The following is a 57,068-nucleotide window of genomic DNA, read 5'->3' as shown; positions in this document are numbered from 1 at the left end:
GGCGATGGTCTGCAGCGACAGCGTGCCGTCGGGCTCGAGCCAATCGCGGCACCGCGTGAAGAACTCCCGGTACACACCGATCTTCTCGTCCGGCGAATCGTCAGGAGTGGCGAAGTGTTCGAAGGCGCCGATCGAGATGATGCCGTCGAATCGGGTGTCCGGCTCGTAGTGCAGCCAGTTCTCGGTCCGCACTTCGACGCCGGGGTAGGCGCGCGATCGCACGAACTCGGCCTGCTCGGGGCTCAGCGTCAGCCCGACGGACCTGGCGACCCCGGCGTGTGCCAGCCGCTCGAGGATCGCGCCCCAGCCACAACCGATGTCGAGGACGGTCGCGGCCTGCTCGACGTCGATCGCGTCCAGGTGGAAGCGCAGCTTGCGATCCTGGGCGAGTTCCAGTGTGTCGTCCGGGTTTTCGCGCAGTGCGCAGGAATAGGTCAACGACTCGTCGAGCCAGAGCCGGTAGAAATCGTTGCCCGCGTCGTAGTGGTGACGGATCGCTGCGGCGGCCGCGGTGGACCGCTCGGTATGGACCGACATCGCTACCCCACACTCCGCCGGCTCTGCTCGTGCAGGTAGGCGGCGACGGCGTCGAGGTTCGGGTTGTCGAACAGGTCCTCGGGTGCCAGATCGACACCGTAGCGGTCCTCGACCTCGATCAGCAGCGCGACGGCGAGCGCCGAGTCGATGCCGAGGCGGTCGAAATCGGTGGCCGGATCGATGGTGGCGGCCGGTACCTCGAGCAGACTCGCGAGGTATTCCTGGCACCAGGTGACAATGGCTTCTTTACTCGTATCCACGGTGAGAATTCCTTAGATTCGCTTGGCTGCCATGCGTTCGGCGGACGGCATTTTCAGGTCCCAGGCGAGACCACAGAATGCCAGTGTTCTGATGAGCCAGAAACCGGGGTCGAGTCGATACCAGTCCAACCCGAAGGAGGGCGACTCGGGAAACGCGTGGTGATTGTTGTGCCACGACTCCCCCAGCGTCGCCAGGGCGAATACGCCACCGTTGTGGCTGTTCTCGCGGGATTCGTAATTGCGGGTGCCGAACATGTGCAGGAACGAATTGATCGCCCAGACGATGTGTTCGAGGACGAAGATGCGCACCAGCCCACCCCACAGCAGGCCGGCGACGGCGCCGGTCCAGCTCCACGAGACCAGGCCGCCGATCACGGTCGGGATCAGCAGCCCGAGCGCCACCCAGTAGTAGTAGAGGCGGGCGATGCGGACCAGGCCCCGGTCTTTGATCAGGTCGGGTGCGTAGTGCACCACATTGGGGTATTCGTGGCGGCGCATCCACAGGAAATGCGAGTGGGCCAGGCCGCGCAGCGCACCGCGCAGGCCGTCACCGGCGAGGTTGGGTGAGTGCGGGTCGCCCTCACGATCGCTGTATTCGTGGTGGCGCCGGTGCAGGGCGACCCAGGAGATGACCGGGCCCTGGCCTGCCATCGAACCGAGGATCGCGAGAACCCATGACACCCACGGCGCCGCTTTGAACGTGCGGTGGGTGAACAGCCGGTGATAGCCGACTGTGACGCCGAGTCCGGTGAGCAGCCACATCACGAAGAGCAGGGCGAATTCCAGCACACCGAAGGGCCGGACCAGCAGGAAGGCGAAAGCTACGACCGTGCCGATGATCGGGAGAATATCGAACAACAGGAAGTGGCGCCGTTGCAGTCGGTGGATATAGGGACTACTGATCGTTTTTCTGCGCGGATCGGAGTTCATTGTTCAATTCACCTCAGCGGTATAGAAACCGGGCTGAACATTAGTACCGTAACCGTGTGTTCAGCGGTCGGCGACGGCGTGTGACAATTGCCGATCGCCGGATCGGAATTGTTTATGACGGATCAGCGACAGCGCGACACTGATCGCGCCGAAGCCGGTGGCGAACATCCAGATGTGATCGGTACCGAAGACCGCGATGACGGCTCCGCCGATCGCAGAGCCGAGGGCGGCCCCGAGATACATCGCCGACCCGTTGAGCGACAGCAACATCGGTGCCTGCTCGGGGGTCGCGTCGGCGATCATGCTGTGCTGCTGCGCGGGCAGGAAGGCCCAGCCGACCACACCCCACACCGTGACGAAGGCGACGGTGGTCGCCAGGGTGTGCGCGGCGATCGGCTGCCAGGCCAGGTTCGCGGTGAAGATCGTCAACGCGCCCAGAAGTACCGGCCGCGCACCGAATCGGTCGACCAGCATGCTCCCGCCCCACAGGCCGACCATCGCCCCGACGCCGTGCGCCATGATCAGCGCGCCGACATAGGCCGCTCCCACGGCCGGGACCTCGGCATAGATCGGGCCGACGTAGGTGAAGATCATCAATCCCGCGGTCATTCCGGAGATCGTCACCGCGAGCCCCAGCCACACCGGTGGGTGACGCAAGGGTGCGAGGCGCCGGCGCAGCGACACCACAGGTGTGGTGTCGCCCGCCGGAACCGTCCACGCCACACCGGCAGTCGTGATCAGCGCCACCACGGCGACGACGACGAACGCCATCCGCCACGACGACAGCCCGGCCACCCACACCCCGAGCGGCACACCCGCCACGGTGGCGATCGAGATGCCACCGAGGATGACCGCCAGCGCCCGTCCTCGACGGTCCGCTGTGGCCATCCCGGCAGCCGTCGCGGCCGCGAGGGGCACATAGATCCCCGCGACGCACCCGGCCCCGATGCGAGCCACCGCCATCACCCACGGCGACCAAGCCAGCGCGGCAAGCAGATTGACGACGGCGAACAGCGCGATCGCGGTGAGCAGCAGCCGCCGTGGCGAACGCACCCGCAGCGCGGTGACCACGACGGGCGCGGCGAGGGCGTAGGCCAGGGAGTAGCCGGTGACGAACAGTCCGGCACCGGCGACGGAGACCCGCAGGTCGGCCGCCATCGGTGTCAGTACCCCGGCGACGAGGTAGTTGTCGGTCCCGGCGCAGAACGCGCCGAGCGCCAGCACCAGGACCGGCAACCACCGAATCGATGAGGGTTCGGCATCGGCGACGATCACCGGATGCCCGTGCACCTCACCAGGGTTGGGCGTCGGCATCGCGCAACTCCACGGCGACATCGATGAGTTCGTAGATCCGCATGGTCGGCTTCCAGACGCTCGCGTCGGCGATCACCCGGATCCGGCCGGGGCGCCGTTCGACGCTCTTGATGTGCACCTCGAGGGTCATCTGCTCGTCGTCGGCCAGAATCTGCCCGCGATAGCGCCACGACAACGCCACCCCGACCGGGAGGACGAACTCCGCCGCGACCAGCTCGCCGGCGAGACCGGTGTCCACCGTCCACTCCTGCATCGCCTGGATCACCGCCTCGACACCGAGGGATCCCGGCATCACGGGGTCGAGATAGAAGTGGTAGCCGAAGAACCAATCGCCTGCGCCGACCGCACGGGTGGCACGCAGATAGCCGAGCCCGAAGGCGCCTGCGCCGTCGACGGTCTCGATGCGGTCGAGCATCGCCAGGTGCCCGGTCGCGCACGGGATGCCGGTGTCCGCGGCTCGTCTCGCGGCCACGTCGATCACGCGGACAGCGGGGCGCTGCACCTGACTGTCGAGCCACGTCGGCACGAACTCGCCGTTGTCGAGTCCGTTCTGGTTCGCCAGCGCCGGGGCGTTGAAGAAGCCGAACAGCGACTCCCCCGCGTAGAACGGTTCACCGTCCACCGCGAGCTCGTAGGAGAAGGTCTGCAACACGACACCGACCAGGACGGTGGTGTCGATCAGCCTGCTGGTCTGCTGGATCGTCTTGTCCCGCAGGTCGACCTCGCGCAGCACCGTCGCGGAGCCGTCGAGATTGCGCAGACTGAAGTCCTCCTGGGGCGAGGTGAGGGTGGCGCCGAGGAAGTAGCCCAGCAGCAGCGCGGACTGCAGGGAGGTCTCCATGTAGACGACGTTGGGCATGGAGGCATTGGCCGATTCCGTGTAGTACCAGGAGTCGGCGGGCGAGTCGTACTCGGTGTGCGAGCTGCCCTTTTCGAGCCTGCCACGGCGGCCGTCGACGGCCATCACCCGGTCGCAGAGCTGGAGTCCGTGGTTGGGCATGCGCGTGGCCCGGCGGCCCACGTAGGCCGAGAACTCCGGGCCGAGCGCGATGCCGAGGTCGCCGCGGGCGCTGTGGGTCATATGGAACTCGCCGAGCAGGGCACGCTGACCGAAGACGTTGCGGCGGCCGAGGAATCGGGGAATCTCGCCGCCGGCGTCGGGACCGATCGACAGTCCCTGTTCCTCCCTGATCTCCAGGGTGAGGCCGTGGACGCGGGCCACTACTACTCCCGCGCAGCGGATTTCGGCATCGACCCGGAGCCAGGGGCGCGGCAGCAGGTCGATCTGGACCACGTCGGCGACCAGCTCGGCGGGTCCCGCCATCGGTGCGGACACGGTCACTTCGAGTGGCTCGCCCGCCTGGAATCGGGCGCCTGCCAGGCACAGCTGCAGGCCCGCGCGCACCGCGAGGACCTCGGCGGCCTGCCAGGTGAGCTCGGTTGCCGCGGTGACCGGATCGGGGCCATCGATCCGGCACGTCGCCCGCAATCGGCCTCTGGCCCATGGACCTTCGCGGCCGGCGATCTCGAGCACCTCGGTGAGGTTTCCGTGGGTGCCCTCGGTCAGCCGAATGTCGGGGTTGACGCCTTCCTGGTCGTAGGCCGGACCGAAAACGGCAGCCACTTCGCCCCTGCCCAGTGCGGCGAGAGCGGTGCCGTCCAAGGCGGTGATCGGTGTGCGAGCCAGGAACTTGAAGGCATTCATGGTGTTCGCGGGCGGTGGCAGCTCGAAAACCACCGGGTGTCCCGGCGCGGCGGAGACCGTGAGGCCGGTCGCCGGCGCGTGGTCGATCATGACCGCGAAGGACTGTTCGGCCCAGGTAGCAGGGGCGGGTACGGGTTCCTGGACAGTCCGGGCGCTCTGCTCGTGGCGGCCGAGGGTGTCGAGCGCACGCCGCTGCAATGCGGTCTGTACGTCCATCGCCGACAGGTGTGCGGTCACGAGCTCGGACCGAACCTCGTGCAGCAGCGCGGAAATGGGGTCGGCGGGCACGTTGCCCGCCACCACCGGCGCGGTGACCGAGCGCGCCGGTGCGGTGGGTCGCTGTACCGGCACGGTGGACGGCTGCACCGCGGGTACCGAGGGAGCCGCCGGTGCGATGGACTGTTGGGGTGCCGGTGCGGTCGACGGTTGCGGGGCGGGGCTGGTGGCGGGCTCCAGTGCCAGCGACCAGGCGAGGACGTCGAAGGGCTCACCGTCGAAGTCGAGGGTGTCCAGTGGTGTGGTGGTCATCGGATCTCCGTTCCTGACATCGACGATGCTCACGCGCGCTGCTCGCGCAAGCGCACAGCCTCGGCGAACTTCTCGGTCATCTCCGGGGTGGCGATGACCGCGAGATCGGAATAGCGCTGCAGCACAGTGCCGTTCGGCTCACACGCGGTGACTGTCACGGTGACCTCCGTGCCGTTCGCGTTGACGCGCAGGTCGTCGACCAGCACCACGAACGGACCGGCGTCGGGCAGCGGGGCGAAGTACTCGATGCGCCCGATGGACAGCGGCAGGCAGGCCGAGTTCATGAACCACACACCGAGCAGCGCACCGGACTGAATCACGACATCGGCCATGACCGGGCTGTGCAGTGCCCCCTCGTAGTTGCCGGTGCCGATCCGGGTGTCGGGAAGCTCGGCTTCGACGACGAGGCGGCGTTCGGCGCGTTCCAGAATGCGGCGGACTCCCTGCAGCAGGGGCCCGTGGAACAGGTCCGCGGCACGGTAGACGTCGAGCCCGTTCTCCGGCCCCTCACCGATCGCGTAGCCCGGCCAGCCGGAAAGTACCGGGGCAGGCCAGGTTTCGGTGGCCAGGACGAACGTTCCGGTGAAGTGCGACGGCGACAGCGCCTTGCCGGGTTCGTCGCTGCGGATCCAGACCGTGACGCTCAGCCGGTCGTCGACGACCGTGCCTGCCTGCACCTCGAGCCGGTAGGAACGCTCGTCCTTCCCGTCGTACACGATTCCCCGAAGTACCTCGAAGCCGGTGCATTCCACGACCCGCAGGCCGGGGTTGGCACGCTCGAGCACATTGATCGCCCAGCCGAGTCCGGCGGCGGCCGGGAACACCGGGAACTTGCCGACTCGATGGTCGCCGATCACCGGGTCCGCGGCCAGTGGTGCGAGATCGCGGTAAGTGGTGAAAGGGCTTGTCGGGGTGAGGGTTACCGCTGTGGCCAGCGGAGCGGCCGGACCGACGAGCACCGACACGTCGTCGGCGCGACCGGGGCCGAACTGCTCGGCGAACATCCGGGCACCGGCGTCCATCCCGAGCAGGGCGACACCGCGGGCGAGGAAGACTTCGCGCAACTGCGGAGTCACCATGCCGCCGTCCCAGGCACCCCAGTTGACGGTAGTGACATGCCCGGCGAGACCTTGCCGTCGCCAGCTCACCGCGGCCCGGTTGAGGGCTTCGTTGGCGACCGCGTAGTCGGCCTGACCCGGATTGCCGTAGACCCCGGCCACCGACCCGAACAGGATGAGATGGCCGAGCGTGGCGTCGCGCAGGGCGCTGACCACGTTGTACAGCCCGTCCAGCTTGGTAGCGAGAACGAGGCGGATGTCGTCGGCTGTTTTGGCGGGGAGCAGGGAATCGGCCAGTGCGCCCGCACCGTGCACGATGCCGGTGACCCGGCCCGCGTCCTCGGCGAGTGCGCGCTCGGTGGCTTCGGCATCGGTGATGTCGACCGCGAGGTAGCGCACCCGTGCGCCGGTCTCGGCCACCGCTTCGACGGTCGCGCGGATCTCACGCTGCGCCAGGAGGTTTCGGGTGATCCGGTCGACCTGTTTCGGTGTCGGCTGCTCACCCGCGGCGCGCACGGCGGCGATGGCGGCGGCCTTGAGGGCGTCGTCGGCGACACCGGCCGCCCATTCCGGTTCGTCCTCGAGTTCGGTGCGTCCGAGCAAGAGGAACTCGCAGGCCCGGCGAGCGGCCAGTTCACGAACACACCGCGCGGTCACACCCCGTGCGCCACCGGTGACGACGAGAACGTCGTCGGTGGTGAGGGCGAGTTCGGTGGCCGAGGCGGAACTGTCGACCGCCTGCGGGCGCAGCGTCCAGCGGGTGCGGTCGGCGTCGACCCCGACTTCGCGAGCGTCGATCGCGGCGTCGTCGAGTTCGGCGAGGAAGGAGACGATCAGTGCCTCGTCGCTCAGCTGCGGCGAGAGATCCAATGCCCGGCAGAACAGTCCGGGCGCTTCCTGCGCGAGGGTCTTCACCAGACCGCTGACCCCGCCGACAACGGCGGCGGCAGCCGCTCGTTCACCTCGGTGGCCGAGCACGCCGTCGATTCGGGTGAGGGTGACGAACGCCGCTCGTGTACCGGCTTCGGCGGTCGCCACCAAGCGGTCGTGCACCAGCGTGGCGGTGTGGATGGTGTCGGCGAGCCGGTGACCGCCCACCAGCCACTGGCTGTCCGCGGGCAGCACGGTCAGGCACAGATCCAGCCGCGCAACATCTTTCAGCGCGGACTCGATCGCCCCCTGCACGGTGGCGCCGTCCCATGCGGCTACTCCGGCGTCGTCGCGGGCAGCGACGGTGGCCGTGTGCACGGTCCATCCCTGATGCTCGAGGCCACTCGCGAGAGTCGCCGCGGTGTTGTCACCGTGGTCGACGATCAGGGCTGTCCGCTCTGCGGCGTAGAGCTCGGTGACGCGGTCGATGTCGGGAAGTTCGACCGGCACGATCCGCAGCAGCACTGGATCGTCCTCGATCCCGGCGCGGTCGGTCCCCGGCTGAAGTCCACGTTCGCTGTCCTGCACGGCTGCTGAACCCGCGGCCACTGCGGGCGCCGGGGTGGCGGTCGGTGCGGGCGCAGCGGAGCCGGCGACGAAGTCGACGATGTCGCTCAGGGTCCGCAGCTCCGCGACCTGCTCGGGACCGACAGCGGGCACACCGTCGATACGCTCACCGACCGCACCCATGATCTGAACCCGCTTGATCGAGTCAACACCCAGATCCGCTTCCAGATCCAGCGACAGTGCCAGCATCTCCGGCGGATAACCGGTCTTCTCCGAAACCACCTGCACGAGCACCGACCACACCGCGTCGGCATCGACCACCGATCCGGTCGCCGGTTCTCCGCGCGGTGCGGAAACCGCCGAGGCGGCGACGAAATCGACGATGTCGCTCAGGGTCCGCAGTTCCGCGACCTGCTCGGGACCGACAGCGGGAACACCGTCGATGCGCTCACCGACCGCACCCATGATCTGAACCCGCTTGATCGAGTCCACACCGAGATCAGCTTCCAGATCCAGCGACAGTGCCAGCATCTCCGGCGGGTAGCCGGTCTTCTCCGAAACGACCTGCGACAGCACCGACCACACGGCGTCGGCATCGAGCGCCGGACCGGTCGTCGCAGACGCGCCACTCGGCCCCGAAACCACCGATGAGGCAACGAAGTCCACGATGTCGCTCAGGGTCCGCAGCTCCGCGACCTGCTCCGGGCCGACAGCGGGAACACCGTCGATGCGCTCACCGACCGCACCCATGATCTGAACCCGCTTGATCGAGTCCACACCGAGATCAGCTTCCAGATCCAGCGACAGCGCCAGCATCTCCGGCGGGTAGCCGGTCTTCTCCGAAACGACCTGCGACAACACCGACCACACCGCGTCGGCATCGAGGGCCGCGGGCTCGGTCACCGCGACGGCCACGGGCACTGCAGCGGTGTCGACCGCCCGGTGCGCCGAGTCTGCGGCGAAATCAGGAGCCGGATTCGGCTGTGGGGCAGCCGATTGCGGGTGCGCCTCCGGAACCGTAGGCACCATGGGCGCCTGCTGGTCGAGACGCGCTGCCGCGTAGGTGTGGCTGCCGTTTCCGTTGCCGGAGGGGAGTTCGGCGTGGAAGCCGTTCGTCCCGTTCCGACTCGGGGCTTCAACGCTCGGCGCCGGGGATCCGAGCTCGAGGCCGGACAGCGAGGCGAGGATCTCGTTGACCCGGACGTGGGTCCGGCCGATCGCCAGGCTCTGCTCCTTGATGGCGTGCACTGTCGCGTGGAGGCGATCATCGGCACCGCCCGTGCGCTGCGCGTCGCGCAATACCGAGACCAGTCCTTCGGCGACCTCGAGCTGGCCCTGCGCGTACCGGCTGTGGATGTCGAGGTGCTGCTGGGCGGCCGCGTCGAGTCCCGTCCCGTACTGACTTCCGACGGTCGACCCCGCCTGAACCTGCGCGGAGGCCGGAGCTTCCACGGTCACCAGTTCCCGAGTGGCGGTGGGCGTTTCCGTAGCCGCCTGCGCCTGAGCGGCGGCGTAGGTCTCGGCGACGACTCGCTCCTGCGCCGCCGCGTGCGCTTGTGCGACCACCTGCGCCTGTGCCGCGGCCTCGGTCTCGGCGGCTACCCGCGCCTGCGTGACAGCTTCCAACACGACGTGCTCCTCGATTCCCTTGCGGTAGAGCTCCTTACGAGATTCCGGCACGAAGTCGCGGCCGTTGAGCCGGACAACCATGCCGGGCGCCTCCGGCACGGCGAACGGTGCGGCGTCGTGGCGGTGGATGTCGACGATCGGCGCACCGAGCACCGCCAGCTGCAGCGCGGCCTTCTTGAGCGCCACATCGCTGTCGCCGGTCGGCCCCTGGTCGGTCGAGAGGGCGATGACCTCGGCGCCGAGGGTCCGGCGCACCAGCGAGGTGAGCGTGGCCTTCGGCCCGAACTCGACGAACACATTGCAGCCGTCAGCCTGCATGGCCCGCAGGCCCGCCACGAACTCGACGGTTTCGAGCAGCTGCTCGGTGAGCACCTTACGGTTGGTCGCGACGCGCGCACCGTATTCGGCGTCACGGGAATTCGCGTAGATCTTGGCCTTCGGAGCGCGAATACCGACACTCTTCACCGCGGCCTTGAACGGCTCGACCGCGTGGGCGACGTAGCGGGTGTGGAACGCTCCGGCCACCGGCAACTCGCGCACGGTCAGCCCGCGCGCCCGGCCCGCCGCGACGAATTCCGCGACGGCCGCGGTGCCGCCACCGACCACCACCTGGTCGGGTGCGTTGTGATTGCACACGCTCACATCGGGATGATCGGCGAGGATCGCGCTGACCTGTTCGCGGTCGGCCTGCACCGCGGCCATCGTGCCCGCGTCGGCGTCGGTGTCGATCGCCATCGCCGCGCCACGCGCCCTGGCGAGGGTGAAGTAGTCGGCGGTGTCGAGCGAATCCACCGCCCACAGCGCGGTCAGCTCACCGAAACTGTGGCCCATGAATCCGGCGCAGGTCAGGCCGCGCTCGGACAGGAACCGGTACTGCCCCACCGACAGCGCCGCGATCGCGGGCTGCGCGAATTCGGTGCGCCGCAGCATCGCCTCCTGGGCGTTGCGCACCTCGGGGTCGAAGACCGGCGCCGGGAACACCACCGCGGCCGGCGGCCGGGCCGCGTCGGCGAACACCGCGTTGGCCTCGTCGAAGGCGGTGGCCACGGTGGGGTTGTTCAGCACCGCGGACAGACCCATGTCCACGTACTGACTGCCCTGACCGGCGAACAGCGCGCCGATCTTCAGATCGGGCATGGCACGTCGGCGGTAGACGATGCCACGCGGGTGAGTCCACTCGTCGGCGTCACCGGCGAGTTCGGTCACCGCCAGCGCGCGCAGCGCCTGAGCTTCCTCGTCGTCGCGCGCCACGAATCCGACGCGGGCGTGCTCGGCCGGAATCCCGGCGTCGCCGTTCGGGGCGGCGCCCGAGCTCAGCAGGCTCGCCAGTTCGGTCGCCGAGGCGGCGTGCCACAGCTGGACCCGCGCGGTGCGGTGCATCGTCAGCGCGTGTCCGCGATCGCCACCTGCCTCCTCGAGGATCGCGTGGAAGTTGGTGCCGCCGAAGCCCATCGCCGACGCGGCCGCGCGACGCTGCGGCCGGTGCGGATCGCGGATCCACGGCCGGGTCCTGGTGTTGATGTAGAGCGGCGACGAGTCGTCGAGTGCCTTGTTGGGCGCGGTGACATTGATCGTCGGCGGCAGCACCTTGTGATGCAACGCCAGCGCGAGCTTGATCAGGCTGGCCGCACCGGCGGCGCCCTTGGTGTGGCCGATCTGGGACTTCACGCTGCCGATCGCGGCGTATCCGGTCTCGTCGGTCGCCTCGCGCAGCACCGCGTTCAAGGCGGCGAGCTCGGTCTGATCGCCGACGCGGGTGCCGGTGGCGTGCGCCTCGAACAGCCCGATCGTGGCGGGCGAGCAGTCCGCGTCCTCGTAGGCGCGGCGCAGCGCCGCCTGCTGTCCCTCGGCGCGCGGGGCGTAGATGCTCTTGAAGCGCCCGTCGCTCGAGGATCCGATGCCCTTGATCACCGCGTACACCCGGTCACCGTCGCGCTCGGCGTCGGCGAGGCGCTTGAGCGCGATCATGCCGATGCCCTCGCCGACCAGGGTGCCGTCGGCACTGTCGTCGAGCGGCTTGATGACGCCCGAGCGCGACAGCGCCCCGACCTTGCTGAAGCACAGGTAGCCGAAGATCGAGTTCTCGGTGTCACAGCCACCGGTGATCATCATGTCGGCGCGACCGGACACCAGTTCGCTGATCGCGACATGGACCGCCGACAGCGAGCTCGCGCACGCCGCGTCGACGGTGCAGTTCATGCCGCCGAGGTCGAGCCGGTTGGCGACGCGGCCCGCGATCACATTGCCCAGCAGACCGGGGAACGAGTTCTCCTCCCAGGACGGGAAGGCGTCCGCGTACTTCTGCGCGATCTGCTCGGCGTCGGCCTGCGTCAGCCCGCAGCTGCGGATGACCTCCTTGAGCACCGGCGTCGACAGGCGGGCGGCCAGTGGGTGCGACAACGTCGTCGGTCCGGCGACGCCGAGGACCACGCCGGTGCGCTCGGGCCGGTACCAGTCCGAGCCGACCGCGCCCGCGTCGGCGAGCACGTCACGCGCCACGAGCAGGCTCAGCAACTGCACGACCGTGGTGACCTCGAGCTGGTTGGGCGGCAGCCCGAACTCGGTGACGCTGAACGGCATCTCGGGCACGAAACCGCCACGGCGGCAATAGGTCTTGTCGGGCACCGTCGGGTCGGCGTCGTAGTAGTCGTCGAGGTTCCAGTGCGTGGCCGGAACGTCGGACATGCAGTCCGCGGCGTCGACGACGTTCTGCCAGAAGTCACGGAAGTTCGCGGCCATCGGGAACAGGCCGCTCAGTCCTACGATCGCAATCGGAGTATCGGCTAATCGCCGCGTCATGGCCGGGTCTTCGGAGGGCCGAAGGTGGTCGTTCATGTGCTATCCCTGTCTTCTACTCAGAGTTGCGAAACTCGCACAGTCCGGACCTCGTCGATGAGGTCGGCCATCGCCGTGCCGATGAGCTGATGGCCCGCCGGACTCGGATGCATGCCGTCCGGGGACCACATGACCGGGTCCGCGGTGATGGGTGCGTTCACCAAATCGAGTCGCACGAGATCGAACTCGTGGACGAGGTCGTCGAGATAGTCGTTGGCTTGCGCGAATCGCGACCGCAAGACCGTGCGCAAGGATTCGGGCAGGCCGGGCAGGCGGTCCGGAATATTCGGCCAGTTCGTGGTGAACACCAGCCGATCCGGGCGCGCCAGCCCGGCATAGATCTGACGCAGGTTGCGGCGGAACCGATCCCGGTCGTAGTCGGTGACCAGGTCGTTTCCGCCGACGATCACGCCGATCAGCGGAGCATCGGCGGCGAGAGCGACCGGCAGCTGCCGATCGATGACATCTTGGGTGGTGGCCCCGTAGGAACCGAGGTTCAGTGTCGCACCGGAGATTCCGAGCAGGTGCTCGACGCGGGTGACAAATCCCGCGAAGGAGCCGTCGGCATTGACCGAACCGCCGCGCCCCTCCGCGAAACTGTCACCGAGCACCATCAGCTCATGCGTTTGCACCGAGCAATTTCGCGATACGTTCCGGCGCGAAGAATTCCTCGCCGGTCATTCCGCCGCCGACCATCGCGTAGAAGTCCTTGGTATATTCTTCGTTGCTTTCCAGCGCGCGGAAGACAGCCAGCAATTGCGGGGTCAGTTCGAGCGTGGAAATCGTGCAGGTGAATTCGAAACTCGACTGCGATTTCTCGTCACGCTCGCGCTGGTAATCGGCGAGCGCCTCGGCCATGGGGCGCTGGTCGGTCAGACCTTCGTGCACCCGCTCCGCGAGCAGTGCCGCGTAGTCGAACGCGTCGGAGATCCCGAGCCCGGTGAACGGGTCCTTGTGGTAGCCCGCGTCCCCGACCAGTGCCCAGCCTTCGCCGTGCGACTGACGGCGGTAGTTGTCCGGATACCGCATCGGGTAGAAACGGTCCTCACGCTTGCCCTTGGTAACCAGTTCCTCGGCGAACTCGGGCAGGATCTCGCGGGCGACCTTCACGAAGTTGGCCTCGACGTCGGCGCGGAAGTCCGGGTACGTCTCGATCTTGCGCATGACCGCGACCAGGGTCTGGTCGTTGTGGGTCGGCCAGATGCCGATCTGCTGCTTGTCGCCGATGCGGCTGTGGAACGAAGGCTGCGACAGGCCGCTGTAGTAGGTGTAGTAGACGAAGCACTCGGCCGCGACCTTCGTATACGTCTCGGCGCCAACGGCATTGGCGACGAACGAGTTGGTGCCGTCCGCGCCGATCACGATGCGGGCCCGCTCTTCGGCGATCTCGCCACCGGCCACCGAACCGCGGATACCGACGACCGCGCCGTCCTCGATGATCAGCTCGCTGACGGTGTAGCCGGTGCGAACCTCGGCGCCGGCCGCCTCGGCGCCCTCGACCAGGATCGCGTCGAGTTCGGTGCGCCGCGGCGCGTAGGTGGCGTCGATCCCCTTGATGGGATCGGCGAAGCCCGCGATGACGATGTCACGGTAGGACACCGTCATGTGCTTGATCGGCGGCACGCCGGTGGCGATCAGCTTGTCGAGCAGACCCCACTCCCGCAGGCGCGCCACTCCGCGCTGCTGAATGTAGTGCGTCGAGATGGTGTCGCTGGGGAAGGTGGCACGGTCCACCACCAGGACCCGATGCCCCTGCCTCGCCAGCAACATGCCGACCGGTGAACCGGCGCACCGCGCGCCGACAACAATCGCGTCATACATCAGGGTGACTCCTCAGTAAATGAAACGCTTATGGCCCCGGTAGCGATTTTACGGAGTCGAACCGCACGATTCGCGTACCGATTTCCAATCGGATTACATGAATAGGTGTTCCCGAACAATGGCGTCGAGTATTAGCGATCCGGCAGCTCGGATGAATAATTGAATTCAACTTCCGTTCATCACGCAAAACGGTTGGATATGGGCTAATTGGGGCATGCCAACTGGAAATGAACCAGCCCCCGGAATCGCCGCAGCGCAGGCTCGGCTGACGAATATGACCGGTGCCGCGACGCCGGACTACGAACAGATCCGCAAGACCGTCGACACGCTCGTGCCGTTCGTGAATCTGGTGGGGGTGCGCATGACCGAGCTCGGCCCCGGCTCGGCGGTGGCCGAGATCCCCGAGGCGCCGCAGATGAGCAATCACCTCGGCACAGTGCATGCGGGCGCGTTGTTCCTCGCCGCCGAAGTAGCCTGTGCCGGCGCGTTTTCCGGCATCATCGCCCCGCGCATCCTGCATGTGCGAACGTTCGTGCTGCGCAGCACCAAGGCCACCTTCTTCCGGCCTGCCCGCGGCCGGATCCGCGCCAGTGGGACGGTGAGCTCCCCGATCCTGGCCGACGTGGTCGGGCGCAGGACCGAGGAGCAGTTCGATATCACCGGAAAGGCCCTGCTGCACGACGACAGTGGTGCCTTGCTCGCGAAGGTGGATCTCGAGTACTTCTGCTGGCTGGCCGCGGGTCAGCCGGGGTAGAGCTCGGCGATGACGGCGGCGAAGTCGGCTTCGATCGCCGCGCGGCGCAGCCGCAACGACGCCGTCAGCTGACCCTTCTCCATCGAGAAGTCCTCCGCGAGAACGGCGAACCGGCGAATCGACTCCGCACGGGAGACGAGCCGGTTCGCCGCCTCGACCCCGGCGGAGATCTCCGCGAGCAACCGGTCGTCTTCGGTCGGGACACCACCGGACAGATCGACTCCCCGCTCCGCGGCCCAGCGGGCCAGCACCACCGGATCGACGGTGATCAGGGCGGTCACATACGGTCGGCCTTCACCGACGAGCATGCAGTTGCTGACCAAGGCGTGCAGGCGAACCCGGTCCTCGAGCGGCGCGGGCGCCACGTTCTTGCCACCGCTGGTGACGATGATCTCCTTGCGCCGACCCGTGATGAACAGGAATCCGTCCTCGTCGAGCCGGCCGAGATCACCGGTGGCCAGCCAGTTCTCGGCCGGGTGCCCGCCATCGGGCCAGTACCCGGGGAAGACCTGCGGGCCACGGACCAGGATCTCGCCGTCGTCGGCGATCGCGATGGTCGTGCCCGGCACCGGCCTGCCGACCGCCCCTGCCCGATTCGCGTGCGGCGCACTCATGCTGACCGTCGACGAGGCCTCGGTCAGGCCGTACGCGCCGATGATCTCCACACCGATCCCGGTGAAGAAGTCCGCCGTCGACGGTTCCAGCGAGGCGCCGCCCGCGACCATGTGCTCGAGTCGTCCGCCGAGCATGCCGCGCCACTGCTTGCCGATCTCCGCGTCGATCACCGCGCTCGCCGGAGGCTGTTGACCGCGCCTGCGCGCATGACCGACAGCGATCGCCGCCGCCTCCGCGGCGTCGTACCGAGCACTGCCGAGCGCCTGACGCGCTGCCTTGCGGATCTTCTCCAAGACGTACGGGACGCCGATCAGGAATGTCGGCCGAAAGATCGGCAGCTCGGCGGGCAGTTGCGCGGGAGTGGCGACCAATCCCGTTCGGACCCCGGCCAATACACAGCCGAACTGCACGACCCGCCCGTACACGTGCGCGAGCGGGAGGAACAGCAGTGTCGACGCGGGATCGGTGGGGGTGCGGCGGAACACGGTGTCGAGGAGCTCGACCACGTTGGCCGCGGCGGCGAAGATATTGCGGTGCGTCAGCAGGCAGCCCTTGGGGACGCCGGTCGTGCCGCTGGTGTAGACGATCGTCGCGACCTCGTCGGCGCGCACCGCCAGCCGACGCTCGCCTGCCTCGGCGTCGGTAATCGGTTCGCCCTGCTCGATCAGCGTCGGCAACGACGAGCCGAGCAGCCAGGCCCGGCCGCGCAGGTCCTCCCCCGCGGCCGCACCGATCAGCTCGCACTGTTCGGTCGTCTCCACGAAACACGCGCTGGGGCGGGCATCGGCCACGATGTGCTGGATCTGCTCGGCCGAGGACGTGGGATACACCGGTACTGCCAGCGCGCCCACGCTCAGCACGGCGAAGTCCGCCGCCGACCATTCGAAACTTGTCCCGCCGAGGATCAGCACCCGATCGCCGACGCCGATCCCGTTGGCCAACAAACCTTTCGCGAGCCCCAGGACGAGCCGCGCGAACTCGTCGTAGTCGACGTCGAGCCAGCCCTCGGCCGTTTTGCGGCTGAACACAACGGCCGACGGGTCGGCCGCGGCCTTGCGGAACACCACGTTGGCCAAGTTGTCGTCATCGGCCATGGTGACCAGTGGCGCGACACTGTATTCCTGCGCGACCCGCGGCCCCTGCACGGCACTGTCTTCTTGCACGGCGCTGTTTCCCTGCACAGCGCTACTCATCGCGACTCGATGCCGGTCAGCGGGGCCGGAACGTAGGTCGAGCAGCTACCCGGCAGCCGTACGCCCGCCGCGCGCAACTGACTCACGCGGGTGGCGAAGGCCGCACCGCGCATGATCTGGAGCCCGACCTCGGCGACGTGGCGGTGCGCCGGTGCGGCCAGGTAGGTTCCGGCGACCCAGTCGTTGAACGCGCCCATCGCGGGCCCGCACCAGATCTGATAGTCGAGGGTGCGCTCGGGCGTCGCGGCCGTGCTCCAGCCGGACGACCGGCCCAGATACCACCGGAAGATCAGTGCCATCCGGCGTTTCGGGTTCCCCTCGGCGCGCGCGATCTGCTCGGGGTCGCGCTCACGGAAGTAGCCGAGGCAGTCGTTCCACACCTCGTCGAACGAGCGGGCCAGGATCCGCTGCTCGATCTCGGCGCGCTCGGCGGCGGGGATCGCCTCGATGCCGTCGTAGCGCCGGTAGGTGTCGTACAGGCGCCGTGCCCGGCTCGCGAACATCGTGCCGCGTTGCAGCACCTGCACATCCACGCCGAGTTCGAACATGTCCGAGGAGGGCGCCATGGTGGTGTCGGCGACGCCCGCCGAGGCCAGCAGCCGCTTCGCCGTATCGGATTGCGCCGCTTCGACAGTGGCCTGGTTGACCGATCCGGTGACCACATAGGAGGCACCCATCCCGAAGGCCGCCGCGGCGGCCGCCGGGGTACCGATACCACCGGCCGCGCCGACCCGGACCCGCTGGGCGTAACCGTATTCGCGCTGGATCCGCTCGCGCACCGCCAGCAGCGAGGGCAGCAGCACCACCAGCGGACGACGGTCGGTGTGGCCACCGGAATCCGCCTCACCGGTGATGTCGTCGGCCATCGGGATCGATCCCGCCAGCTCGGCCTGCTCGGCGGTGATCTCCCCCGCCTCGAGCAGTCCGCGCACCAGATGCTCCGGTGCCGGTCGCAGGAACAGTTCGGCGACCTCGGCGCGAGACACCTTGGCGATCACCCGGTTTCGGGCGACCACCTGACCGTTCGGGTCACGGTGCAAGCCGGCCAGCCGGTAGCGCACCACCTGCGGGGTCAGGTCGAGGAACGCCGACGCCTCGACACAGCGCACCTCGTGCCGCAGACACGCGTCGACGATCGCCCGCTCCAGCGCGGTTTCACTGGGGCTGTGGATCAGGTTGCAGGCGAAGGGTTTTCCCGGTGCTTCGCGGCCGATGGTGGCCAGGGCCTCATCGATCCGGGCAGGCAGCACGCCGGCGGCACCGAACGAGGCGAGCATGCCCGCCCGTGCCATCGCGACCACCATCGAGGCCGAGGCGATCCCGTTGGCCATCGCGCCGGCGTGGTAGGCGTAGCTCACCCCATGGGTCTGCCGGAACTCGTTGTTGCCCAGCGCTTCCGGCCGCAGCGCCGGCGCGGCGGCCAGCACTTGCGCCCCGCGGGCGGCACCGGCGTCAGTGGTCACCGCGACACCGCGATCGTCACGTACCACGAAGACCGGCTTGTCCAATTCCGACAGCGCACGGTAGATGGAATTGTCGTCCCTGGCGAGTGCCGAGGGTGCAAGGGAAATCGTCACTGTGCCAATCCTTCTGAGAGCCCGAGGGCAGAGGTCACTGTCGGGAGGTCACCGTCGAGAGGTGCCACCGACGGTCGTCGCCGCGAACGACGACCGCCGTCGCCGCGGTCGGCCTTCGTGCGGCGAGGCGGCCGGTCCGCTCGTCAGCGGGGCGGTCGGCCTTCGGCGATCCAGGCCGCGACGGTCGGCGCGAGGACTTCGCTGTCCTTCACCCACGACGCATGGCCGATATGGGTCATGCCCGAGGTCCGGTCGATGTGCCAGCGGTGCTGCTCGGCCGCGCGCATCCGGTTGCTCAGGAAACGCACCGTCGACTCGGGGCCGAGCGGGTCGCCGTCGAGCGAGATGAGCAGCACCGGCAGCGTGAATTCGCGCAGCAGACGGTCGTAATCGCGGGTGCTGCCGCTGGGCCGGTAGCTGCCGGTCCGCAGGTGCCGGGCCCAATCGAGCATGACGCCCGCGGTCATCGGCCCGATGCCGCCACCGCCGGTCCACCGGCCGCGCAGCCGGGTGACCGCACCCACCGACAGCCCGCGCGCCAGCACCTCGAGGCGCCTGCGCAGTTCGAACGACCACCAGTACACCGAGCCGGTGCCGATCGTGGTGATGCTCGCGACCCGATCCGGTTCGGCAGCCGCGAACAGCAGCGCGAGCTGTCCACCGAGGCTGTGCCCGAACAGGTGCAGCGGTGCCTGCGGGAACCGGTCGCCCAGCGCGTCCGCGACGGCGGGCAGGTCGACCTCGATCAGCTCGCGATAGCCGAACCCGGGGCCCTCCCCCAGTGCGGGCTTGCTCTCGCCCTGCGCGCGCAGATCGAGGACCGCGGCCGTGAGTCCGGCCGCGTGCAAGGCCGTGACCAGCGGCAGGTAGTACTTCGCCTTGATGGCCATCGCGGGCAGGATCAGCACGACCGGTGCGGCCGGATCCGCTTGCGGCAGCAGGCGTACCGCCAGCGCGGCGCCGTCGGGAGTGGCGACGGTGGTCGATTCCAGCCCGGCGATCTCGGTGCGTTGCTCGCTCATCACGCCTCCGCGGCCAGGGTGCAGACGTAGTCGAGCGCGACCTTGCCGACCAGCACACCCGCCGCGTCGTACATCAGCGCCCGCGCGTCCACGTCCAGCCGCTGGCCGCCCTTGGCCGCCAGCACCGTCGCGACGTCGCTCGGGTCGATGACCCCGATCGCCCGGATCCGGCCGATGGCGGGCTTGCGGAACGACAGCCGCGCGTCGCGCAGCACCAACGTGTCGATGGCGGACAACCGTGACGCCAGCGCGCCGACGAAGGCGCACGCGCCGGCGATATCGGCGGCCAGGAACTGCGCACCCGCGTGCACGGTACGCAGGTGGTTGAGGATGTAGGGCTCGTCGGGAATCTCCACGATCGCGCGGTGCGGACCGACTTCGGTGATTTCGGTACCCGCGTGGGTGCCGAAAGGGACCAACTTGCTCACAATTCGCTGCAAGTGCAAGAAGTCGGGGTTATCCGGATCGATCGCCTCGAATACCGAACCGAGGGTGGCTGAGGTTTTCAGTTCAGGTGCCATGAATTAATTGCACCATCCGCATCCGCCGATTCGGTTTTCCATTACCGATGTCAATCGACCGAATGGCAATCAACTCGCCAATGGTTCTCCGTAGACCTTGCCGCGGATAGTGGATTGCAGGAAATTCTTCGTCGAATCGAGGCTGTCCAGGAATACCTGCACCACTTCGTTGGGACTGTCGACGCGCCAGGCGACCTGTAATTCCACCACCGGTTCCGGATCGACGAGTGGAACCACCTTCAATCCCATCGGCCGCGGCTCGTCCATGCTGATGAACGACGCGAACCCCACATACCGGCGGGCCGCGACGGTGATTTCGGTGGCCACCGAGTCGTTCATGTACTCGGCGACCTTCGGGAACGCGCCCGCCCGCTCGCCCGCGGCCATGATGGCGTCGTACATCGCCGGGCTCACCTCGCGGTTGAACAGCACGCACGGCGTCTCGGCCAGTTCGCGGATCGAGATCGACGACCGGTCGGCCCACCGATGCCCCTGCCCGACCAGCGCGCCGATGCGCATCTGCAGCAGACACCGCGACAGCACCGTCCCGCCGTTGGACGCGCCACCGTAGAGCAGCCCCACATCGAGTTCGCCGCGCGTGAGCGCGGTGAGCTGCGGCCCGGAGCGGCCCGAGCTGAGTTTGGTGGTGATATTGGGATAGTTCGCGTGCAATTGTGCCAGTGACCTGGGCATGATGAGCTGCCCGGCCCGGCCGTTGAACCCGATGTTGATCTTGCCCATGCGCCCGGCCGCGATGTCGCGGACGGTGTTGGTCGCCGAGTTCACCTCCCCGAGAATCCGCCGCGCGTCGGACCGGAACGCTTCACCCGCGGGGGTCAACTGCACCACCCGCGACGTCCGCGACACCAGTTCGACGCCGAGATGGCGTTCCAGGCGCTTGAGTTGCTGACTCAGTGACGGCTGCGTGAGGTGGAGCCTCGCGGCCGCCCGCCCGAAGTGCAGTTCGTCAGCGATGGCAAGAAATGCCTCGATATGCCGTGTCTCCATAGTGGGCGCCTCGCGTGATCAGGTACGTGACTCGTCCGAGATATGCACCTTGTATAGCCGCACCGCACGTCATCGGGGAACGCGCCCGTGAAGCTCAGATGAGCAGCGACCGAATTCCTGCCACCCCAACGGCGTGTCTTTCTCGCCTCGCGGTGTCCGCCACCGCCCGCACCGTCGACACGGTCGATTCGGTAATCGAATCGCTGACTCCGGAAAAACCGATGATCCAACGCCTTGACAGGGCGATCCATTTCGTACCGCAATTGATCAATAATGCGTTCTACGTTGTCGCACACGACGTCGTAGTGGAAGACTTTTGTGTGGTGCAGGCGAAGAAATTCGACGCCGATTTCGAAGGAGCCCAGAAAATGACGACCACGGTTGCCAGCCAGCACGACGCCGAGTCGACACTGGCCGAATTGTTCGCTCCCGACACCCGACCCGATCCCTATCCCGTCCACCGCGCCCTGCGCACGAAGTCCCCGTTGGTCACCAAGGGCGGCGACCTCGTCATCATCGCGAACTACGCCGATTGCCAGCAGGTTCTGCGCGACCCGTCGGTTCGCAACGACCCCAAGCTGTCCCGGCTGGGCAAGGATCACCCGGAACGCCCGGAATCCCTGTTGTTCCTCGACCCGCCCGCGCACACCCGAATTCGCCGGCTCGTCTCGAAAGCCTTCACCCCCAGGGTGATTCGGGCGTCGCAGCCGCAGATCCACTCGATCGTGGACGAACTCATCGAGAACATCGCGAGTAAGAGCGAATTCGACGTGATTTCCGAATTCGCGCTGCCCCTGCCGGTGCGGATCATGTGCGCCCTGCTCGGCATCCCCGTCGAGGAGTTCGGCGACTTCGAACCCGCCGCCCGCCGGCTCGGCCGCGTCCTGGACTTCAACCTCGTCGTCCACAACGACGATCTCGACGACGCCGAGGGCGCGCGCAACGAGCTGATGAACTACCTGGTCAACCTGATCGCCCGCAGGCGCGGCAACCTCGGCGACGACCTGCTCTCGCGGCTGATCGAGGTCGAGGAGGAAGGCGAGGTGCTCAGCGAGGGCGAACTGCTCGCCACCTGCGTGCTGCTGATGGTCGCCGGGCACGAGACCACCGCCAACCTCATCGCCAACGGTGTGCTCGCGCTGCTGCAGAACCCGGACCAGCGCGAAATCCTCGCCGCCGAACCCGAACTGGGGATCAGCGCCGCCGACGAGGCGCTGCGCTACGACGCGCCGATCCAGTTCGTCATGCGCATCGCCACCCGCGACATGGAGGTGAGCGGCACCGCGATCAGCCCGGGCACCGCGATGCTGGTGCTGCTCGCCTCGGCCAACCGCGATCCCGAGCACTACCCCGACGCGGACCGTTTCGATGTCGCCCGCGGCGCGGCCGACCACCTCGCCTTCTCCGCCGGGGCGCACTTCTGCCTCGCCGCGGCGCTGGGCCGGGCCGAGGGCGCCGCGGCGCTGTCCGCCTTCGCCGCGCGCGTGATCGACCCGGTGCTCGTCCCGGGTTCGCTGCAGTACCGACCCAATGTGAACTTGCGTGGCATCCAGGCCATGACCGTCACGCACGGCGGAGTCCGACTCCGTTGACCTCCGATTCGACCACCCCCTCCACAGAAAGCCTGTTATGAACTCGCACCACCACGGCCGTAAGGCCGGATGGGGGATCGTGCTCGTCGCGGTCACCACGCTGCTCGCAGCCTGCGGCCAGAACAGCTCGGCCCCGGTCGCGGCCGATGACCCGGTGACCATCACCTTCCTGTCCTACACCTATGGACAGGCCAACCCGCTGGGCAAGGGCATCGAGAAGTTGATCAACGACTTCCAGACGGCCAACCCGAAGATCACGGTGAAACCGCAGTCGGTCCCGACAGCCGACGCGCTCACCAAACTGCAGAGCGAAGTGGTCGCGGGCAACCCGCCCGACGTCGCGCAGATCGGTTGGAGCAAGGTCGCGCAGGCCTCGCAGACCCTGCCGCTGCGCTCACTCGAAGAGGTCGCCGGGTCCGACGCGTGGAACAAGCACATGGCGGGCTTCGTGCCGTCGGTGCTGAAGGCGACCCCGGTCGCCGGCGCCAAGAAGCCGGTCGCGATGCCGTTCATGATGGCCACCCCGGTGGTCTTCTACAACGCCGACCTGTTCACCGCCGCCGGGCTCGACCCGGCCCAGCCGCCCAAGACGATGGCCCAGCTCAAGCAGGCCGCGCAGGCGATCAAGGACAAGACCGAGGCGCAGGGCGTGTACGTCTCGGCGGCCGACCCCGGCAAGTCCGACTACCTGACCCAGTCCCTGGTCAACAGTGCCGGTGGCGCGCTGGTATCGAGCAGCGGTGAGATCACCGTCGACTCGGCCCCGGTGATCACCGCGCTGTCCACGATCCAGGATCTGACCAAGTCCGGTGTCCAGCCCGCCGTCGACTTCGCCTCCGCGCAAAGCGCTTTCAACTCGGGCAAGCTCGGCATGCTGGTCACCACCGGTGGCGGTCTGCTGACCCTCGACGCGGCGGCCAAGGGCAAGTTCGCCCTGCAGGTGGCGCCGCTGCCCGCCTTCGACAACCTGCCCGCCCGCCCCACCTTCTCCGGCTCCGGCCTGACGGTCGTGGCCAAGGACGACGCGAGGGCGAAGGCGGCGTGGAAGTTCGTGCAGTTCATGACCAATGACGAGAGCTTCAAGCTCATCGCGTCGCAGATGGGCTACCTGCCGCTGCGGACCGCGGCCGAGTCCTCGGCCGACCCGCGTCTCGGCTCGGCCGTCAAGCAGATGGCCGACCTGGCTCCCTACACCGCTTTCCCCGGCAAGCAGTCCAACCAGGGCGTCGTCATCCTCCAGGACGAGGCTGTCGAACCGATCGTCCTGCGCGGTGCCGACCCGGCGGCGACCCTGCGCGCCGCCGCCACGAAGATCCGCGGACTCAACTGAGTTCGCGCACCACCCGCTGAACCACCACCCCCTCGAAGAGAGACAAAGTTGTCACACCAGGTATTCGCACACACGCCGCCGAACGGTTCGTCCAACGGCGGCGCGATCCCGAACAAGATCGGCCTGACGGTCAATCCGTGGTCGGGAAAGCAGCTCCTCCGCTCCGATTTCGAGGAGATGCGCGAATTCCTCGATGAGGCCGCGACCGCCGGATTCGGTTATGCCGAACTCGGCGGCTGCGGCCTCGGGGTGGTGATCGGCGGGCAGGTGCAGCGCTCCCGGCTGGCGGCGCTGCGCGACGCGCTGGCCGACTGTCGGCTGCGACTGACCCTGCACAGTTCATGGCATTCGTCCGGCCGTACAGGAAACCTGCTCGACACCGGGACCGCTTCGACGCAGCAACTCGGGCTGCTGGCGGATCTGGAGGTGGCCGCCGCGATCGGCGCCGAGGTGCTGGTCTATCACGCCGGAGTGCTGCCGAATCTGTACAGCGACGGTGAGGCCCTGACCGCGGGCATGGAAACGGAACGGAAGATGCTGCGCGATCTCGCCGACGAATCCGGCGCGCGCGGAGTCATGATCGCGGTCGAGAACCGGGCACCCGGCCCGGCGGTGCTCGCCCGCCGCTCCTATGGGATGCGCCTGGATCTGGTCGCCGAGCAGGTCACGCAGATCGATCACCCCGCGGTGTCGATGTGCCTCGATGTCGGCCACGCGTACTTGTCGGCCGGCTATCTGAATTTCGACTTCCTGGCCGCGATTCGCGAGGTCGCCCCGGTGGTCGGCCACATTCACCTGCACGACAATTTCGGCAGGATGGCTCGCCAGCCCGACGCCAGCCCGTACGAACTCGAGCTCCTCGGTGAAGGCGACCTGCACCTGCCGCCCGGCTGGGGCACGATCCCGCTGGCGGAGGTCATGGCAACGCCGTTTCCCCGCGACCCGGCGGTCATCATCGAGATGCGCCACGCGCGCCATCACGCCGAGGCCCTTGACACCACCCTGCGCTTGCTCGATGTGCGAGCCCGTTCATGACGCTCACCAAGGCGCGCGACGCGGAACCGAAGGTGCGCGCGGTCGAGCGCCCCGCCGCGACCGGGCTTGCCTGGCTGTACTTCTCACCGACCATGCTCGCGATCGTGGTGTGGGTCTATGGCCCGCTCGTGTTCACCGCGGTGCTCAGCTTCCTCGACTGGAACCTGGTCTCGCCCGACATCGAGTTCAACGGTCTCGAGAACTACGAAACCCTCATCACCGAACCGGAATTCGGCAACGCGGCCTGGAACACGCTGAAATACGCGCTGTTCGTGCTGCCGTTCGCGACAGTCGTCCCGTGCGCGCTGGCCATCGCACTGTGGAAACGGCCCGGCCGGACCAGCGAGTTCTACCGGATGCTGTTGTTCCTGCCGGTGGTGCTCGCGCCGGTGGCCAACGCGCTGTCGTGGCAGTTCATTCTGGACCCGCTGTACGGCATCGTGAATCAGACGCTCGGATTCGTCGGAGTGGAGCCGGTCAACTGGCTCGGTGACCCGGCCACCGCGTTGCCGACCATCGTCGTGGTGACGGCACCGAAGGTGGTGGCACTCAACACTTTGCTGTTCGGAGCGGCACTGGCGAATCTGGACCGTCGCACCGTCGACGCCGCGCGCCTGGACGACGCCACCGAAGGTGAGATCACCCGGTCGATCATCCTGCCGCAGCTGCGTCGCCCGATCATCCTGCTCGGGATGCTGTCGATGGTGGTGGTGTGGCCGTGGCTGTTCACCAATATCGGTGTGCTCACCCGCGGCGGACCCAGCAATGCCACCGACAACGTCTACTACCGGCTCTACACCTACGGTTTCACCTTTTTCGACGCGGGCACCGCATCGGCGGCGGCCATCGTCATCGCGCTCGCGTTCGGGCTGCTCCTGACCGTCCACACCCTGCTCTCGAGGAGATTCCGTGCGACGCGGTGACGCGATCGGCAGGCACCTGCTACTGATCACAGCGATTGTGCTGATGTTGTTCCCGGTGGTCTTGGCGCTGACCACTTCCTTCAAACCGGTGTCGACGATCTTCGATCTGAACCCGCTCCCGTATCCGGCCAGCCTGGAGAACTACGAGATGGCGGTGGGCCGGTTCCCGATCGGGCTGCTGCTGCTCAACACCTTCATCATGGCCGCAGGCGTCACCATCGCGACGATGCTGGTCGCACTGCCCGCCGCCTACGCGCTGGTGCGTTTCGACAAGGCCCGCGGCCGTGGCTTCGTCCTCGCGGCCGTGGGTATTTCGCTGCTGATCCCACCGCAGGCGCTGATCATCCCGCAGTTCCTGATGACCGCGAAGCTGGGCTGGCAGGGCCACACGATCGGGGTGATCATCCCGCAGCTCGGTGTCAGCGCGCTCGCGGTGCTGTTGCTGCGCGACCACATTCGTTCGGTGCCGCAATCGCTGATCGGCGCGGCGGTGCTCGAAGGCGCCACGTCGTGGGAGATCCTGCGCCACGTGGTGCTCGGCGTGCTGCGCCCGGCCTTGGGCGCGGTGGCGATCCTGCTGTTCATCAGTACGTGGAACGAATTCCTGTGGCCGCTGCTGGTGATGCCCGATCCGGAGGACACGACCATCCAGCCGGGTCTGGCCCTGTTTCTCGGTCCGGAGAGCGCGGAGTACGGCCCGATGCTCGCCGCGGCGATGCTGGCGTCACTGCCGGTCGTCATCATCTATGTCCTTGCGTCGCGACGGATCGCGGACGCCTTCCTTCATTCAGGGGTTCGGTAATCGACATGACCAGTCTCAGTGTGAGCGAGCCCCCGGTGCTGACCACCGAGCTCGACCTCTCGGCCGGCGTGGTGCTCGACGGCATCACCAAGCAATACGGCGAGGACCGCCCGGCTCTCGACGTCGACCTACTGCACGTGCCGGGCCGATCGCTGACCGTGCTGGTCGGCCCGTCGGGCTGCGGCAAATCGACCGCACTCGGCGTGGTGTCCGGCCTGATCACCCCCACCGCGGGACGGGTGCTCATCGACGGCACCGACGTCACCGAGGTGTCGCCGGGACGACGCGGTGTCTCCATGGTGTTCCAGGACTTCGCGCTGTACCCGCACATGACCGTTGAGCGAAACATCTCCTTCGGCCTGCGGCTGGAAGGCAAGCACAACCGCAAGTCCGGGCTGGACCGCGCCGAGATCGAGCGGCGGGTAGCCGGTGCGTGTGACAGCCTCGGGCTGAGCGAACTGCGCCACCGCAGGCCCGCGCAGTTGTCGGGTGGTCAGCGTCAGCGGGTCGGGCTGGCCAGGGCGATCGTTCGGCAGCCGAAGGTGCTGCTGCTCGACGAGCCGCTGTCCGCGCTCGACGCGCAGTTGCGCCAGCTCGCGCGGGTGGAGCTGGTGCGGCTGCATCGCGAGCTCGGCAACACCGTCGTGCTGGTCACCCATGACCAGCTCGAGGCGTTGTCGATGGCCACCCATCTGGTGGTGATGAACGATTCGCGGGTGTTGCAGGTCGGCAGTCCGGCGCAGGTGTACCGGCGCCCGGTCGATCTGTTCGTCGCGACGTTCCTCGGCAGCCCGCCGATGAACCTGGCGACGGTGACCGTGAACCAGGCCGGGGACGAGATGACCGGGCCCGGACTGGAAGTGCTCCTCCCGCAAGCGATCCCCGGCGTGCCTGCCGAACTGAAACTGGGCTGGCGGCCCGGCGACGGCACCCTGCGCAGCCACGACGGCCCCGGATTGCTCGTGCACGGCGTGGTGGAGCTGGTCGAGTTCACCGGCGACTCCAAGATCGCGCAGTGCACCGGCGAATCCGGTCGGTGGGCCGTGACGCTGCCCGCGAACGATCCAGCGCCGGCCATCGGTTCGCGGATCCAGGTCTATGTCCCGGCGGACCGGCTGCACTTGTTCGACCCGGAAACCGGTGCCCGAGTGACGGATTTCGATGCACCTGCTGATCACCAACGATGACGGATACCGCGCGCCGGGTCTGCTGGCGTTAGCGGAAGCTGTGCGCGCGCTCGGCATCGACGCGACGGTGGTAGCACCGAGCGGACCGATGTCGGGCGCGGGCCAGTCCCGGCGCAGTGGCGTCGCGATGGAGTGGGAACGGGCCGCACCGACCGCCGGAGTTCCCACGATCCACGTGGGGTCGACACCGGCGGCCTGCGTAATATTCGCGCTGACCTCCGGCGTCGTCGCACCGGTCGACCTGTGTCTGAGCGGGGTCAACGCGGGTGAGAACATCGGCGCCACACTGAATGTCAGCGGCACCTACGGTGCTGTCCAGGAAGCGGGCGCGCACGGTGTCCCCGGCATCGCGCTCTCGCGCGAGTTCGGTGGGCCGTGGGCCGAGCCGCACAGCTGGGACTGGAGTTGGGTACCCGACGCGACCGTCCGGATACTCACCACGCTGCTGGCAGCGCGGGCAGGCTGGTTCGCCGCGAACGTCAACCTCTCCGGCACCGACCGGGGCGCGGATCCGGCCTACACCAGGGTCAGCCGCGTGCCGTATTACACCGATGTCTTCGACGTCGCCGACGGCGCCATCCTCAGCACGATCGGTTATCGTGCCGAGGAGCTGGCGCCCGATGACGATATCCACGCCTTCGCCGAGCAGCGGCGGACCAGCATCACCCTCGTCCGGCGGGCTTGAACGGTTCGGACCGCAACGCGGTCTTCACGATCTTCCCGCCGGGGTTGCGCGGCAACGGCGCCGCGCGCACCGAGAAGTACTGGGGCACTTTGAAATCGGCGAGCCGCTCACGCAGGTAGTCGAGCACGGCGGCTTCGTCGAACTCGGTGCCCGGCACGGGCACCACCACGGCGCCGACCTTCTCGCCCATCATGTCGTCGGGCACCCCGACCACCGCGGATTCACCGATTCCCGGGGCACCGGCGAGGGCGTTCTCCACCTCGACGCAGTACACGTTCTCGCCACCGCGGTTGATCATGTCCTTGGCCCGGTCGGCGATCGCCACCATTCCCCGCTCGTCGATGCGTGCGAGGTCGCCGGTGCGCAGCCAGCCGTCGACGAAGGTCGCGGCGGTGGCGACGGGGTTGTTCCAGTATCCGGCAACGACATTCGCTCCGCGGATGAGCAGTTCACCGACGCCACTGGCGGGATCGGGCGCGTCGATGGCCAGGTCGACGATCGGCGCCGCGAACCCCACCGATTCCGCGTGTTCGGTAGCCCATTCATGAGGCAGGTAGGTCGAGATGGACGAGGTCTCGGTGAGACCGAAACCGTTGGCCAGCCGCGCGTTCGGGAAGTGCTCGGCGATCTCGGCGACCAGCGCGGGCGCGACCGGCGCACCACCGTAGGCGACCCGGTTCACCGCGCTCAGATCGAATTCGGCGAAGTTGGGTTGCCGGAACGCGAGGTAGTAGATGGCGGGAGTGTTGGTGAGCGAGGTGATCCGCTCGTCGACGATCGCCCGCAGGAAATCCTGAATCTTGAACTGCGGCAGGATGATCGTGCTGCCGCCGATGGCGAGCTGTGGAATCAGCTGGCTGTTGCAGGCGGTGACGTGGAACAGCGGCACCGAGACCAGGTTGCGCAGGATCGGGCCTTCGTCGGCGGCGATGCCGGCGAGGCGGCGCACGTTCTCCACCGTGGACAGCAGATTGCGGTGGGTGGTGACCGCACCCTTGGGACGTCCGGTGGTACCGCTGGTGTAGAAGATCGCGGCCGGATCGGTCGGGCCCGCACCCTCGTAGACATAGGAATCACCCTGCGGCAGTGGAACATTCGGGCGAAGGCTGAACGCGGCGTCGGAGTCGGTCAGTACGTAGTCGATTTCGGGGTCGGCGAACCGAGTGTTGACCGGCACGGCCACCGCCCCGGCGAGCACGATCCCGAGAAAGCCGACGACCCAATCGGTTCCGGCGTTCAGCAGGCTGGCGACGCGGTCGCCCGGCTGGATCCCCTTGTCCCGCAGCCCACCCGCGACCCGAGCCGCGCGATCCCACAGTTGCCGGTACGAGAGCCGCTCGCCGCCGACCTCGACGACGGCTTCCTGGTCGGGCCAGGTGTGCACGGTGTGGCGCAGCATCTCCACCAGGGAATCGGGCAGGCCGGCGTAGTGCGCGACACCGCGCTCGTCGCGATAGATTCCGGCGGTGTCGAACGGTTGCACGGTCATCATGCGCCCTGCGGATTCAGCAGCGCGGCGAGGTTGTCCTCGGCGAAGAACTCCCGGCCGCTGAGCCCTCCTGCCATCATCCGGAACCACTGCTGAGTGTGCTTCGGGCTGCTCGGCAGCGCCCGCATCACCTCGACATGCTTGTCCGGCAACACCAGTCGCGAGGAATCACAGGTGAACCGGTACATCGGCTTGCTCGAGCGATCCCGCTGCGCCTGGTAGTCGGCGAGCGCTTCGTCGAGCGGCCGCGCCGCGGACAGTCCCTCGTGCGCACGCTCGGCGAGCAGGTCGGCGTAGGTGAACGCGTCGCTGATCCCGAGGCCGGTGAACGGGTCCTTGTGATATCCGGCGTCACCGACCAATGCCCAACCGGGGCCGTGCGATTCGCGATAGAAGTTCTCCGGGTAGCGGGCGATGTAGAACCGCTCGTCGCGTTCGCCGGTGTCGAGCAGTTCGGCGAGGTCGGGCGCGGTTTCCTTGAACGCCAGGGAGAAGTTGCGCTCGATGTCGGTGCGGAACGGGGCGAACCGGTCGACGTACTGCACACACCAGATCAGCGTCTTGCCGTCGTTGGTCGGCCAGCCGCCGACCGCCTGCTTGTCGCCGATCCGCAACTGGCTCTGCATGGTCAGACCGGACCAGTAGGAGTAGGCGGTGAAGGTCTCCCCCGGGATCACGTCGTATTTCTGGGCGCCGGTGAGCTGGGCAACGGTGGAGGCGTACCCGTCGGCGCCGATCACGAGGCGGGCGTGTTCGGTGACCTGTTCGCCGTCGCGGTCGCGGCCGACGATGCCGGTGACGACGTCACCGTCGCGCACCAGATCGACCACGGTGACACCCTCGCGCAGGTCCACACCGGCCGACCGGGCGGCGTCCTGCAACAGCTTGTCGAGCACGATGCGCCGGGGCGCGTAGGTCTCGGCGATCCCGTCGATGGGGTCGGAGAAGCCGGAGAACTGCGCGTCGGCATAGGACATCGTGATCGAGTGGATGGGCGTGCAGCCCGTGGCCTTCAGCTCTTCGAGCAGGCCCCAATCCCGCAGCCGCGCAAGACCACTCTGCCGCAGCATGTGGGTGGAGACGGCATCCTTGGGAAACAGCGCCTGGTCGACGCAGAGCACCCGGTAGCCGCGTCGCGCGAGCAACATCGCGACCGTGGCACCAGCGCAGCGCGCGCCGACAACAATGACATCGTGCACAGTCTTCGACCTTTCAGGCATCGAGCACGAGGCGGTCCGTGCGCGCTCGGGAGACGCAGATCATCATGGTTTTGCCCGACTCTTGTTCAGCCGGGGTGAGAACCGAATCACGGTGCTCGACTTCACCTTCGAGCACCGTGGTTTCGCAGGTCGCGCACGTTCCTTCGCGGCACGACCACAGCACGTCCGCACCGGCCCGTTCGAGCGCGTCGAGGACCGACGAACCGGCGGGCACATCGATGGCCCGGCCGGAGCGGTTGAGCACCACCGTCGTCGGCCGGTCCGGTCCGATCGCCGCGATCTCCTTCGGATGAAATCGCTCGACCCGCAACGCATCCGCCGCGCAGTGCTGCTCGACGGCGGTGAGCAGCGGCTCGGGACCACAGCAGTACACCAGCGTGCCCGAGGTCACCGGCTCGAGAATCTCGGCCAGTGGCATCAGCCCGACTTCGTCCTGCGCGTAGCGACGAACCCGCGCACCGTAGGCGGACAGCTCATCGACGAAGGCCATCCGCGCGCCGGTGCGGCCGCCGTAGTGCAATTGCCATGCGGCGCCGCGCTGTTCGAGTTCACGGATCATCGGCAACAGCGGGGTGATCCCGATGCCGCCGGCGATCAGGAGGTAGCTCGCCGCCTGCGTGAGCGGGAAATTGTTGCGTGGTTCCCGGATCTCCAGCAGCGTGCCCGGCCGCACCTTCTCGTGCATCCACGCCGACCCGCCCCGACCCTGCTCCTCGAGCAGCACCGCGATGCGATAACTGTCCCGATTCGCGGGATCGCCACACAGCGAGTACTGGCGAACGACGCCGTCGGGCAGGACGACATCCACGTGCGCACCCGGTGCCCACGGCGGCAGTGGCGCGCCGCCGGGGTCGGTGAGCACAAAGGACAGCACGCCCTCTGATTCGTAGGTAATGGACCGAATTCGCACAATCGCGCTGATCACACGACGAGTCTCGCAGGCGTTCGGCGGCCCGCGAGGATTGATACTTTCAACGAATTGCCGGATTGAAATGGGGTCGATCGACTATCGGTAGCCGACGGGAGAAACGGTCAGGAATCGAGAAGTTTCCAGGTCGGCGCCGTGTCAGCATTGTTTCCACGGATCAACGAAAGGGTTTTGCGATGAACGTCACCTGGGTTCGACGAACTCACCGCGGGCTGGCGGTCGCCTTCCTCGCGGCCGTGGTGATTACGGTGATCGGGTTGTCGGTCAGCGGCCCGGAGTGGTTGGTCTACCTGCCGCTGATTCCGCTCGCCGGGCTGTTCCTGTCCGGTGCGCTGATGTTCGTACGGCTCCTGCGCGGCCCACAGCCGTCGTCGGCGTTCGGCGGCAGTGCTGGTCGCGTCCGCCAGGTGCACCGCTGGTCTGCGGTGGTATTCGTCGTCACCGTTGTCGCCACCGTGATCGCGCTGGCGCGACCGGAGCCGATCGTGTGGGTCTCCTACCTCCCGCTGATCCCACTCGCCGGACTCTTCCTGTCCGGCTCGTTCATGTTCGTGTCGCCATGGGTACGGGCGCGGCGCGCCAGTAGGTGAACGACTCTTCTCAGCCGATGTCGACCACCCGTGCCCATGCGGGTGGGCTGTCCGGGACATAGTCCGGGTCGTCGTGGCGCCATGCGCGTTCTCGGCGGAAGAGGCCGACGACGGTTCGGCAGGCCGGTTGGTGGGAGGGCCAGGGGGTTTGGCCGTCTGTCAGGGCTACGAGTACGTCCGGGCGGGTGCGCAGGGCCTGGGTGAAACCGGTGCGCAGGTCGGTGCCGCCACCGCCGATCAGCGTCATACCCTCGGCCTGGCACAGCGGGTGGGCGATTCGGGCCGCCGCGTCGCAGGAGAACACGGTGACCAGGTCGCGGCGTCCGCCGACGGCGCGGATGATGGCGGCGACCTCGAGCAGGGCGCTGCCCAGTTCGTCGTCGCTGACCGAACCCGAGGTATCGATGACCACGCTGACCTTGGCTGGGGTGCGACGCAGACTAGGCAGCACGATGCCGGGGAGTGCGGTCGAGCGGCGGGCGGGGCGCCGGTAGGTGTAGTCCTCGCCGACGCCGGGGGCCGAGGCGGCCGCGCGCAGGGCCGCACCGAGCAGGTCCCGCCATGGTTGTGAGGGATGCAGGGCTTCCTTCGCCCAGCGTCGCCATCCCTGGGGCGCGTCTCCTGGACGCCCGATGATGCCCTGCGCCACGAGGAATCGGACGCCGTCGCGTTGCTGTTCGCTGAGACCGTCCGCGCCGTCGGGCCCCAGCTCCCATTCGCGGTCCGATCCGTCGGCGCCGCTACCGCAGTCGAGCCACGCCATGCCTTCGGTGAGGTGCCCGAGGCGGAACTGGCCCAGGTAGTCCTCCATGAGCTGACCCGCGCTCAACCCCAGGGTGCTCGGCAGCACCGCGCCCTCGGGCCAGACCAGCCCGTCACCGAACGCGTCGTCGTTGATCTCGGCATCCGCGGCGATGTTCATGCGCAGCCGCTCTCCCGGACCGGTCAGGTCGTGGGCGTGCGCGTAGCGGTCGCTGCGCGCGTGATGGTCTCGCAGCAGGTGCGAAACCTCGTGCACCAGTATCGAAGCCAGTTCTTCCACCGGTGTGTAGTCGACGAACCGTGGCGAGACGTAGCACCGCCAGTGTTTGTCCACGCCCATCGTCGGCGCCCTCGGCGACTCGACGATGTGCAGCGCGTACAGAGCGGTCGACAGATAGGGACGGGCCGAAACCGCGTGCAGCCGTGCGGCATACAGCTTGCCGAAATCCAGTCGAGCGGTGTCCGCTGTCATCGGCCCGCCTTGACGGCAACGCGGGCCGCGGCGCGATCGGCGCTCTGCGACACCGACACCACCCCGGCGAGTTGTTCGATCGCCGCAGGCACCTCCCAGTTGTCGCGGCGCAGTGTGGCCAGCGTTGTCGCGGGAACGACCACCAGGTCGGGTGCTCCGGTTTCCACGGCTTTCACCAGCAGCGACCAAGCCGCGTCCCACCGACCCCGCTCCGGTCGTTTGCGAACCGCGGCCACCACACCGTCGAGAACGGCCTGGCGCAGGTCGCCCCGCGTCGGCAGTTCCGCGGCGACAGGATCTGCCAGCAGTGCTTCCGGGTCGGGCAGATCCATCCGGTCGATGCTGGTCAGCAGTTCGAAACCGGGGCCGTCACCGACTGTGCCGCGGATCAACTGTGACAGCACATCACGACTCGCGTCGGCCGCGGTGGCGAAGGCGATCAGCCGCACGGTCATCTCCCAACTCCGCGGTGAGGCCCAGGCACCGCCCCGCCGGGTTTCGGTGGTGGGCATCTGATGCACCAGCTTGGGCCGCGCCGCGAGCAAGGTGCACACCGAACGACGGGCGAAGGCGACTGCCTCCGTCAGGCTTTCGGGCGCGAGCCGGGGCAAGGTCGCGCGCGGCCATGTTCCGCCGAGGCCGCGGACGACGACGTCGTGCTCGTGGGTCCATTGCAGGTGCACGAAGCGGTTCGCCAGCGGCGGGCTCAGCTCCCAGCCGTCGGCGGCCGACGAGCGCGGGTTGGCGGCCGCGACGATGCGCACTCCCGGCGGCAGTTCCAGTGCGCCGACCCGCCTTTCGAGAACCACGCGCAGCAGCGCGGCCTGCACGGCGGGCGGTGCGGTGGACAGTTCGTCGAGGAACAGCAAGCCGCGCCCGGCCCGCACGAGTCGAACCGCCCAGTCCGGCGGCGCCATCGGTACACCCTGGGTCGCGGGGTCGTCGCCGATGATCGGCAGGCCCGAGAAGTCCGAGGGCTCGTGCACACTCGCGATCACCGTGGTCAGCGGCAGGTCGAGGGACTGCGCGAGCTGGGTCAGGGCAGCGGTCTTACCGATGCCCGGCTCACCCCACAGCAGCACCGGCAGGTCGGCGGCCACGGCCAAGGTCAGCGCTTCCAGTTGCGTGTTGGTGCGCGGTTCCGTCTTCACCTCACCCAGCAAGGCGAGCAGTTCGCCCGCGACGTCGAGCTGGGAGTCGGCGGGGCGAATCGGGAGCGGCGGGCAGAGAGAATGAACAGTCATGTGTGAATCACCTTTGGGTTCGGAAGAATTCGATGGATGAGAGCAGGTGGAGCGAGCTCCGCCTGTCAGCGCGACAAGGCGTGACCCTGATGGCAGGGACGGCAACTCAGCGCAGGGCCAGGTGTTTCGGACGTGCGCGACGACCCTTGCGGTCGTACCGGTCGGGCGGGATGTGGCCGCGACCGGGCGCGGGCAGGCCCGCCCGGAACAGGCCATAGGTGATCCGTTGTCGTACAGCAGCTTCGAGCGCGTCGCGAAGTGGTCCGTCGCGCAGTACCGCGTCGGCGCCGAGCTTGGCCTCGACGATGGTGAGGGCGCCGTCGATATCGCCGTGGTCCAGGCGGTCGCAGACGTCGACGAGCCAATCCGGTTGGCGCAGTGACCGATCGATGGCCTGTAGGCAGGGCATCGGGGTTCCGGTCAGGGCAGCCAGGAGTTCCTCGCGCCGGATTTCGGTGGGGTCGTGATCCAGAGCGGCGAGCACGCCGTTCACCAAACCGATCCGGTGGCGTTCGCCCCGGCACGCCACGATCCGATGACCGTCGGCGGTGATCCCGGAGGTCTCGGTCGGCAGGCCGTCGCAGCCGAGCGCCGAGGCGACCAGCGGATGCAGTCGATCGGCGGTGATCGCGCCCGCGCGCAGCAATTCCAGATCGGGGAGCACCCAGGTCGCCGCGTCGGGCAGGACCGGAAGGGCGGAGATTCCGCCGCGCGGGTGTTCCCTCGAAATCCGCACTGTGGGTGGGTCATCCGCCCACACGTCCAACACGACCCGTTTCCGCGCACCACACCGAACCAGCACCAGCCCGGACCGACGCCCCTGCGCCCGCAGCAGAATCCCCGCTTCGTCCGCCCACCGGTCGACGGCACAACCCGGCGGCACCGTTGCGGACACCCCGGGATCGGGGTCGTCGCCTGCCGCAAGCCTCTCGGCAGCGAATTGTCCTGCCCCAGCACGGGTTCGCAACTCCCCCACCCTGCGCGAATCCCACAGGTGACGGTGCAGGTCTAGCCGGTAGCGACTGTTGGGTCGGGGGTGTGGGTGCATGCGCGCGCTGGTCGCGGGGCTCGCCGTGTCCCACAGCGCGAGGCTGATCCGCTGACCGGCGCCCGCCCAAGCGGGTGGCGTGCGGACCACCAGGTACACGGAATCCGCACCGTCACAACGCGTTCCGTCACCGGCCGCGCTGCCGAGGCCCGCGATGAATCCGGCGTCGTAGCGAGCCAGCACCATCGTCAACCCGGGTCGCAGCAGACCGTCCGGTGCGATTCTGGGTAGGTGCCAGCGCAACAGGTCCGGTGCCAGGTACCGCAGGTCGGCCCGTACCCTGGCGGCAAGTCCTCGCCCGTGAGTCCGCGCCAACGTCCGCAGATCCACATCGAGATCGACGTGCGCCGCGGCGCAGGCTCCCGACCAGTCGCCGACGAGCCGCCGTGCGGTGGCCACCTCGATCATGGCGGGCGGCACGGCGAGTTCGCGCACGCGCAGCCAGAGGTCAAGGCGCGCATCGTCATAGGACGTACGGGAACACTGCGGATTTTCGGTGAAGTCCCCGCGTTCACGCGGGAGAGAAGCCGGTGCGATGACCGGCGTGGGGCTCAACGGCCCGGGCGCAGGACGCCCTTTCGACTCGATGTCATATCGCCAGTATGCACAACAACGAGCGACCCGACAAGCGGTGACGGTCGGGTCGCTCGGTCCGCCGTCGAGCCGACGAGGCAGGCGGGCCCTGGTCGGAGACCGGGTGCCCGCCTCGCCCCGAGCGCCGCTACTGCGCGGCGGTCAGTTCGCGTGCGTCGGACTGCGCACCGAGCTGCGGATAGGTCGGGTATTCGATGCCCGAGATGTACTGCACGGTCCGGACCACCTGGCACGAGTAGCCGAACTCGTTGTCGTACCAGACGTAGAGGATCGCGGTGTCACCCTCGACGATGGTGGCGTTGGCGTCGATGATCGAGGCCGCGCGCGAGCCGATGAAGTCGCTCGAGACCGCGTCGGTGGCGGCCGTGTAGTCGAGGTTGCGGCTCAACGGGCCCGCCAGGGATACCTGACGCAGGTAGGCCAGCACATCTTCCTTGGTCGTGTCCTGCTTCAGCTGCAGGTTCAAGATCGCGACCGAGACGTCCGGGGTGGGAACGCGGATGGAGTTGCCGGTGATCTTGGCCTTGAAGTCCGGCATCGCCTTGGCGACGGCCGAGGCGGCACCGGTCTCGGTGAGCACCAGGTTGAACGGCGCGGAGCGGCCGCGACGGTCTGCCTTGTGGTAGTTGTCCAGCAGGTTCTGGTCGTTGGTGAACGAGTGGACCGTCTCGACGTGTCCGCGGACGATCCCGAATTCGTCGTCCATGGCCTTGAGCGGCGGCACGATCGCGTTGGTCGTGCACGAGGCGCAGGAGAAGATCTGCTGCGACAGGTCCAGATCGCGGTGGTTGACGCCGTGCACGATGTTGGGCACGTCACCCTTGCCCGGCGCGGTGAGCACCACCTTCGCGATGCCGGGGCGCAAGTGCTGCTCCAGGCCGTCGCGGTCACGCCAGCGACCGGTGTTGTCGATCAGGATCGCGTTGTCGATGCCGTAGGCGGTGTAGTCGATCGTCGTCGGGTCATCGCTGTAGATGAACTTGATGACGTTGCCGTTCGCGGTGATCGTGTCGTTGTCGGTATCGACCTTGATCGTGCCGTTGAAGTGCCCGTGCACCGAGTCCCGGCGCAGCAGCGATGCCCGCTTGGCCAGGTCGTCGTCGCCACCCTTGCGCACCACCACCGCGCGCAGGCTCAGCCCGTTGCCCGACCCGGCCTTCTCGATCAGCAGCCGGGTGACCAGCCGCCCGATCCGCCCGAACCCGTAGAGCACCACATCGCGCGGCCCCTGCGACACGGCCTTGTTGTCGTCACTCACCTGCGCCAGCACCGCCGTGGTGTACTCCTGGACCGACAGCCCACGCGCATCCGCGTGATAGGCCATCACGAGCTGACCCAGATCGATCTTGCACGGCCCCAGATCCAACCGGCTGATCACCTGCAGGAACGGCAGCGTCTCGTCCACCGACAGCTCTTCGCCGCCGATCTGCCGCGCGAACCGATGCGTCCGCAGAATGCTGATCACCGACTTGTTCACCAGCGACCGACTGTGCAGCAGAATCGTCACACCCTTGCTGCGATACAGCGTCCCGATGATCGGAATCATCGCCTCAGCAGCAGCTTCCTGAGCGTTCCAGCGATCAAGTTGTTCGGTAGTCAACACACGTCCTCTGGGTTCATCGATATTTGCGCCGTATTGATGCTAGTGAGGTCCACAAATTCACCGATGACCACTCCCTCCTGGTGAGATCGGCGTCGCACCGAACCCGCCGCGCACCGAGACGCCCGCCATCCGCATCCCTGCCCTACCCGGGTGACGTACGGTAAACAATTGAAGCAGTCGTTCAAGTTGTTTTGGAGGTAGACCTCGATGCCGAACCCGTACGCCGCCCTGTTCAAAGCCCCTGGAGCCGTTGCCTTTTCCGCCGCGGGCTTCGTCGCCCGGATACCGCTGGCCATGATGGCGATCGGCATCATCACGATGATTTCGCAGCTGCGCGGCGAGTACGCGCTGGCCGGTGCCGTATCGGCGACCTTCACCGCGAGCACGGCCATCGTCGGACCGCAGGTTTCCCGGCTGGTCGACCGACTCGGGCAGGGTCGAGTGCTGCCTCCCGCGATGGGCCTCAGCGTGCTCGGCTCGGCCGCACTGCTGCTCAGCGCCCGCTACGACGCGCCCACCTGGACTTTGTTCGCCGCTGCCGCGCTGGCCGGGACCTTGCCGAACATGTCGGCCATGGTGCGAGCCCGCTGGTCATATGTGCACGCCGACTCCCCTCAGATGCACACGGCGTTCTCGTTGGAATCAGTGGTCGACGAACTGACCTACGTCGCCGGTCCAGCACTGGCGGTCGTTCTGTCGACGGCACTGTTCCCAGAGGCAGGGCCTTTGCTCGCGGTGATTCTGCTGATGGTGGGAGTGCTGCTTTTCGTCCCGCAGAAGCGGACTGAACCTGCCGTGCGAGCGGATGTTCCGGCTGACGAGAAGGCCTCGGCCATCAGGATCCCGGCGGTGCGGATGCTGGCATCGATCCTCGCGGCGGGCGGTGTGATCGTCGGTACCGTGGACGTGGTCAGCGTCGCCTTCGCCGAGCAGCTCGGCACCCCCGCGAGTGCCGGAATAGTGGTGGCCGCCTACGCCGCCGGGTCGGCCCTGTCCGGGCTGGCCTTCGGGGCATACCGGCTGTCGATGCCGCTACCGCGACAGCTCGCCCTGGCCGTAGCGGGCACGATGCTGACAACTTTGCCGCTACTGCTGGTCGACGGGATCCCCGCGCTGGCGGTGGCGATGTTCGTTTCCGGTGCGTTCTTCGCACCGACGATGATCCTGATCATGCGGCTGGTCGAGCGCACCGTGCCCGCGGCCGCGCTCACCGAGGGCATGACCTGGGCGCTCACCGGACTCAGCGCGGGCATCGCGCTCGGCGCGCTGATCTCGGGCACGGTCGTCGACCGGTCGGGACAGGCCGCGGGCTTCGCCGTGGCGGTCGTGGCAGGCACCGTAGCCTTGACGGTGGCATTGTTGGCGAGAGCGCCGCTGGCGAGAGCCGCGCGCGAGGAGGTCGAGGTTGGGCGAGGCGAGCACTGACGGCCGCAAGCTCAAGGGGGAGCGGCGCAAGAAGGAGCTGATCGAGGCCACGCTCCGGGTGGTCGCCCGCGACGGCGTCGCAGGCGTCAGCCACCGCGCCGTCGCCAAGGAAGCGGGGCAGCCACCGACATCAGCCGCCTACCACTTCACGACGATCGACGACCTCCTCACCGCCGCCCTCACCTCCTGCATGGATCAGGATGCCGAACGGATCCGGCAGCTGACCGAGGCGAGCGGGGGCGGCGCGGAGGGGGTGCGGGCGCTGGCCGCGATGATGGTCGCGGCACTGGCCGACACCATGCACCTGCAGGCCGAGTTCGAGCTCTACCTGCTTGCCGCCTGCCGCCCCGAATTGCGAGACCCACCGCTACGCTGGCTGGGCGCGATCGAGCGCTTCGGCCGTCGATACACCGACGACGCGATACGTTTGCGCATTCTGTCGGGAACCGTCGACGGCATGCTGATCCAGGCCCTGGTCACCGGTGAACCGCCCAGCGCGGCGGAATGGGAAGCGGTCCTGACGACGATCTTGCTCCCCCGCTGACCAGGCCGTCGGCCATTGTGCCCGGCCTGCCAGGTCGAGGCCGACGGCGCGGTCAGGTTGCGGCAGTCCAGCGGATCAGGGCTGGTTTCACCCTCGCGCACAACGGGTTTCCGGTCGCATCGGTGAGGCCGAGCCGGGCCTCGAGTACTCCTGATTCCGTCGCGGCGGCCAGCACCTCGGCGGGCACGTCGGCGAGCATCAGTTTGGCCCGCCGGAACATGGTGACGGTTCCGGCGTCGTCGACGGTGCCCCAGCTGAGATAGAGGAACCGATCCCCCGGCCTGCCCTGGATGTAGGGCCCGCGGATATCGGTGCCGTCGACGGTGCACTCCACAGTCCACGTGACAGCGTCCGCGTCGCCACGCTGCGGATCGAGCAGTTCCTGCGGACGATTCTTCCGCTGCACGCCTACGTGGATGTTCGAGTACGCCGTCTCGATCCCCGCCGGACGGCAGGACAGCCCGGGCAGTTGCGTCCCCACGATTCGGATGAGCATCCGACCATTCTCGTGCACCCGCTGATCGATGCCGTGCCTGCGCGCCCTCGACACCGCTCAGTCGTTCCTGGCCGGCACTCCATCGAGGACGACGACGCGAGTACCCGCGGCGAGCAGGCTGCTGGCGGTGAGACCACACATCGCGTGGAAGGCGTCGCTGAAGTGGGAAGGGCTGGCGAAACCGGCGTCCGAGGACGCTGTCGTCAAATCGGTGCCCTTCGCAACGGCACGGCCGACGCTGAGCATGCGAGCCCACATCCGGTATCGGCGGAAACTGGTGCCTGCGTGCGCGTTGAACAGGTGCAGGAAACGTGAGGTCGACAGATGGGCTTCGGCAGCGAGCTCGGCGGCCGAGTTCGGGCGGGCCGGGTGCGCTTGCAGTGTCGCCGCCGCGGCCACGATCCGGGGGTCGATGTTCGTCGCGCCGGGGCCGCACGCCAGGTCTACTGCCGCGACGGGATCGAACTCGAGCCGCGCGGCAAGACCGATCAGGTCAGCTTCCTCGCTGTGCGCCAGACCGATTCCCTGGTTGTGCGCGGTCATGCGATTCCAGCAGCTGGTTGCCTGCGGCGAGCTCGGATCGATGTAGCAGAACAGCATCCGCTCGCCGTTGCACACGACCCGATGGATCATCCGGGGCGGAATCAGCGCGGAACGCACAGTCTCCTCCCGGTCGCCCACGTGCAGGGTGAACGGCGCATCCAGCCCGACCGCCAGGCAATGCACGGTGCCGCAGTGCGCGTCGAGCCGCAGGGAAGGGCCTCGGTACACCGCGTGGCCCGGCCACAGCCACACCGTCGCCTGCGCATGACAGCGCGTTTCTGGAAGTGCCGGACCGCCCATGATCGCCATGCTTGCACGACACCCAGAGGACGGAAAGAGCGGACCGAATATGCGATTCGAACACATCCCGCACGCGGTATCGGTTGATCCGACTGCGGCACTCGGCGATGCACGAACCATCCACCTGAGGCAAGGACCTGTTCGGATCTACGAGCGCGGTGCCGGACGGCCGCTCGTGTTCGTCCACGGTCTCTTCGTCAATGCCGCCGCGTGGCGCAAGGTCGTCCCGCTACTGGCCGACTCCTACCGCTGCATCACCGCCGACTGGCCCTTCGGCGGACACCACACGCCGATGACGCCGGACGCGGACCTGACACCCACCGGCATTGCCGACACCATCGCCGACGTCATCGACCAACTCGACCTGCACGACGCGACCTTGATCGGCAACGACGGCGGCGGAATGCTCTCGCAGCTGGTTATCACCCGCCGGCCCCATCGGTTCGGCCGACTGATCCTGACACCGTGCGATGCCTACGAGAATTTTCCGCCACCACAGTTCGACTACCTGTGCCGGATCTCCCGAGTGCCCGGTATAGAGCACCTCGCGGGCCGCGCCCTGCGCATCCCGGCAGTCCGTACCCGATGCGCCAGATCCTCGATCGGGTTCGCGGCGTTGACCAACAGTCCGATCGATACGGAGGTGCTCGACCACTACCTACACGGCGTCACTCACGACACCGGTGTGCTGCGGGATTCGATCGAACTCCTTCGCGCCGTGGACAACCGCTACACCCTTGACGCGGCCGCCCGGTTCCCGACGATCGACCTGCCGGTCCTCATCGCCTGGGCCCCCGACGACCAGGTCTTCCCCTTCCGCCACGCGGAACAACTCGCCGCGGACTTCCCGAACAGCCAACTGGCGGAAATCCCGAACTCGCGAACGTGGGTCGCCGAGGACCAGCCCGAACGTCTCGCGCACCTGATCCGCGAGTTCATCGATCCGGCAAGGGAAATGGGTCAGGGCTGACCGCTGACGACGGCGGTGACGGCGTCGAGGAAGGGCTGTCCGCCCATGGCGTAGCCGCCGGCGATCGCGCCGAGGACCAGTCCGACGGGGCCGGTGACGATGCTGAGGAAGCCGAAGCCGAGGACGGTGCCGATGAGGCCACCGAGGATGCCACCGGCGACCACGCCGACCACGTTGCGGTTGATCTCGTTCGTCAGCTGGGACATCGGGCTGATGGTCTGGATCTCGCCGATCTCGGTGGCGCTCGCCTGCGGGGTGAGGACGAGGTGGCGACCGTTGTCGGAGATCGTTTGCGCCACTCGCATTGTCGCGCCGGAGATCTGGTAGCTGAGCGGGATGCGGGTGACGACGGCGCCCGCATCGGAGGTGAGGGTGACCGCGGTGTTGTCCTCGGTGGTGGTGAAGGTGCCGCCGGTGACGGTGGTGGTCAGTACTCGGGAGAATTCGGTGAGAACGGCCTCGTAGTGCACCGACTGGTCGACCCCGGACGCGGTGGGCTGGGGGGTGGGTGCGACCGGCTGCGCGGCGGCAGCCCCCGCGGTGATCCAGACGGCGGTGCCGACCAGGAGCGCGGTGGCAGGGAAGTGACCGAGTTTCATCAGGGATTTCCTTTACGCATGACGAAGACTGCGCGGCCGACCAACGTGCCGATGCGGGGCACGAAGCTTGGTGTCCGCCAGTGAGATCGGGCAGACACTAGCACCATTCTTCACCGGATTGTCATCCGTGCCGGAATTGGGCGCTAGACCAAGTATTCGCTGTAAAAAGATGCAGATTCACAATTCGACACGATCGCGTGTCTCCGTGTAAGAACTGTCAGGCAAGTGGGATGTCGGTCGGGACGTCCAGCGGATGAGTGGGGACAACACAAATGGCGCGTCGAACGAACTTGGCCGTGGCCGGGGTATCGGTTGTGGCGGTGTTTGCCCTGGCCGGGAGCTTCTACGTCGCACTTTCCGTCGTCACCGGGTTCGGCGCGCGGGTGCCCGGACCCCCTGAAAATGATTCTGCCGCAAAAACTTCGCCGAGCGAGGTTTCAGCGACCCAGCCACTGGGAACTATTGTCGAGCTATCCGGCGGAGTCGCGTCCACACTGAGTAAGTCCGTCACCCGGATTCCCCGCGTGAATCTGAACGTCGGCGATTGCGTGGATTTGGGCGTGAGCTCGGCCGATATTCAGCAGGCCGCGTGTGGTAGCGCCAATTCCCACTACAAGGTGGCGGAATTGGCGTCGGCCGGCGGCCGCTGTCCGGGCGACGTCGACCGCTCACAACCCCGGACACTTCCGGGCGGCGTGGACGAGACCGTCTGCTTGGACATCGATTGGACAGTCGGCGGCTGCATCGATCTGGCCGGCGGTGCGGTCAAGCACGTGGAATGCGCTGCCGACGTGCCCGGTCGGCTCCGCGTGCTCGAGATCCGGCACGACACCACCGACGTCAACATCTGCACGGCGGGCGACCGTGGTGTCGTCTACGACGAGCGCCGCTACGTGGTCTGCGTCAGCTCGCGCTGAGCAGACCGGTGTCGATCGAATGTGAGATAGCCCTCATTCGATCGTCAGGCGGCATGCTGTCAACCGGCGAGTGGCTCAGCGCAGACCGGGGTGCCGGCGCGAAAGGATGGGCACCAGAAGTCGTTTCGGGAGGAAAGGCACAAGCGCGGCGGCCGCGCGGTTGGCCAGGCCCGGGACAGCGACCATGGCGCCCTTGGCCAGGCCGTTGATGCCGACGCGGGCCACCACCTCTGGCGATTCCCACATCACGGACGGCAGTGCGCCATGCGCCTCCTCGGAAGTGAAGCCGGCCCGCTCGCCGAAACCGGTGTCGACCGGTCCGGGGCACAGCACGGTCGCGGTGACGCCGGTGCCGCGCAGTTCGCCGGACAGGCTCTGGGTGTAGGACAGCACGAACGCCTTGCTCGCGCCGTACCCAGCCTGGCCGGGTAGCGGCTGAAACGCGCCGGTGGAGGCGACATTGAGCACCGCTCCCGTGCCACGGGCCACCATCGCGGGCAGGAAGCGGGTGCACAGATCGACGACCGCGACAACATCGAGTTCGACCATCGCGATCTCGGCATCCGGGGTGGCCTTGTGCACGGGGCCGAGAGTCGAGATTCCGGCGCAGTTCACCAGGATCGAGGGCACGAGACCGAGCGCTTCGACGCGACCGAGCAGCGCGGCGCGGGCCTCGCGGTCGCCGAGGTCGGCGGCGAGAATATCGGCGCGCACACCGGTCGCGGTGATCTCGGCGGCCAGTTCGGCCAGCTTGTCGGCACTGCGCGCGACCAACGTGACCTGGTGTCCGCGCCCGGCCAGCTCGCGGGCAAGGGCGGCGCCGATGCCGGAGGACGCGCCGGTGACGATCGCGGTGCGGTCGGCGGCGGGAGAGGGAAGGCTCATGCGCCCCAGCCTAGGGTGACCGGCCGAGGCAGCCGGTCCGACAGCTCGGATCAGATTCAGTTGACGGAGGTCGGTGCTGTACTTGCGGTGTGGGTATGTCGGAACAGGCGCGACTCAGCCGTGCACGAGCGGGCTCAGGGCCTTGCCTGCCAGTTCGAGGATGCCCGGTTCGTGACCGTTGGCGACCATGTTCACGATGATGCCGTCGACCCCGTGATCCAGGATGCGGCGCTGGATCTGCTCCGCCACATCGTCGGGGGTGCCTGCGAACACACTGTCCGCCGAGATCACCACCACGACATCGCGCTGCATGAACTCCTGCGCCAGCTTGCGCGCCCGGTCGCCGTCCTCGTCGATGACGACGACGGCGCGGAAGCTGGTCTCCAGGGTCTGTGGGTCGCGCCCGGCCTCCTCGCAGCGCTGCCGCAGTGTGGCCAATTTCTGCGGCAGTTCGGTGGTGTGGCAGAGGAGGTTCAGATGGTCGGCGTACCGCACGGCCAGGCCGAAGGTCTTTTTCTCACCGCTGCCACCGAGCAGGATCGGCAGGTCGTCGCGCACCTGCGGCTCGTTGATCGCGTTCTCGGCGCGGTACCACTTGCCCTGGAAGGTCGGCCGCTGCCCGCGCAGCATCGGCGAGATGATCTGCAGGGCCTCGTCGAGCCGCTGGAACCGCTCGGTGAAGCTGCCGTATTCGAAGCCGTAGCCGATGTGCTCCTGCTCGAACCAGCCCGCGCCGATGCCGAGGGCCGCGCGGCCGCCGCTGATCACGTCCAGCGTCGTGACGATCTTGGCCAGCAGCGCCGGATTGCGGTACGTGTTGCAGGTCATCAAGGTGGCCAGCTGGATTCGCTCGGTGACGGTGGCCAGCCCGGCCAGGGCGGTGTAGGCCTCCAGCATCCAGTCGTCCGGCTGCCCATAGACCTGATAGAAGTGGTCCATGAAGAGCACGGCATCGAATCCGGCCGCCTCCGCCTCCTGCGCCTGCGCGATGACCCGCGGGAACAATTCGCGCGGCGAGGCCGCGTAGCCGAAGTAGGGCATCTGGTATCCGAGACGAATGCTCATGCTCTACGACGCTACGGTCGTTTCCCGCGTCGACAGGGAGCGATAGTCCATGGCAATCAACCGGGCGTCACACGGCAATGGCCCGGAAATCCGCGTGCGACCGCATCCAGGCCACGTAGGACACCGAGGGGAATCCCTGAGGCGAAGCTCCGGGTCGGGACCTGATGTGCCCGGCCCTCCTCCGACGAGACCATTGCAGGATGGAAACCGTTGGTAATCAGAACATTTCAGGAACCGTTCGACGGCGTGCCGGTATCGCCGCACTGGCAGCGGCCGTCACGGTAACGGGCCTACTCGGACTCCCGGCGGCAATCGCATCCGCGGACACCGCGGACAGCTGCATGTGGGCCGGCACCCCGTACTCGCAGGGAGCCACCCTCGGCGCCGGTGGCTGGACCTTCACCTGCGGCCGATCGCTGACCGGAGACGCGCGCTGGGATCGCGAGGCGTCGGCACATCGGACGAGCACGGTCGCCAATCCAGGCGCCGCAGGCGATCCCACCGGCAGCTTCAGCGCGGGGGCCGTTCAGCCGGGCACCAGCTACAACGACTACTGCGTGGGCGAGCAGCTCGTCAGCGGTCGTGAATCCGTCTACGAAGCCGTGCCGGTCGGCGACAGCTTGCGCTGGCGTCCAGTGGGTCCGATCACGCAGTGGCGTTTCGATCAGGGCGACGGCACTGCCCCGACCGCACGGTCCGTGACCGAGTGCCGGGCGGATCCTCAGAACTGAGCCCGACCGATGAGGCCGGTCACGCAGGGATCGGCGGCTGGGCCAGGCACATTCGGGATGACAGCCGGGCTCGACCGCGACACCGTGCCCGCCCGATGTCCCCCGGCACCAAATCTGAAATGAAAATGTGTCTGAAAATGCCGACGAAACCGACGGCGAGTGGCGAGAATTGGCCCCGACGGTTCGGCACGATTTCAGCACCTGCGCACCGTCACGAATCTCCTTCGGCAACAGAGGAATTGGACGATGCACAGGTTGTCGAGATCCGCCGCGGCGACGTTGGTCGCCGCCGTCGTCGCGGTCGGGACTGCGGCGGTCGGCGTCGCGCGGGCGGAAACGCCCGGCGCGCAGCCATGCACCCCGTACACGGCAATTTTCGCGCCGGGGACCTGGGAGACCACGCCAGGAGCCGATCCCGGGGTTCCCGTCGGGATGCTCCGGCCCGTCGGCGATGGCCTGGAACGGCAATTCGGCCGTGACATCACGGTGCTCTACGTCCCCTATGCCGCAAGCGCTTTCGACCTGGGTCTGAGCTATGCGGAGTCTTTGAGCACCCTGGAATCCCGCTTGCACCGAATGATGCGTGGCCTGTGCAGTTCGACGCGGGTCATCCTCGCCGGCTACAGCCAGGGCGCGGACGGCATCGGCGATCTCGCCACCGAGATCGGCAATGGTGACGGTCCCATCGGTGCCGATCGAGTGGTCGGTGTCGGACTACTGTCCGATCCGCATCGCGATCCGAATACCACACTCTCCCTGGGAAATACGCAGCCCGGCCACGGCATAGCCGGAACACGAAGCCGGGATTTCGGTGCGTTGACCGAGCGGGTTCGCACCCTGTGTGCTGACGGCGACCTGTACTGCTCCCTCGATGCCGCCGCCTCCCCGCTCCTCGCCGTGTTGGGCAGGGTGCTGAGCGGTGATGCCGAATCGATCGCGAACGTCATCCCCGCCACGGTCGATCCCAGCAGCCTGATCGCTCAAGCCGTCACCATGGGCGCCGGCTGGACCGCCACCGCGGCGAACCTGCCTACCATTCTCGACAATCTCACCAGCCTCCCGGAGTTCATCGCGGCGGGTGACATTCGCGGTGCGCACCACGCTGCGCGTGCCCTCAACGTTGCCCTTTCCCCGTTGGTCCAAGCCGCCGCCGGTGTAGACCGAGTCCTGGTCGCCCAGGTCATCCGCGCAGCGGCCGCCGTCGATCCCTCTGGCCGGACCGCAGGCGTCAGCGTCATCGCCGACGCCCTCCTGCACATCGATTTTCTGAGCATCGCCGACAGGGTCGGCCGAATTCAGGAGATCCTCTGGCGTGCAGTCGAATCCCTCGATCGCAACGACCCCGTCGCCGCCGCCGCCGACCTGGCGATCTTCGCCGCCACCGGCGCCGACCTCACCGGCTCCGTGCTCGGCCCCGTCGCCGCCGGCATCCGAGCCGACCTCCACGCAACCACCCGAACCCTGCTCAGCATCACCGACCCGCCACCGTCGATGAGCTCGTCCAACTGGCCCGCCAAGGCGTGGACATCGCCAACTTCTACGCCTCCAACGCCCACATCGACTACGGCGACGACGTCGATATCCTCCTGAGCTACCTGAGCTCCCAGGTCGTTTCGTAGCCTTGGAAGCCGGGTCAGGGCTCGGCGAACACTCGCCGTTGCGTCGACTCGATCTGGGTCGAGCCGACGCAACGGCATTCAGATCAGCACGCCACTGCGTCTCCGACCGAGTTGTCGAGACGCACCCCTAGAACTCTCGACAACTCGCCGACACTGTCGGCACTGGGTGTCACCACATCGCGTTCCCAACGGCTGATCTGGTTTCCGTCCGCGATTCCGATCCAGTCGGCCAATTCCGCCTGGGTGAATCCGGAGGCCATCCTCGCCGCTCGAATAGCTTTGCCGATCCTCGTGGACATGGTCTCCCCTCTCTCTAGATGCCATCGGCACGGACTGCATCGGCGCGGGTGCCCGTCGGCGAACACTCGTACCCCTGATGCGGTCTCGCACAGCCACATTCGAAAGATATCGGTGAATCGGCCTTCGAAGGAGGCTGTGACTGCACGGCAACTGACTGTGCACGCACAAACTTCCGCGCCGCCGGGCGCGGAATTCCCGACTACTTCGGTGGGTTGTCCGCATCGGTGGCGCCGCGGCGCCAGTCACGTGGCGTCATGCCGAATGCTTCGCGGAATCGCCGGGTGAAGTGGGCGGCGTCGCGGAAACCCACAGCACCGGCCACAGCAGCGACGGACCGGTGCGCGTAGCCTCTGTCGATCAGCATGTCGCGGGCCCGGACCAGGCGTTGTTCGATGATCCACTGCTCGAGGCTGATTCCCGACTGTGCGCATACCTTGTACAGGTGCCGAACGGAGATGTTGTTCGCGGCGGCGATATCGGGCATCTTCAAGGTCGAATCGGACAGGTGTGTGCGCACATACCCGAGGATCTGCTCGATCAGCAGTTGCTCCGGGATGGCGGCGCCGTCACCCGGACCGCGGCCTGCCGCCGAGATCAGTAGCGCCCGAACCATTTCCAGGCACGACTCACCCACAGCGGCGGCGGCCGGATCGGCTTCGAGCTGGTCGGCGATCGCGACGAGATGCTGGATCTGCGCCGTGACCATCGGGTACAGCGGCGATGCCGCCAGCCGCCCGTGAGCAGCGACGACCGTTTCCGCGGAAATGCCGAGGCGCTCCCTTGACAGCTGCAGGCACAGCGTTCCCCCGAGACCGTGCCAGCCGGAGGCGAACGTGGTGGCCAGGTCGATCACTTCGCAGGCGCCGGGCTCGATCAGCGTTTGCGCACCGAATTGTTCGTGCCTGCGCACCTGCCCGTTCTGAACGGTCACCGTCAGGGTGTCGCTGGGCGTGATTCGCTCGTGCCGACGTGTTCGGCAGACCTGGTGACCCGATACCTCCGAGCGAGTGAGCGCGATCGGACCCAGCATCCAGGCCTGGTGCCGGCTGACCACTTCGGCCGGTGAATCCCACATCTGCAGGTTCGCCCCGATATCGGCTTCCTGCAGGATTGCGGTGACCGCCTCCCGGCGGTCCGCCGGCGTGAAGTAGTCGGAGTCGATCAGCACTGCCATCGGTGATCTCCACTTCGGATCTCGCCGGCGGTGGAGTCCCTCCCGTCGCCGGCCGTTGCGCGTTTCGGGTGGTGGCAATTCGGGCAAAGGTGATTGCATGGCCTGTAGTCGGCGATGCTATCGCGCCGCGGCGCGCCCGGAGCCGGATTCGGCAGGGTTGCCGCACCGACTTCACCGACCTGCGGTGGCGTGTTCCCTTGCCGCGGTAGGCCGTAACGCCAGGATTCGACGTTCGGCAGGTGTCGCCGTCGCAGCCCACTCCGGCCGCAGAGCCGCATAGGTGCACACGTCGCGCCACCGACCCTGGGTTCGGTACAGCTGCCGCAGCCGCGCCTCCGGCGTCAAGCCCACTCCCGACATCACCGTGTCCATCACCGGATGATCGTGGCGGTGCCCCGCCCATACCCGGTGAATCCCGAGCGGCCCGAAGGCGAATGCCGCCATGAGCCGCCCCGCCTCGATTCCACCCGCACGCAGCGCCCCTTCCGGAACCACGACCAGACCGCCGATCATCGCGCTGCTGCCGAAATCCTCTACCAGCAGACCGATGGTGCCGACCATGGTGTCCGCACCCGGCGCCGTGATCGCCAGCGTGTACTTGCGCCGCGGACTCTCGCCGCGGGACCGCAGGGCGGCGTCGAACGACGCCGCGGCTGCCCGGACGCCCATGCTGTCGGTGCCCATATATCGGGTCAGGTGCGGGTCGGTGAAAATCCGCTGATAGACGCCCAGATCACCGGCGCGGAGATCCCGCAACCGCAGCCGCGTGCCGACCAGTTCCACATTGCACACGTCGATCGTCAACGGACTTCTTCCATCGCCCGCGCGAATGCCGGAGCAACCCGTGGATCTATCGCGGGTATGAGCTCGTCGAGGTCGACATAGGTTCGCCCCGACGGGATCAGCTCACCGAGCAGGATCCGGCGAGCCGTGTCCGCCACCAAGGCGCCGCCGAGCATCACCCCGGACGCGAGTTGAGGCCAGCTGGACAGGCTCCGGCCGACCTCACCGACAGCGTCGCGCATCGCCGGACTCAGCCGCGGCTCATCGACCACTGCCAACAGAAACGACAGCAGCTCCCCCCGGTTCATCCTCGCGACATCGGACGAGGTCGACCCGCCGCCGCGGCCGTGGAACAGCGGGCGATGGGGTTCGTGATCGAAACGCTCCACATCCAGCAAGCCGCGATCGTTGGCGTCCATCAGTACCGGGATCCCCCGGCGCCGCGCGCACTCACGGGCAGCGACTTTCGCCCACACCGTGTCGCATTCCTCCACCAACAGATCCAGCGGCCGGGTGCCGCCCACGCCATCGAAGAACGGCCCGATCGACTCCTCGGTCAACCCGTCCATGAACACCTCGATGTCGAGATAGGGGTCGATCTCGAACATCTGACGCGCCGCAAGCACAGCCTTGGAAACCCCGAGATCACCCACCCCTGCCCGCAACCGGTTCAGATTCGACAGCCCGACGGTGTCGAAGTCGGCCAATCGGAACGATCCGCCGACCCCTTCCATCGCCAGCGTCACAGCCGCGCTGTTGCCCACCGACAGCCCGATCACACCGATCCGCCGATCGCGCAGGTCTCGCTGCTGCACCCGGTCGATCTTGTTGCGATTCCGATCGGTCCGCACCCGCTGGAAACCCTCGCGCGCCAGCACATGCACCAACCGGCCGTTCCACGGATAGAACACCCATGTTCCCCACCGCCACAACGGAGTCCCGCCACAGATCCGGCGACGGGACGCTGCCAGCGAGTCCGTCGAATGCGCGACAGCAGGGTCCTCGCAGCGGATCAGTTCGTCGAGCTGATCTTCGATCGTGTCGTGCACCGCACTCACAGAACTCGACTCTGCGAGCGCTTCCAGTTCACGCAGTCCTTCCGGGCTCGACGCATCGAGCAGCACTGGACGGAAATGCGATGTCGCAGCGCCGGGCGTGAGTATCGTCGGACGCGGAACCGAGCGATGCAGAACCATGTGTGCACAAACCTCCGACACTCATGAGGCGAACGGACACCCGCTCGTCCCTGTCGACCAGGACGCGCAAAGGATACATACAGCACACCCCCAGCAAACCGACCTTCGGTCCACCGGCATGGCGCGGCAATACCTGAGCCAAACTGGGACTATGACCAATCGATTCGGCGCGAAAGGCGACCCGCTCCATCACCTTTCCTCAGTATCGCAATAATTCCGCAAGCATCGATTCCAGCGCACCTGAGGACGTACTTCCACCGGCGTGGTACAGAACAGTTCGACTGCACGACAAGGTCGAGTCGGACAACTCCGGCACCGCCGGCCAGGTTCGCACCTTGTTCGCAAGTGGCCCGTGTCACCAGCCTCGCTGTCGCCATTCGCCCAGGTGGGGACGTTCGACGCCAAGGGTAGTGTCGCCGCCGTGACCTGGATATACCGCTGTGTCGTCGGTGTAGCGGTCGAACAACTTTGTCGTGACATCGCTGTAGAGCGAGTCGAAGTCCTCGGGCGTGCCGGTCTTACCGATACCACCGGGAAACAGGCTGTCGCCGGTGAACAGATGTGTCCGGCCCGCACCGTCGGTCAGCGCGATCGTGATCGAGCCCGGCGTGTGGCCACGTAGGTGAATCACGGTGAGTTTCAGGTCACCGATGACGATCGTGTCGTTGTCCGCGAGCAGCCGATCCGGAGTAACAGGCAGGGGTCCTGCGTCGAGTTCATGTGCCGCAGTGGGGATTCCGAGCCCGGCCACCTCAGGCAATGCCCACCAATGATCGATGTGCTGGTGTGTGGTGACGATGAGCTGCACCTGTCCCGGAGCTTCCTGCTCGATGAGCTCGACAAGCCGACTCGCCTCATTGGCGGCGTCGACGAGCAGCGCCGCACCGGTTGCGGAGTCCTGCACGAGGTAGACGTTGTTGTCGCCTCCGCCCACCGACATTTTGACGATTCGGGCACCAGGGACGTTGCGTTGCTGCGGATTCGACCCCGGCGAGACGTCGCCGGTATAGGGGGTATCTATCGTGATCACGGCCCGATGGTAGCGGGGGACAGTCCACGAACGCCGCCACCAGAGGCCGGTCCTGTAGGTTGAGAAAGTCTTCATTGTGCTCGACTTCGGAGGATGTTGCTCGAATGGCGTCGTTCACGGAAACGGACATCAGTGCGACCGCGGTCGCCGTAGCGCACTTCCGGGCGCTGGAGAGCAGCCGAGACGACGCACTGTTCTGTGATGAGTTCGCCTCGTTGTTCGTGGATGCTTCCGGGCTGCCGGTGAGTGGCATCGGCCTCTCTGAAGTGACCTCGAACCGGGTCTACTTGTCCGTTGCGGTACGCACGCACTGGCTCGACGCCGGGGTAGTCGATGCGGCGTCCGCGGGATGTCGGCAGGTGGTACTGCTCGGGGCCGGACTCGATGCGCGCGCTGTCCGACTCGACGTTCCGGCACAGACTCGGTTTTTCGAGATCGACCTGCCGAACGTGCTGGCATTCAAACGTTCGGTGTTGGCCGCGAACCGTGCGGAGCCGCGCTGCGAATACATAGACGTGGCAGCTGATCTCACTGCAGGCGACTGGCCGACCCGGCTGATCGATGCGGGATTCGATCCTGCGCAGCCGACTGTATGGGTCGCCGAGGGCATTCTGATCTATTTCGACTCCTCGACCAACGACCGGATCCTCGACGCTGTCTCCGAGGTATCGGCGGCCGGAAGCCGGTTGTTGTGCGGACATTTCGGTGCAGGGTCGCTCACCGAAGCACAAACCAGGGAGATGACCCGGCGCACCAGTTCGGCAGGGTATGGATTCCAATCCTGGGTTGCCGATCCGAAAGCGTGGCTGGCGGAGTGGGGTTGGGACGTCACCGCGACGACAATCAAGGCGCACGGTGCGACTCTCGGCCGCGACCTGCCCTACGAGGAGACCCCGGGTCGCGAGATCGCGTGGCTGGTGGCGGCCGCGCGTCGCTCGGAGTGCGCGTGATCGGCCAACTCGATCTGTAGTCGGTAGGCGGCCTCTGGCGATCGTGCCGCCGCCCAACAGGCTCGCCGGGTGGTACCGAACGCCAAACCGGGGTCGAGCACGACATCGGGGTTCATGGTGCGGGCTCGCACCCAGATGTCGCCGTTGTGGCGCAGCAGCCGATATCGGCGGAGCCGGTCTTTGAGCAGGTAGGCCGCGTAAATTCCCGCGGCCGAACCGGCGGCGGTGATGGCGGCGAGCCCGAGTGCGATGGAGATGAACTCGGCGTTGCGGTACCAGAAGCCATCCGAATGTCGCTGCTGAAGAACGAGATTCAGGATCTTGAACACACAGTAGGTCAGACCGAGAGTGCAGGCGACGACGATGAATCCCAGGGCTGCCGCGAACGGCCCGCGTCGCACCCAGGTCAGCTCACGCACCGCATACACAGCACTGACGACGACCGCGCTGGCCAGCGGCCCGAGATACGCGATCCAATACATCACCACCGGGCCTGTGACCGGGAAATCGTTGCTCATGTACTCGGTCGGTGTGTCGGCCATCGGGGTCGACAGGAAGGTGACCACCATAGCGACGACGATCGCGACGGCACTGGCGGCCTGCGCTCCGATCGGCAGGTCACGGCCGGTGATGTAAGAGACCAACGTCAGCAGAGGAATCGCGGCCAGCGCACCGAAGGTCATGCCCGCCAAGGACATCACGTTCGCAACGCCGGTCCAATCCTGCAGGATCGGGTTGATCACGTTGTCGGTGATGTGGCGGATGCGGCAGGCCTTCGCCAGACCGAGGGCGAGCAGGAGCTGAGTCAGTGGATTCGCGAGTCCGGTCCCGGCGCCCGAGCGCTGACCGCCGTGGGAGTCGGATCTGATGCGGTGCAGTGCAAGCACGAGCAACATAACGGGAATGATTGCGGTGACGGCGATGTTCACATCGACCACCCGAACACCACAGCCGCGCGTTCGAGCATTCGGCGCTGGCGGGGACTGAGTTCCCGATCCGGTAGCAGTGGGCGGCTGAGTTCATCGGCCGCCTGCATCAGCAGCGTTGCGAACCATTCTGCTTGCCGTTCGACAGGAGCGTCGAAATTGCTACGCAGGCAGGCTTGCTGGTCGATCAGCCGTTGAATGACAGTCGCCGGGATAGACGGCGTGGTACGAGAGTAGTACTGGAGCCGCTGATCGTCGGAGACATCGTGACCGAGGACGATGTGCCCGAGCTCATGAGCGATGATCCCGTCCCGCTCGATCGCGGTCACCTCGGACCGATGACGGATGAGGTCCTTCTCTGGCAGTGGGATCCAGATGCCGGAGAAGTCGACAGCCTCGTATTCACCGAGCCCCTCGACGATTTCGATCGGCCGGGCTCGCTGCAGGCTCAATTCCTCCACGAACCGATGCATCGACCAAGGTCGCCGCAACGTCAGTTCTCCGAGAGCGCGTTCCGCGACAACACGATCCTGGTCGACGGCACCGCTAGTCGAGGGAGCCAAGGTAATTCGTCAACTCTTGTACAGCGTCGTCGCCCAGCTGATCCGAACCGGCACGAAGAGTAAGGAAGGGAATCCGCTTGTCGCGCTGCATGATCAACAGCCCGAGCTGATGGTAGGGAGCGTAATATCGGTCGGGGTCGCTCGACAGAAAACCACTTGGCATATCGAAGTACCGGGCCAGCTCAGCGAGCATGTCATCGGCCGGCTGTTGAGCGCCGGGCAGGCGCAGCACTTCGATGTCCTTCGTCGGCACCGCGCGTCCCAGAACCTCCGACAGCGCTTGCGCCACAGCCGATGCAGACACTTCGATGCCGTCTCCATCGATGACCGTAGCGAACAGTGCGTTCACCCGCTTCTCCAACGGTACGACTCGGCTGTGCTCGTTCAACGACCTTCTCCCTCGGTCAGGCGTATCCGCTCCAGCTTAGACCGCCATCGCCTGGTGAACCTCTCCACTCGAGCGGAGTCGAGATCGACAGCTTTGGCTGCGAGCCAACGCCGATACTGTTGGTCTTCGCGTTCGCCCCCCGTGGCGGTCGGCGGCGCCGCGAGCAGTGCGCCGATAAGCCTTTCAATACCCCTCGGGAGTTCTCTACCGGGTCCGCCCGCCCGCTCGAGCACCTCAGTTGCCTGGGCGGCGGCGAGCCTGCCGACCGCAACGCCCAGCTGCTCCTTCACCGCCCGCGCGGCATGTTGAGCGGGCGCGGGAAGATCCGAGCGGTCACACAATTGAAAGCACACGTCGGCAGCGGCGACAAGGCTGTCCACGACGTCGATATCGACCTCGACCAGACGAAAGCCCAGCGGATCACTCTCGAAGCCAGTGGGACCACGAGAGCTCGTAGCACCGGTCGGCATGGATTCACCCACCGCTGCTGGATCACCACCGTGCAGTGTCGCCCTGGCACTGCCCTGCACCCACCCGAGCCCCGCATCGAGCAGCTTCAAGGTCCTAGGGCTCGGTGGAGCCGTGTCATCTCCCGGGTGTTCGACACGAGCCAGGGTCGCGACAGAGGGCCCGCCCGCAGCGTGGACCTCCTTGCGAGACAGCCCGAGCTCGCTGCGTCGCTCGGCGACGATCTCGCCGAAGCGCCCCTGCCGATCTCGAGTCACCACAGTCGGAACCTTATGCCAACCCACACTCACCGAACCACCTTCCTGCATGCCCTCGGGCGCCGACGACTCCATGGACGACTCACACAGCCGTCGGCTATGCTCACACGGTGACAATCTCGACACTACTGAACACTCATGATATTCCGGTGAGTCTTCCATGGCATATGGATGCCACAATGCCGCCTACCGCGGACTGAGACGCGGTCGACTGTCGAGACCGATCGTCGGTGAGCCCGTCAGGAACCACGCAGGCCAGGGATATCCGGACAGCTCATGACGACGAGATCCAATCTGTGTAGTGGCGTGGAGGGGGCGCCATTACTTGCCCGCGATCGGCACAGTGCATCGTGTCGATCGCGCGCGTAGCCGCTCCGGTCAATGACGACCGGGGCGGCTACGCAGCCCATTCATTTCACCTGAGGCGGCGTGACGCAGAGTCCCGATCGAGGAAATACCTCGTCGAGTTCACAGATCCCGAGCACGCCTCCGTTTTCGATTCGTCCGGGACCGAGCTCTACACCTCGAACGTTTCTGACCGGAAGGAACGGACCGCGGCGGGCCCCCACACCCCAAACCGCCCCCCCCCCCCAACCGGCTACATCGGCCCCACCGGGGGCCCCACCCCCCCCCCACGCGACGACATCGCCCCACTCCTGGACGCCATCGTCCGCTACTTGCCCTCGCCCTT

The 57,068-nt window shown here is 67.3% G+C and carries 50 protein-coding genes (1 of these 50 running past the window's edge); 16 read left to right on the top strand and 34 right to left on the bottom strand.

Annotated features, from left to right (window positions below):
* The 8 genes in view from ACFWPX_RS28555 to ACFWPX_RS28520 are tightly spaced (at most 60 nt apart) and all read right to left on the bottom strand, a layout consistent with a single transcriptional unit that may run on beyond the window.
* On the bottom strand, positions 1 to 537 hold the 5' portion of the coding sequence (locus ACFWPX_RS28555) for a class I SAM-dependent methyltransferase (protein ID WP_378930617.1). 354 nt of this gene lie to the left of the window's left edge; the window shows 537 of its 891 coding nt (coding positions 1-537); it begins with the start codon at positions 535 to 537; its stop codon lies off the left edge, out of view.
* Positions 538 to 539: 2 nt separating this feature from the next.
* A complete protein-coding gene (locus tag ACFWPX_RS28550; protein WP_056810906.1) occupies positions 540 to 797 on the bottom strand; it encodes an acyl carrier protein in 258 nt (85 codons plus the stop codon).
* 12 nt (positions 798 to 809) lie between these two features.
* Positions 810 to 1,727, bottom strand: coding sequence for an acyl-CoA desaturase (locus ACFWPX_RS28545; RefSeq protein ID WP_378930615.1), 918 nt, complete (start codon positions 1,725 to 1,727; stop codon positions 810 to 812).
* Positions 1,728 to 1,787: 60 nt separating this feature from the next.
* Positions 1,788 to 3,041, bottom strand: a complete 1,254-nt coding sequence (locus ACFWPX_RS28540) for an MFS transporter (RefSeq protein ID WP_378930613.1) — start codon at positions 3,039 to 3,041, stop codon at positions 1,788 to 1,790.
* A complete protein-coding gene (locus tag ACFWPX_RS28535) occupies positions 3,019 to 5,274 on the bottom strand; it encodes a beta-ketoacyl synthase (protein ID WP_378930611.1) in 2,256 nt (751 codons plus the stop codon). The genes ACFWPX_RS28540 and ACFWPX_RS28535 overlap by 23 nt, the downstream gene beginning before the upstream one ends.
* 29 nt (positions 5,275 to 5,303) lie before the next feature.
* A complete protein-coding gene (locus tag ACFWPX_RS28530; protein WP_378930608.1) occupies positions 5,304 to 12,233 on the bottom strand; it encodes an SDR family NAD(P)-dependent oxidoreductase in 6,930 nt (2,309 codons plus the stop codon).
* Between the two features lie 20 nt (positions 12,234 to 12,253).
* The gene (locus ACFWPX_RS28525; RefSeq protein ID WP_378930606.1) at positions 12,254 to 12,865 is read right to left on the bottom strand and encodes a GDSL-type esterase/lipase family protein; all 612 of its coding nucleotides are present in this window, start codon (positions 12,863 to 12,865) and stop codon (positions 12,254 to 12,256) included.
* The gene (locus ACFWPX_RS28520) at positions 12,852 to 14,054 is read right to left on the bottom strand and encodes an NAD(P)/FAD-dependent oxidoreductase (RefSeq protein ID WP_378930604.1); all 1,203 of its coding nucleotides are present in this window, start codon (positions 14,052 to 14,054) and stop codon (positions 12,852 to 12,854) included. The genes ACFWPX_RS28525 and ACFWPX_RS28520 overlap by 14 nt, the downstream gene beginning before the upstream one ends.
* A 214-nt stretch (positions 14,055 to 14,268) precedes the next feature.
* On the opposite strand from ACFWPX_RS28520, the gene ACFWPX_RS28515 reads away from it, so the two are divergent.
* The gene (locus ACFWPX_RS28515) at positions 14,269 to 14,808 is read left to right on the top strand and encodes a PaaI family thioesterase (RefSeq protein WP_378914628.1); all 540 of its coding nucleotides are present in this window, start codon (positions 14,269 to 14,271) and stop codon (positions 14,806 to 14,808) included.
* Here the strand turns inward: ACFWPX_RS28515 and ACFWPX_RS28510 are convergent.
* The 5 genes from ACFWPX_RS28510 to ACFWPX_RS28490 form a co-directional block, all read right to left on the bottom strand.
* Complete coding sequence (locus ACFWPX_RS28510) at positions 14,796 to 16,616, bottom strand: AMP-dependent synthetase/ligase (protein WP_378930602.1); 1,821 nt, start codon at positions 16,614 to 16,616, stop codon at positions 14,796 to 14,798. The two genes, ACFWPX_RS28515 and ACFWPX_RS28510, sit on opposite strands and share 13 nt — an antisense overlap.
* The gene (locus tag ACFWPX_RS28505; RefSeq protein ID WP_378930600.1) at positions 16,613 to 18,193 is read right to left on the bottom strand and encodes a PfaD family polyunsaturated fatty acid/polyketide biosynthesis protein; all 1,581 of its coding nucleotides are present in this window, start codon (positions 18,191 to 18,193) and stop codon (positions 16,613 to 16,615) included. Before ACFWPX_RS28505 ends, ACFWPX_RS28510 begins: the two co-directional genes overlap by 4 nt.
* A 143-nt stretch (positions 18,194 to 18,336) precedes the next feature.
* The gene (locus ACFWPX_RS28500) at positions 18,337 to 19,215 is read right to left on the bottom strand and encodes an alpha/beta fold hydrolase (RefSeq protein ID WP_378930598.1); all 879 of its coding nucleotides are present in this window, start codon (positions 19,213 to 19,215) and stop codon (positions 18,337 to 18,339) included.
* Entirely contained in the window at positions 19,215 to 19,736 is a 522-nt protein-coding gene (locus ACFWPX_RS28495) for a DUF4442 domain-containing protein (RefSeq protein ID WP_378930596.1), read from the bottom strand. Before ACFWPX_RS28495 ends, ACFWPX_RS28500 begins: the two co-directional genes overlap by 1 nt.
* Before the next feature lie 69 nt (positions 19,737 to 19,805).
* A complete protein-coding gene (locus tag ACFWPX_RS28490; protein ID WP_378914639.1) occupies positions 19,806 to 20,744 on the bottom strand; it encodes a LysR family transcriptional regulator in 939 nt (312 codons plus the stop codon).
* A 368-nt stretch (positions 20,745 to 21,112) separates the two neighbouring features.
* Here ACFWPX_RS28490 and ACFWPX_RS28485 point away from each other — a divergent pair, with 368 nt between their 5' ends.
* Genes ACFWPX_RS28485 through surE form a run of 7 tightly spaced genes read left to right on the top strand, consistent with a single transcriptional unit; the run spans position 21,113 to position 28,298 of the window.
* Complete coding sequence (locus ACFWPX_RS28485) at positions 21,113 to 22,336, top strand: cytochrome P450 (protein ID WP_378930594.1); 1,224 nt, start codon at positions 21,113 to 21,115, stop codon at positions 22,334 to 22,336.
* Positions 22,337 to 22,373: 37 nt separating this feature from the next.
* Positions 22,374 to 23,666 (top strand): ABC transporter substrate-binding protein, encoded by a 1,293-nt coding sequence (locus ACFWPX_RS28480; RefSeq protein ID WP_378930592.1) that lies wholly within the window; start codon positions 22,374 to 22,376, stop codon positions 23,664 to 23,666.
* Positions 23,667 to 23,714: 48 nt separating this feature from the next.
* Positions 23,715 to 24,701 carry a sugar phosphate isomerase/epimerase family protein gene (locus ACFWPX_RS28475; RefSeq protein ID WP_378930590.1) on the top strand — a complete coding sequence of 329 codons (987 nt, stop codon included), beginning with the start codon at positions 23,715 to 23,717 and terminating at the stop codon, positions 24,699 to 24,701.
* Positions 24,698 to 25,624, top strand: coding sequence for a carbohydrate ABC transporter permease (locus tag ACFWPX_RS28470; protein ID WP_378914648.1), 927 nt, complete (start codon positions 24,698 to 24,700; stop codon positions 25,622 to 25,624). The genes ACFWPX_RS28475 and ACFWPX_RS28470 overlap by 4 nt, the downstream gene beginning before the upstream one ends.
* On the top strand, positions 25,611 to 26,426 hold the full coding sequence (locus ACFWPX_RS28465) for a carbohydrate ABC transporter permease (RefSeq protein ID WP_378914650.1): 816 nt from the start codon (positions 25,611 to 25,613) through the stop codon (positions 26,424 to 26,426). Before ACFWPX_RS28470 ends, ACFWPX_RS28465 begins: the two co-directional genes overlap by 14 nt.
* A 5-nt stretch (positions 26,427 to 26,431) precedes the next feature.
* Positions 26,432 to 27,613, top strand: coding sequence for an ABC transporter ATP-binding protein (locus ACFWPX_RS28460; protein WP_378930588.1), 1,182 nt, complete (start codon positions 26,432 to 26,434; stop codon positions 27,611 to 27,613).
* Positions 27,588 to 28,298 (top strand): 5'/3'-nucleotidase SurE, encoded by a 711-nt coding sequence (surE, locus tag ACFWPX_RS28455; RefSeq protein ID WP_378930586.1) that lies wholly within the window; start codon positions 27,588 to 27,590, stop codon positions 28,296 to 28,298. The genes ACFWPX_RS28460 and surE overlap by 26 nt, the downstream gene beginning before the upstream one ends.
* Here the strand turns inward: surE and ACFWPX_RS28450 are convergent.
* The 3 genes from ACFWPX_RS28450 to ACFWPX_RS28440 are packed head-to-tail and all read right to left on the bottom strand — an operon-like array spanning position 28,276 to position 31,932.
* Positions 28,276 to 29,787, bottom strand: a complete 1,512-nt coding sequence (locus tag ACFWPX_RS28450) for a class I adenylate-forming enzyme family protein (protein ID WP_378930583.1) — start codon at positions 29,785 to 29,787, stop codon at positions 28,276 to 28,278. The two genes, surE and ACFWPX_RS28450, sit on opposite strands and share 23 nt — an antisense overlap.
* The gene (locus tag ACFWPX_RS28445; RefSeq protein WP_378930580.1) at positions 29,787 to 30,986 is read right to left on the bottom strand and encodes an FAD-dependent oxidoreductase; all 1,200 of its coding nucleotides are present in this window, start codon (positions 30,984 to 30,986) and stop codon (positions 29,787 to 29,789) included. The genes ACFWPX_RS28450 and ACFWPX_RS28445 overlap by 1 nt, the downstream gene beginning before the upstream one ends.
* Before the next feature lie 13 nt (positions 30,987 to 30,999).
* The gene (locus ACFWPX_RS28440) at positions 31,000 to 31,932 is read right to left on the bottom strand and encodes a PDR/VanB family oxidoreductase (RefSeq protein WP_378930577.1); all 933 of its coding nucleotides are present in this window, start codon (positions 31,930 to 31,932) and stop codon (positions 31,000 to 31,002) included.
* Positions 31,933 to 32,111: 179 nt separating this feature from the next.
* On the opposite strand from ACFWPX_RS28440, the gene ACFWPX_RS28435 reads away from it, so the two are divergent.
* Positions 32,112 to 32,525 carry a hypothetical protein gene (locus ACFWPX_RS28435; protein ID WP_378930574.1) on the top strand — a complete coding sequence of 138 codons (414 nt, stop codon included), beginning with the start codon at positions 32,112 to 32,114 and terminating at the stop codon, positions 32,523 to 32,525.
* Positions 32,526 to 32,535: 10 nt separating this feature from the next.
* Here ACFWPX_RS28435 and ACFWPX_RS28430 read toward each other — a convergent pair whose 3' ends face one another.
* From ACFWPX_RS28430 to ACFWPX_RS28415, 4 genes are all read right to left on the bottom strand, one after another.
* Positions 32,536 to 33,759 (bottom strand): VWA-like domain-containing protein, encoded by a 1,224-nt coding sequence (locus ACFWPX_RS28430; RefSeq protein ID WP_378930572.1) that lies wholly within the window; start codon positions 33,757 to 33,759, stop codon positions 32,536 to 32,538.
* On the bottom strand, positions 33,756 to 35,003 hold the full coding sequence (locus ACFWPX_RS28425) for an AAA family ATPase (protein WP_378914666.1): 1,248 nt from the start codon (positions 35,001 to 35,003) through the stop codon (positions 33,756 to 33,758). The genes ACFWPX_RS28430 and ACFWPX_RS28425 overlap by 4 nt, the downstream gene beginning before the upstream one ends.
* Positions 35,004 to 35,109: 106 nt before the next feature.
* Positions 35,110 to 36,486, bottom strand: coding sequence for a hypothetical protein (locus ACFWPX_RS28420; RefSeq protein ID WP_378930570.1), 1,377 nt, complete (start codon positions 36,484 to 36,486; stop codon positions 35,110 to 35,112).
* A gap of 286 nt (positions 36,487 to 36,772) precedes the next feature.
* Positions 36,773 to 38,191, bottom strand: a complete 1,419-nt coding sequence (locus ACFWPX_RS28415; protein ID WP_378914896.1) for a glyceraldehyde-3-phosphate dehydrogenase — start codon at positions 38,189 to 38,191, stop codon at positions 36,773 to 36,775.
* Positions 38,192 to 38,455: 264 nt separating this feature from the next.
* On the opposite strand from ACFWPX_RS28415, the gene ACFWPX_RS28410 reads away from it, so the two are divergent.
* Both ACFWPX_RS28410 and ACFWPX_RS28405 read left to right on the top strand, forming a co-directional pair.
* The gene (locus ACFWPX_RS28410) at positions 38,456 to 39,673 is read left to right on the top strand and encodes an MFS transporter (protein WP_378930568.1); all 1,218 of its coding nucleotides are present in this window, start codon (positions 38,456 to 38,458) and stop codon (positions 39,671 to 39,673) included.
* The gene (locus tag ACFWPX_RS28405; RefSeq protein ID WP_378914672.1) at positions 39,654 to 40,217 is read left to right on the top strand and encodes a TetR/AcrR family transcriptional regulator; all 564 of its coding nucleotides are present in this window, start codon (positions 39,654 to 39,656) and stop codon (positions 40,215 to 40,217) included. The genes ACFWPX_RS28410 and ACFWPX_RS28405 overlap by 20 nt, the downstream gene beginning before the upstream one ends.
* A gap of 52 nt (positions 40,218 to 40,269) precedes the next feature.
* On the opposite strand, the gene ACFWPX_RS28400 is transcribed toward ACFWPX_RS28405, so the two are convergent.
* Entirely contained in the window at positions 40,270 to 40,713 is a 444-nt protein-coding gene (locus tag ACFWPX_RS28400; RefSeq protein ID WP_378930566.1) for a DUF5990 family protein, read from the bottom strand.
* A gap of 57 nt (positions 40,714 to 40,770) precedes the next feature.
* Positions 40,771 to 41,565 (bottom strand): helix-turn-helix domain-containing protein, encoded by a 795-nt coding sequence (locus ACFWPX_RS28395; protein ID WP_378930564.1) that lies wholly within the window; start codon positions 41,563 to 41,565, stop codon positions 40,771 to 40,773.
* Between the two features lie 40 nt (positions 41,566 to 41,605).
* Here ACFWPX_RS28395 and ACFWPX_RS28390 point away from each other — a divergent pair, with 40 nt between their 5' ends.
* A complete protein-coding gene (locus ACFWPX_RS28390; RefSeq protein WP_378930562.1) occupies positions 41,606 to 42,526 on the top strand; it encodes an alpha/beta fold hydrolase in 921 nt (306 codons plus the stop codon).
* Here the strand turns inward: ACFWPX_RS28390 and ACFWPX_RS28385 are convergent.
* Complete coding sequence (locus ACFWPX_RS28385; RefSeq protein WP_378930560.1) at positions 42,517 to 43,125, bottom strand: hypothetical protein; 609 nt, start codon at positions 43,123 to 43,125, stop codon at positions 42,517 to 42,519. The genes ACFWPX_RS28390 and ACFWPX_RS28385 overlap by 10 nt on opposite strands.
* 272 nt (positions 43,126 to 43,397) lie before the next feature.
* Between ACFWPX_RS28385 and ACFWPX_RS28380 the strand changes: the two genes are divergently transcribed.
* Positions 43,398 to 44,042: a hypothetical protein gene (locus ACFWPX_RS28380; protein WP_378930558.1), complete on the top strand. Its 645-nt coding sequence runs from the start codon at positions 43,398 to 43,400 to the stop codon at positions 44,040 to 44,042.
* A 75-nt stretch (positions 44,043 to 44,117) separates the two neighbouring features.
* On the opposite strand, the gene ACFWPX_RS28375 is transcribed toward ACFWPX_RS28380, so the two are convergent.
* Complete coding sequence (locus ACFWPX_RS28375) at positions 44,118 to 44,927, bottom strand: SDR family NAD(P)-dependent oxidoreductase (protein WP_378930556.1); 810 nt, start codon at positions 44,925 to 44,927, stop codon at positions 44,118 to 44,120.
* A gap of 114 nt (positions 44,928 to 45,041) precedes the next feature.
* The gene (locus ACFWPX_RS28370; protein ID WP_378930554.1) at positions 45,042 to 45,992 is read right to left on the bottom strand and encodes an LLM class F420-dependent oxidoreductase; all 951 of its coding nucleotides are present in this window, start codon (positions 45,990 to 45,992) and stop codon (positions 45,042 to 45,044) included.
* Between the two features lie 200 nt (positions 45,993 to 46,192).
* Here ACFWPX_RS28370 and ACFWPX_RS28365 point away from each other — a divergent pair, with 200 nt between their 5' ends.
* Together ACFWPX_RS28365 and ACFWPX_RS28360 are read left to right on the top strand one after the other, a co-directional pair.
* Entirely contained in the window at positions 46,193 to 46,723 is a 531-nt protein-coding gene (locus tag ACFWPX_RS28365) for a hypothetical protein (RefSeq protein WP_378930552.1), read from the top strand.
* A 246-nt stretch (positions 46,724 to 46,969) separates the two neighbouring features.
* Positions 46,970 to 48,313 carry a cutinase family protein gene (locus ACFWPX_RS28360; RefSeq protein WP_378930550.1) on the top strand — a complete coding sequence of 448 codons (1,344 nt, stop codon included), beginning with the start codon at positions 46,970 to 46,972 and terminating at the stop codon, positions 48,311 to 48,313.
* A 112-nt stretch (positions 48,314 to 48,425) separates the two neighbouring features.
* Here the strand turns inward: ACFWPX_RS28360 and ACFWPX_RS28355 are convergent, their stop codons facing one another.
* From ACFWPX_RS28355 to ACFWPX_RS28335, 5 genes are all read right to left on the bottom strand, one after another.
* The gene (locus ACFWPX_RS28355; protein ID WP_378914692.1) at positions 48,426 to 48,641 is read right to left on the bottom strand and encodes a multiprotein-bridging factor 1 family protein; all 216 of its coding nucleotides are present in this window, start codon (positions 48,639 to 48,641) and stop codon (positions 48,426 to 48,428) included.
* 200 nt (positions 48,642 to 48,841) lie between these two features.
* Positions 48,842 to 49,816, bottom strand: coding sequence for a helix-turn-helix transcriptional regulator (locus ACFWPX_RS28350; protein ID WP_378930548.1), 975 nt, complete (start codon positions 49,814 to 49,816; stop codon positions 48,842 to 48,844).
* 171 nt (positions 49,817 to 49,987) lie between these two features.
* Positions 49,988 to 50,620 (bottom strand): GNAT family N-acetyltransferase, encoded by a 633-nt coding sequence (locus ACFWPX_RS28345; protein ID WP_378930546.1) that lies wholly within the window; start codon positions 50,618 to 50,620, stop codon positions 49,988 to 49,990.
* On the bottom strand, positions 50,617 to 51,795 hold the full coding sequence (locus tag ACFWPX_RS28340) for a ThiF family adenylyltransferase (RefSeq protein WP_378930544.1): 1,179 nt from the start codon (positions 51,793 to 51,795) through the stop codon (positions 50,617 to 50,619). The genes ACFWPX_RS28345 and ACFWPX_RS28340 overlap by 4 nt, the downstream gene beginning before the upstream one ends.
* A 355-nt stretch (positions 51,796 to 52,150) precedes the next feature.
* Complete coding sequence (locus ACFWPX_RS28335) at positions 52,151 to 52,825, bottom strand: MBL fold metallo-hydrolase (RefSeq protein ID WP_378930542.1); 675 nt, start codon at positions 52,823 to 52,825, stop codon at positions 52,151 to 52,153.
* Positions 52,826 to 52,929: 104 nt separating this feature from the next.
* Here ACFWPX_RS28335 and ACFWPX_RS28330 point away from each other — a divergent pair, with 104 nt between their 5' ends.
* Positions 52,930 to 53,775 (top strand): SAM-dependent methyltransferase, encoded by an 846-nt coding sequence (locus ACFWPX_RS28330; RefSeq protein ID WP_378914702.1) that lies wholly within the window; start codon positions 52,930 to 52,932, stop codon positions 53,773 to 53,775.
* On the opposite strand, the gene ACFWPX_RS28325 is transcribed toward ACFWPX_RS28330, so the two are convergent.
* The 4 genes from ACFWPX_RS28325 to ACFWPX_RS28310 all read right to left on the bottom strand — a co-directional run bounded on the left by ACFWPX_RS28325 (position 53,706) and on the right by ACFWPX_RS28310 (position 56,212).
* A complete protein-coding gene (locus ACFWPX_RS28325; protein ID WP_378930540.1) occupies positions 53,706 to 54,671 on the bottom strand; it encodes a hypothetical protein in 966 nt (321 codons plus the stop codon). The genes ACFWPX_RS28330 and ACFWPX_RS28325 overlap by 70 nt on opposite strands.
* A 29-nt stretch (positions 54,672 to 54,700) precedes the next feature.
* Positions 54,701 to 55,174, bottom strand: a complete 474-nt coding sequence (locus ACFWPX_RS28320; protein WP_378914706.1) for a hypothetical protein — start codon at positions 55,172 to 55,174, stop codon at positions 54,701 to 54,703.
* A 73-nt stretch (positions 55,175 to 55,247) separates the two neighbouring features.
* On the bottom strand, positions 55,248 to 55,613 hold the full coding sequence (locus tag ACFWPX_RS28315; protein ID WP_378930538.1) for a hypothetical protein: 366 nt from the start codon (positions 55,611 to 55,613) through the stop codon (positions 55,248 to 55,250).
* Positions 55,614 to 55,648: 35 nt separating this feature from the next.
* Positions 55,649 to 56,212, bottom strand: coding sequence for a hypothetical protein (locus ACFWPX_RS28310; RefSeq protein ID WP_378930536.1), 564 nt, complete (start codon positions 56,210 to 56,212; stop codon positions 55,649 to 55,651).
* Positions 56,213 to 57,068 lie beyond the last annotated feature (856 nt).

The sequence above is a fragment of the Nocardia sp. NPDC058518 genome (genome assembly GCF_042719655.1).
GTDB lineage: Bacteria > Actinomycetota > Actinomycetes > Mycobacteriales > Mycobacteriaceae > Nocardia.
Note: the sequence above shows the minus strand (reverse complement) of the source record. Positions and strands in the feature narration are given on the sequence as shown.

What these genes read in the sequence shown, in the direction of transcription:
- ACFWPX_RS28415 (WP_378914896.1), bottom strand. Translation starts at nt 38,191, where the DNA reads ATGATTCCGATCATCGGGACGCTGTATCGCAGCAAGGGTGTGACGATT.
- ACFWPX_RS28490 (WP_378914639.1), bottom strand. Translation starts at nt 20,744, where the DNA reads ATGGAGACACGGCATATCGAGGCATTTCTTGCCATCGCTGACGAACTG.
- ACFWPX_RS28450 (WP_378930583.1), bottom strand. Translation starts at nt 29,787, where the DNA reads ATGACCGTGCAACCGTTCGACACCGCCGGAATCTATCGCGACGAGCGC.
- ACFWPX_RS28375 (WP_378930556.1), bottom strand. Translation starts at nt 44,927, where the DNA reads ATGAGCCTTCCCTCTCCCGCCGCCGACCGCACCGCGATCGTCACCGGC.
- ACFWPX_RS28545 (WP_378930615.1), bottom strand. Translation starts at nt 1,727, where the DNA reads ATGAACTCCGATCCGCGCAGAAAAACGATCAGTAGTCCCTATATCCAC.
- ACFWPX_RS28435 (WP_378930574.1), top strand. Translation starts at nt 32,112, where the DNA reads ATGAACGTCACCTGGGTTCGACGAACTCACCGCGGGCTGGCGGTCGCC.
- ACFWPX_RS28385 (WP_378930560.1), bottom strand. Translation starts at nt 43,125, where the DNA reads ATGAAACTCGGTCACTTCCCTGCCACCGCGCTCCTGGTCGGCACCGCC.
- ACFWPX_RS28360 (WP_378930550.1), top strand. Translation starts at nt 46,970, where the DNA reads ATGCACAGGTTGTCGAGATCCGCCGCGGCGACGTTGGTCGCCGCCGTC.
- ACFWPX_RS28410 (WP_378930568.1), top strand. Translation starts at nt 38,456, where the DNA reads ATGCCGAACCCGTACGCCGCCCTGTTCAAAGCCCCTGGAGCCGTTGCC.
- ACFWPX_RS28495 (WP_378930596.1), bottom strand. Translation starts at nt 19,736, where the DNA reads ATGGCACCTGAACTGAAAACCTCAGCCACCCTCGGTTCGGTATTCGAG.
- ACFWPX_RS28400 (WP_378930566.1), bottom strand. Translation starts at nt 40,713, where the DNA reads ATGCTCATCCGAATCGTGGGGACGCAACTGCCCGGGCTGTCCTGCCGT.
- ACFWPX_RS28515 (WP_378914628.1), top strand. Translation starts at nt 14,269, where the DNA reads ATGCCAACTGGAAATGAACCAGCCCCCGGAATCGCCGCAGCGCAGGCT.
- ACFWPX_RS28540 (WP_378930613.1), bottom strand. Translation starts at nt 3,041, where the DNA reads ATGCCGACGCCCAACCCTGGTGAGGTGCACGGGCATCCGGTGATCGTC.
- ACFWPX_RS28460 (WP_378930588.1), top strand. Translation starts at nt 26,432, where the DNA reads ATGACCAGTCTCAGTGTGAGCGAGCCCCCGGTGCTGACCACCGAGCTC.
- ACFWPX_RS28320 (WP_378914706.1), bottom strand. Translation starts at nt 55,174, where the DNA reads ATGCATCGGTTCGTGGAGGAATTGAGCCTGCAGCGAGCCCGGCCGATC.
- surE (WP_378930586.1), top strand. Translation starts at nt 27,588, where the DNA reads ATGCACCTGCTGATCACCAACGATGACGGATACCGCGCGCCGGGTCTG.
- ACFWPX_RS28480 (WP_378930592.1), top strand. Translation starts at nt 22,374, where the DNA reads ATGAACTCGCACCACCACGGCCGTAAGGCCGGATGGGGGATCGTGCTC.
- ACFWPX_RS28380 (WP_378930558.1), top strand. Translation starts at nt 43,398, where the DNA reads ATGGCGCGTCGAACGAACTTGGCCGTGGCCGGGGTATCGGTTGTGGCG.
- ACFWPX_RS28350 (WP_378930548.1), bottom strand. Translation starts at nt 49,816, where the DNA reads ATGGCAGTGCTGATCGACTCCGACTACTTCACGCCGGCGGACCGCCGG.
- ACFWPX_RS28535 (WP_378930611.1), bottom strand. Translation starts at nt 5,274, where the DNA reads ATGACCACCACACCACTGGACACCCTCGACTTCGACGGTGAGCCCTTC.
- ACFWPX_RS28430 (WP_378930572.1), bottom strand. Translation starts at nt 33,759, where the DNA reads ATGACAGCGGACACCGCTCGACTGGATTTCGGCAAGCTGTATGCCGCA.
- ACFWPX_RS28470 (WP_378914648.1), top strand. Translation starts at nt 24,698, where the DNA reads ATGACGCTCACCAAGGCGCGCGACGCGGAACCGAAGGTGCGCGCGGTC.
- ACFWPX_RS28355 (WP_378914692.1), bottom strand. Translation starts at nt 48,641, where the DNA reads ATGTCCACGAGGATCGGCAAAGCTATTCGAGCGGCGAGGATGGCCTCC.
- ACFWPX_RS28485 (WP_378930594.1), top strand. Translation starts at nt 21,113, where the DNA reads ATGACGACCACGGTTGCCAGCCAGCACGACGCCGAGTCGACACTGGCC.
- ACFWPX_RS28370 (WP_378930554.1), bottom strand. Translation starts at nt 45,992, where the DNA reads ATGAGCATTCGTCTCGGATACCAGATGCCCTACTTCGGCTACGCGGCC.
- ACFWPX_RS28340 (WP_378930544.1), bottom strand. Translation starts at nt 51,795, where the DNA reads ATGGTTCTGCATCGCTCGGTTCCGCGTCCGACGATACTCACGCCCGGC.
- ACFWPX_RS28395 (WP_378930564.1), bottom strand. Translation starts at nt 41,565, where the DNA reads ATGGCGATCATGGGCGGTCCGGCACTTCCAGAAACGCGCTGTCATGCG.
- ACFWPX_RS28365 (WP_378930552.1), top strand. Translation starts at nt 46,193, where the DNA reads ATGGAAACCGTTGGTAATCAGAACATTTCAGGAACCGTTCGACGGCGT.
- ACFWPX_RS28510 (WP_378930602.1), bottom strand. Translation starts at nt 16,616, where the DNA reads ATGAGTAGCGCTGTGCAGGGAAACAGCGCCGTGCAAGAAGACAGTGCC.
- ACFWPX_RS28500 (WP_378930598.1), bottom strand. Translation starts at nt 19,215, where the DNA reads ATGAGCGAGCAACGCACCGAGATCGCCGGGCTGGAATCGACCACCGTC.
- ACFWPX_RS28330 (WP_378914702.1), top strand. Translation starts at nt 52,930, where the DNA reads ATGGCGTCGTTCACGGAAACGGACATCAGTGCGACCGCGGTCGCCGTA.
- ACFWPX_RS28325 (WP_378930540.1), bottom strand. Translation starts at nt 54,671, where the DNA reads ATGTTGCTCGTGCTTGCACTGCACCGCATCAGATCCGACTCCCACGGC.
- ACFWPX_RS28520 (WP_378930604.1), bottom strand. Translation starts at nt 14,054, where the DNA reads ATGTATGACGCGATTGTTGTCGGCGCGCGGTGCGCCGGTTCACCGGTC.
- ACFWPX_RS28530 (WP_378930608.1), bottom strand. Translation starts at nt 12,233, where the DNA reads ATGAACGACCACCTTCGGCCCTCCGAAGACCCGGCCATGACGCGGCGA.
- ACFWPX_RS28390 (WP_378930562.1), top strand. Translation starts at nt 41,606, where the DNA reads ATGCGATTCGAACACATCCCGCACGCGGTATCGGTTGATCCGACTGCG.
- ACFWPX_RS28425 (WP_378914666.1), bottom strand. Translation starts at nt 35,003, where the DNA reads ATGACTGTTCATTCTCTCTGCCCGCCGCTCCCGATTCGCCCCGCCGAC.